The sequence below is a fragment of the Streptosporangium sp. NPDC000095 genome (assembly GCF_042899335.1).
Taxonomy (GTDB): Bacteria; Actinomycetota; Actinomycetes; order Streptosporangiales; family Streptosporangiaceae; genus Streptosporangium.
On record NZ_JBIAZS010000010.1, the window covers coordinates 173,757 to 230,446 of the forward strand.

The 56,690-nt window shown below is 68.1% G+C and carries 53 protein-coding genes, 2 tRNA genes and 2 pseudogenes (2 of these 57 cut by a window edge); 26 read left to right on the forward strand and 31 right to left on the reverse strand.

Features of this window, described 5'->3' with window-relative positions:
- From rsmG to rpmH, 6 genes are all read right to left on the reverse strand, one after another.
- Positions 1–55, reverse strand: the 5' portion of a protein-coding gene (gene rsmG, locus ACFY3V_RS22805) for a 16S rRNA (guanine(527)-N(7))-methyltransferase RsmG (RefSeq protein ID WP_362513169.1). It extends 641 nt beyond the left edge of the window; only the first 55 of its 696 coding nucleotides appear in the window; its start codon is at positions 53–55; the stop codon falls past the left edge of the window.
- Positions 56–502: 447 nt separating this feature from the next.
- Complete coding sequence (locus ACFY3V_RS22810; RefSeq protein ID WP_350941863.1) at positions 503–1,006, reverse strand: R3H domain-containing nucleic acid-binding protein; 504 nt, start codon at positions 1,004–1,006, stop codon at positions 503–505.
- 35 nt (positions 1,007–1,041) lie between these two features.
- The gene (yidC, locus tag ACFY3V_RS22815; protein ID WP_350941864.1) at positions 1,042–1,989 is read right to left on the reverse strand and encodes a membrane protein insertase YidC; all 948 of its coding nucleotides are present in this window, start codon (positions 1,987–1,989) and stop codon (positions 1,042–1,044) included.
- Between the two features lie 4 nt (positions 1,990–1,993).
- Positions 1,994–2,272, reverse strand: a complete 279-nt coding sequence (gene yidD / locus ACFY3V_RS22820; RefSeq protein WP_362513746.1) for a membrane protein insertion efficiency factor YidD — start codon at positions 2,270–2,272, stop codon at positions 1,994–1,996.
- A complete protein-coding gene (rnpA, locus tag ACFY3V_RS22825) occupies positions 2,272–2,646 on the reverse strand; it encodes a ribonuclease P protein component (protein WP_350941866.1) in 375 nt (124 codons plus the stop codon). Before rnpA ends, yidD begins: the two co-directional genes overlap by 1 nt.
- 108 nt (positions 2,647–2,754) lie before the next feature.
- Positions 2,755–2,892, reverse strand: a complete 138-nt coding sequence (gene rpmH, locus ACFY3V_RS22830; protein ID WP_329088117.1) for a 50S ribosomal protein L34 — start codon at positions 2,890–2,892, stop codon at positions 2,755–2,757.
- Positions 2,893–3,425: 533 nt separating this feature from the next.
- Here rpmH and dnaA point away from each other — a divergent pair.
- The 10 genes from dnaA (at position 3,426) to ACFY3V_RS22880 (ending at position 16,823) form a co-directional block, all read left to right on the forward strand.
- Entirely contained in the window at positions 3,426–5,168 is a 1,743-nt protein-coding gene (dnaA, locus tag ACFY3V_RS22835; RefSeq protein WP_350941867.1) for a chromosomal replication initiator protein DnaA, read from the forward strand.
- Positions 5,169–5,743: 575 nt separating this feature from the next.
- A complete protein-coding gene (dnaN, locus tag ACFY3V_RS22840; protein WP_362901942.1) occupies positions 5,744–6,883 on the forward strand; it encodes a DNA polymerase III subunit beta in 1,140 nt (379 codons plus the stop codon).
- A gap of 139 nt (positions 6,884–7,022) precedes the next feature.
- Positions 7,023–7,820, forward strand: coding sequence for a 3-keto-5-aminohexanoate cleavage protein (locus ACFY3V_RS22845; RefSeq protein ID WP_389775997.1), 798 nt, complete (start codon positions 7,023–7,025; stop codon positions 7,818–7,820).
- Positions 7,821–7,851: 31 nt separating this feature from the next.
- Positions 7,852–8,796, forward strand: a complete 945-nt coding sequence (gene gnd / locus ACFY3V_RS22850) for a phosphogluconate dehydrogenase (NAD(+)-dependent, decarboxylating) (RefSeq protein WP_362901946.1) — start codon at positions 7,852–7,854, stop codon at positions 8,794–8,796.
- Positions 8,797–8,960: 164 nt separating this feature from the next.
- Positions 8,961–10,136 (forward strand): DNA replication/repair protein RecF, encoded by a 1,176-nt coding sequence (gene recF / locus ACFY3V_RS22855; protein WP_350941874.1) that lies wholly within the window; start codon positions 8,961–8,963, stop codon positions 10,134–10,136.
- Positions 10,126–10,848, forward strand: a complete 723-nt coding sequence (locus ACFY3V_RS22860) for a DciA family protein (RefSeq protein ID WP_362901949.1) — start codon at positions 10,126–10,128, stop codon at positions 10,846–10,848. Before recF ends, ACFY3V_RS22860 begins: the two co-directional genes overlap by 11 nt.
- A 299-nt stretch (positions 10,849–11,147) precedes the next feature.
- Positions 11,148–13,100 (forward strand): DNA topoisomerase (ATP-hydrolyzing) subunit B, encoded by a 1,953-nt coding sequence (gyrB, locus tag ACFY3V_RS22865; protein ID WP_350941877.1) that lies wholly within the window; start codon positions 11,148–11,150, stop codon positions 13,098–13,100.
- A 31-nt stretch (positions 13,101–13,131) separates the two neighbouring features.
- A complete protein-coding gene (gene gyrA / locus ACFY3V_RS22870; protein WP_362901952.1) occupies positions 13,132–15,681 on the forward strand; it encodes a DNA gyrase subunit A in 2,550 nt (849 codons plus the stop codon).
- 182 nt (positions 15,682–15,863) lie between these two features.
- Positions 15,864–16,598 carry a DUF3566 domain-containing protein gene (locus tag ACFY3V_RS22875; RefSeq protein ID WP_362901954.1) on the forward strand — a complete coding sequence of 245 codons (735 nt, stop codon included), beginning with the start codon at positions 15,864–15,866 and terminating at the stop codon, positions 16,596–16,598.
- A gap of 151 nt (positions 16,599–16,749) precedes the next feature.
- Positions 16,750–16,823: transfer RNA gene (locus ACFY3V_RS22880), tRNA-Ile, on the forward strand.
- A 67-nt stretch (positions 16,824–16,890) separates the two neighbouring features.
- Here the strand turns inward: ACFY3V_RS22880 and ACFY3V_RS22885 are convergent.
- A complete protein-coding gene (locus tag ACFY3V_RS22885; RefSeq protein WP_362926044.1) occupies positions 16,891–17,235 on the reverse strand; it encodes a tyrosine-type recombinase/integrase in 345 nt (114 codons plus the stop codon).
- Between the two features lie 239 nt (positions 17,236–17,474).
- On the opposite strand from ACFY3V_RS22885, the gene ACFY3V_RS22890 reads away from it, so the two are divergent.
- The 3 genes from ACFY3V_RS22890 to ACFY3V_RS22900 all read left to right on the forward strand — a co-directional run bounded on the left by ACFY3V_RS22890 (position 17,475) and on the right by ACFY3V_RS22900 (position 23,420).
- Positions 17,475–18,215 (forward strand): ankyrin repeat domain-containing protein, encoded by a 741-nt coding sequence (locus ACFY3V_RS22890; protein ID WP_389776006.1) that lies wholly within the window; start codon positions 17,475–17,477, stop codon positions 18,213–18,215.
- A 1,250-nt stretch (positions 18,216–19,465) separates the two neighbouring features.
- Entirely contained in the window at positions 19,466–21,739 is a 2,274-nt protein-coding gene (locus ACFY3V_RS22895; RefSeq protein WP_389776009.1) for a catalase, read from the forward strand.
- A gap of 283 nt (positions 21,740–22,022) precedes the next feature.
- Complete coding sequence (locus ACFY3V_RS22900) at positions 22,023–23,420, forward strand: SDR family oxidoreductase (RefSeq protein WP_389776012.1); 1,398 nt, start codon at positions 22,023–22,025, stop codon at positions 23,418–23,420.
- An 11-nt stretch (positions 23,421–23,431) separates the two neighbouring features.
- Here ACFY3V_RS22900 and ACFY3V_RS22905 read toward each other — a convergent pair whose 3' ends face one another.
- The 5 genes from ACFY3V_RS22905 to ACFY3V_RS22925 all read right to left on the reverse strand — a co-directional run bounded on the left by ACFY3V_RS22905 (position 23,432) and on the right by ACFY3V_RS22925 (position 31,671).
- The gene (locus ACFY3V_RS22905) at positions 23,432–25,216 is read right to left on the reverse strand and encodes a glycoside hydrolase family 15 protein (RefSeq protein ID WP_362901978.1); all 1,785 of its coding nucleotides are present in this window, start codon (positions 25,214–25,216) and stop codon (positions 23,432–23,434) included.
- A gap of 130 nt (positions 25,217–25,346) precedes the next feature.
- Positions 25,347–28,241, reverse strand: coding sequence for an FAD-binding and (Fe-S)-binding domain-containing protein (locus tag ACFY3V_RS22910; RefSeq protein WP_389776015.1), 2,895 nt, complete (start codon positions 28,239–28,241; stop codon positions 25,347–25,349).
- A gap of 151 nt (positions 28,242–28,392) precedes the next feature.
- A complete protein-coding gene (locus ACFY3V_RS22915) occupies positions 28,393–29,496 on the reverse strand; it encodes an enolase C-terminal domain-like protein (protein WP_362901982.1) in 1,104 nt (367 codons plus the stop codon).
- A 7-nt stretch (positions 29,497–29,503) separates the two neighbouring features.
- Positions 29,504–31,303: a thiamine pyrophosphate-requiring protein gene (locus ACFY3V_RS22920; RefSeq protein WP_362901984.1), complete on the reverse strand. Its 1,800-nt coding sequence runs from the start codon at positions 31,301–31,303 to the stop codon at positions 29,504–29,506.
- A 149-nt stretch (positions 31,304–31,452) separates the two neighbouring features.
- A complete protein-coding gene (locus ACFY3V_RS22925; protein WP_362901986.1) occupies positions 31,453–31,671 on the reverse strand; it encodes a hypothetical protein in 219 nt (72 codons plus the stop codon).
- A 304-nt stretch (positions 31,672–31,975) separates the two neighbouring features.
- Here ACFY3V_RS22925 and ACFY3V_RS22930 point away from each other — a divergent pair, with 304 nt between their 5' ends.
- From ACFY3V_RS22930 to ACFY3V_RS22940, 3 genes and pseudogenes are all read left to right on the forward strand, one after another.
- The gene (locus ACFY3V_RS22930) at positions 31,976–32,296 is read left to right on the forward strand and encodes a plasmid stabilization protein (protein ID WP_362901988.1); all 321 of its coding nucleotides are present in this window, start codon (positions 31,976–31,978) and stop codon (positions 32,294–32,296) included.
- Between the two features lie 702 nt (positions 32,297–32,998).
- Positions 32,999–34,795 carry a protein kinase gene (locus ACFY3V_RS22935; RefSeq protein WP_389776248.1) on the forward strand — a complete coding sequence of 599 codons (1,797 nt, stop codon included), beginning with the start codon at positions 32,999–33,001 and terminating at the stop codon, positions 34,793–34,795.
- A gap of 137 nt (positions 34,796–34,932) precedes the next feature.
- Positions 34,933–35,043 (forward strand): annotated as a pseudogene (locus tag ACFY3V_RS22940) (hypothetical protein); the annotation flags it as partial.
- Here ACFY3V_RS22940 and ACFY3V_RS22945 read toward each other — a convergent pair.
- The 6 genes from ACFY3V_RS22945 to ACFY3V_RS22970 form a co-directional block, all read right to left on the reverse strand.
- Positions 35,007–36,254 (reverse strand): glycosyltransferase, encoded by a 1,248-nt coding sequence (locus ACFY3V_RS22945; RefSeq protein ID WP_389776021.1) that lies wholly within the window; start codon positions 36,252–36,254, stop codon positions 35,007–35,009. The pseudogene ACFY3V_RS22940 and the gene ACFY3V_RS22945 sit on opposite strands and share 37 nt — an antisense overlap.
- A gap of 41 nt (positions 36,255–36,295) precedes the next feature.
- The gene (locus tag ACFY3V_RS22950; protein WP_389776024.1) at positions 36,296–37,300 is read right to left on the reverse strand and encodes an iron-containing redox enzyme family protein; all 1,005 of its coding nucleotides are present in this window, start codon (positions 37,298–37,300) and stop codon (positions 36,296–36,298) included.
- Between the two features lie 358 nt (positions 37,301–37,658).
- The gene (locus tag ACFY3V_RS22955) at positions 37,659–38,198 is read right to left on the reverse strand and encodes an isochorismatase family cysteine hydrolase (protein WP_362901994.1); all 540 of its coding nucleotides are present in this window, start codon (positions 38,196–38,198) and stop codon (positions 37,659–37,661) included.
- A gap of 74 nt (positions 38,199–38,272) precedes the next feature.
- Positions 38,273–38,548, reverse strand: a complete 276-nt coding sequence (locus ACFY3V_RS22960; RefSeq protein ID WP_362901996.1) for a DUF2795 domain-containing protein — start codon at positions 38,546–38,548, stop codon at positions 38,273–38,275.
- Between the two features lie 549 nt (positions 38,549–39,097).
- Positions 39,098–39,682: a hemerythrin domain-containing protein gene (locus tag ACFY3V_RS22965; protein WP_362901998.1), complete on the reverse strand. Its 585-nt coding sequence runs from the start codon at positions 39,680–39,682 to the stop codon at positions 39,098–39,100.
- A 96-nt stretch (positions 39,683–39,778) separates the two neighbouring features.
- Positions 39,779–40,120, reverse strand: a complete 342-nt coding sequence (locus tag ACFY3V_RS22970; RefSeq protein WP_389776029.1) for a putative quinol monooxygenase — start codon at positions 40,118–40,120, stop codon at positions 39,779–39,781.
- A 161-nt stretch (positions 40,121–40,281) separates the two neighbouring features.
- On the opposite strand from ACFY3V_RS22970, the gene ACFY3V_RS22975 reads away from it, so the two are divergent.
- The gene (locus ACFY3V_RS22975) at positions 40,282–40,998 is read left to right on the forward strand and encodes a DUF2071 domain-containing protein (RefSeq protein WP_350941928.1); all 717 of its coding nucleotides are present in this window, start codon (positions 40,282–40,284) and stop codon (positions 40,996–40,998) included.
- A 149-nt stretch (positions 40,999–41,147) separates the two neighbouring features.
- Here ACFY3V_RS22975 and ACFY3V_RS22980 read toward each other — a convergent pair whose 3' ends face one another.
- From ACFY3V_RS22980 to ACFY3V_RS23000, 5 genes are all read right to left on the reverse strand, one after another.
- Entirely contained in the window at positions 41,148–42,365 is a 1,218-nt protein-coding gene (locus ACFY3V_RS22980; protein ID WP_362902004.1) for a cytochrome P450, read from the reverse strand.
- A 171-nt stretch (positions 42,366–42,536) separates the two neighbouring features.
- Positions 42,537–43,928 (reverse strand): NAD(P)/FAD-dependent oxidoreductase, encoded by a 1,392-nt coding sequence (locus ACFY3V_RS22985; RefSeq protein ID WP_389776034.1) that lies wholly within the window; start codon positions 43,926–43,928, stop codon positions 42,537–42,539.
- The gene (locus tag ACFY3V_RS22990; protein WP_362902008.1) at positions 43,925–44,179 is read right to left on the reverse strand and encodes a ferredoxin; all 255 of its coding nucleotides are present in this window, start codon (positions 44,177–44,179) and stop codon (positions 43,925–43,927) included. Before ACFY3V_RS22990 ends, ACFY3V_RS22985 begins: the two co-directional genes overlap by 4 nt.
- A 542-nt stretch (positions 44,180–44,721) precedes the next feature.
- Positions 44,722–45,354: an ATP-binding protein gene (locus ACFY3V_RS22995; protein ID WP_389776037.1), complete on the reverse strand. Its 633-nt coding sequence runs from the start codon at positions 45,352–45,354 to the stop codon at positions 44,722–44,724.
- 194 nt (positions 45,355–45,548) lie between these two features.
- Positions 45,549–45,920, reverse strand: a complete 372-nt coding sequence (locus tag ACFY3V_RS23000; RefSeq protein WP_389776040.1) for an STAS domain-containing protein — start codon at positions 45,918–45,920, stop codon at positions 45,549–45,551.
- A gap of 428 nt (positions 45,921–46,348) precedes the next feature.
- Here ACFY3V_RS23000 and ACFY3V_RS23005 point away from each other — a divergent pair, with 428 nt between their 5' ends.
- The 3 genes from ACFY3V_RS23005 (at position 46,349) to ACFY3V_RS23015 (ending at position 48,003) form a co-directional block, all read left to right on the forward strand.
- A complete protein-coding gene (locus tag ACFY3V_RS23005; protein ID WP_389776043.1) occupies positions 46,349–46,708 on the forward strand; it encodes a GNAT family N-acetyltransferase in 360 nt (119 codons plus the stop codon).
- Positions 46,709–47,119: 411 nt separating this feature from the next.
- Complete coding sequence (locus tag ACFY3V_RS23010; protein WP_211264163.1) at positions 47,120–47,239, forward strand: DLW-39 family protein; 120 nt, start codon at positions 47,120–47,122, stop codon at positions 47,237–47,239.
- A gap of 29 nt (positions 47,240–47,268) precedes the next feature.
- Positions 47,269–48,003, forward strand: coding sequence for an HAD-IA family hydrolase (locus tag ACFY3V_RS23015; RefSeq protein WP_350941939.1), 735 nt, complete (start codon positions 47,269–47,271; stop codon positions 48,001–48,003).
- Positions 48,004–48,315: 312 nt separating this feature from the next.
- On the opposite strand, the gene ACFY3V_RS23020 is transcribed toward ACFY3V_RS23015, so the two are convergent.
- A complete protein-coding gene (locus ACFY3V_RS23020) occupies positions 48,316–48,573 on the reverse strand; it encodes a GntR family transcriptional regulator (RefSeq protein ID WP_350941940.1) in 258 nt (85 codons plus the stop codon).
- 797 nt (positions 48,574–49,370) lie between these two features.
- On the opposite strand from ACFY3V_RS23020, the gene ACFY3V_RS23025 reads away from it, so the two are divergent.
- The 3 genes from ACFY3V_RS23025 (at position 49,371) to ACFY3V_RS23035 (ending at position 50,328) form a co-directional block, all read left to right on the forward strand.
- Positions 49,371–49,664 (forward strand): hypothetical protein, encoded by a 294-nt coding sequence (locus ACFY3V_RS23025; RefSeq protein ID WP_362902020.1) that lies wholly within the window; start codon positions 49,371–49,373, stop codon positions 49,662–49,664.
- On the forward strand, positions 49,661–49,978 hold the full coding sequence (locus ACFY3V_RS23030) for a hypothetical protein (RefSeq protein ID WP_362902022.1): 318 nt from the start codon (positions 49,661–49,663) through the stop codon (positions 49,976–49,978). The genes ACFY3V_RS23025 and ACFY3V_RS23030 overlap by 4 nt, the downstream gene beginning before the upstream one ends.
- A gap of 277 nt (positions 49,979–50,255) precedes the next feature.
- Positions 50,256–50,328, forward strand: a tRNA-Ala gene (locus ACFY3V_RS23035).
- 366 nt (positions 50,329–50,694) lie between these two features.
- On the opposite strand, the gene ACFY3V_RS23040 is transcribed toward ACFY3V_RS23035, so the two are convergent.
- Positions 50,695–50,952 (reverse strand): hypothetical protein, encoded by a 258-nt coding sequence (locus ACFY3V_RS23040; protein ID WP_362902024.1) that lies wholly within the window; start codon positions 50,950–50,952, stop codon positions 50,695–50,697.
- Between the two features lie 479 nt (positions 50,953–51,431).
- Positions 51,432–51,797: a hypothetical protein gene (locus ACFY3V_RS23045; RefSeq protein WP_362902026.1), complete on the reverse strand. Its 366-nt coding sequence runs from the start codon at positions 51,795–51,797 to the stop codon at positions 51,432–51,434.
- Between the two features lie 288 nt (positions 51,798–52,085).
- Between ACFY3V_RS23045 and ACFY3V_RS23050 the strand changes: the two genes are divergently transcribed.
- Complete coding sequence (locus ACFY3V_RS23050) at positions 52,086–52,481, forward strand: type II toxin-antitoxin system VapC family toxin (RefSeq protein WP_362902028.1); 396 nt, start codon at positions 52,086–52,088, stop codon at positions 52,479–52,481.
- A gap of 327 nt (positions 52,482–52,808) precedes the next feature.
- Here the strand turns inward: ACFY3V_RS23050 and ACFY3V_RS23055 are convergent, their stop codons facing one another.
- Positions 52,809–53,219 (reverse strand): Rid family hydrolase, encoded by a 411-nt coding sequence (locus ACFY3V_RS23055; RefSeq protein WP_350941944.1) that lies wholly within the window; start codon positions 53,217–53,219, stop codon positions 52,809–52,811.
- A 320-nt stretch (positions 53,220–53,539) separates the two neighbouring features.
- On the opposite strand from ACFY3V_RS23055, the gene ACFY3V_RS23060 reads away from it, so the two are divergent.
- Positions 53,540–54,370: a hypothetical protein gene (locus tag ACFY3V_RS23060; protein WP_389776051.1), complete on the forward strand. Its 831-nt coding sequence runs from the start codon at positions 53,540–53,542 to the stop codon at positions 54,368–54,370.
- Positions 54,371–54,445: 75 nt separating this feature from the next.
- On the opposite strand, the gene ACFY3V_RS23065 is transcribed toward ACFY3V_RS23060, so the two are convergent.
- From ACFY3V_RS23065 to ACFY3V_RS23075, 3 genes and pseudogenes are all read right to left on the reverse strand, one after another.
- Entirely contained in the window at positions 54,446–54,967 is a 522-nt protein-coding gene (locus ACFY3V_RS23065) for a hypothetical protein (protein ID WP_362902034.1), read from the reverse strand.
- A complete protein-coding gene (locus ACFY3V_RS23070) occupies positions 54,967–55,293 on the reverse strand; it encodes a helix-turn-helix transcriptional regulator (protein ID WP_362902036.1) in 327 nt (108 codons plus the stop codon). Before ACFY3V_RS23070 ends, ACFY3V_RS23065 begins: the two co-directional genes overlap by 1 nt.
- A gap of 150 nt (positions 55,294–55,443) precedes the next feature.
- Positions 55,444–55,563, reverse strand: a pseudogene (locus ACFY3V_RS23075) (Arc family DNA-binding protein); the annotation flags it as partial.
- Between the two features lie 360 nt (positions 55,564–55,923).
- On the opposite strand from ACFY3V_RS23075, the gene ACFY3V_RS23080 reads away from it, so the two are divergent.
- Positions 55,924–56,352, forward strand: a complete 429-nt coding sequence (locus ACFY3V_RS23080; RefSeq protein ID WP_389776055.1) for a hypothetical protein — start codon at positions 55,924–55,926, stop codon at positions 56,350–56,352.
- 169 nt (positions 56,353–56,521) lie between these two features.
- On the opposite strand, the gene ACFY3V_RS23085 is transcribed toward ACFY3V_RS23080, so the two are convergent.
- On the reverse strand, positions 56,522–56,690 hold the end of the coding sequence (locus ACFY3V_RS23085) for a hypothetical protein (protein ID WP_389776058.1). The gene runs 221 nt beyond the window's last position; the window shows 169 of its 390 coding nt (coding positions 222–390); its start codon lies beyond the right edge, outside the window; the stop codon is at positions 56,522–56,524.

Below are 56,690 nucleotides of genomic sequence, written 5' to 3' on the forward strand. Positions count from 1 at the left end.
CGCCGATGAACACCTCGCGCGCGACCTCGGGCGGTTCGGGGATCTGGTCACTCACTCGACGCTCACTCTTCCCTCGGAAAAATCGGGCTCAGGCCGGTCTCAAGGCTAATGGCCCGCCTCGGCATCGGGTGACGTCGCCACCGTGGGTTGGGGCGTGACGTCACCAGAACGGGCGTCGGCACCGCGATGGATCGAGGCGTGGGGTTACGAGAACGAGTGACATCGCCGCCGTGGATCGGAATGTGACGTCACGAGAGCGGATGACGGCACCGCGGTGAATCGGGATGCGGCGTCACGAAAACGAGTGACATCGCCGCCGTAGGTCAGGGTGTGACGTCACCAGAACGAGCGACATCGCCGCCATGGATCGGAATGCGGCGTCACGAAAACGGGTGACGTCGCCCTCCTGGCACAGGGTGTGGAGTCACGAGAAAGGCCGCCGCCCCCAGAAAAAACGGGGGCGGCGGCCTTTTGTCAGCGCGTAGCTTCGCGCCAAGGGGTGCTAGGCGGGAAGGACCACCACGAAACGACGGGGCTCCTCGCCCTCGGACTCGCTGCGCAGGCCCGCCGCGGCGACGGCGTCATGCACGATCTTCCGCTCGAACGGGGTCATCGGCTGCAGCGACTTGGGCTCGCCGTTCCGCTTGACGTCCGCTGCGATCTTGGTGCCGAGCTCGCTCAGCTCGCTCCTGCGGCGGTCGCGGTAGCCGCCGATGTCGAGCATCAGGCGTGAGCGCTCACCCGTCTGGCGGTGGACCGCGAGGCGGGTCAGCTCCTGGATGGCCTCCAGCACCTCACCGTTGGGGCCGACCAGGTCGCCGCCCTTGATATCGACGACCGACACCACGGCGCGATCGCCTTCGACATCCATGTCGATGTCACCGTCGATGTCGGCGATGTCGAGCAGACCCTCGACATAGTCCGCCGCGATCTCGCCTTCCTGCTCCAGGGCGGCGAGATCGGGAACCGCCTTCGCGGGCTCCTTCTCGGCCTCGGCCTCGGTCACGTCCGGCCACTCCTTCGTGCTGTCGGGATGAGACGTCAGGACTTCTTGCTGCCGGTCCGCTTACTGCGGGGCTGGCGGGTGGGCTGCTGCCGGATCACCTTGGTCTCCGGTACCGCAGGTGCCTCGGGCTCGGGAGCGGTCTTCTTGACCTTGCTCAGCAGGCTCGGCTTGGGCTCGGGAGTGGTGACGTTGCCCTTGGCGTCGACCACCGGGGAGGGGTTGCGGCTGTAGAACCAGTGCTGCTGGCCGAGGGTCCAGACGTTGGTGGTGACCCAGTAGAGGATCAGGCCGAGGGGGAAGTTCAGCGAGAAGATCGCGAACAGCGGCGAGACGTACATCAGGATCTTCTGCTGCTGCGCCATCGGGTTGTCCGGCATCTGGGCGATCGAGCGGGTCACGCTCTGCCGGACGGTGAGGAAGGTCGTCAGCGAGCTGACCGCCACGAAGATCGCGAGCACGACCTTGGTGATGATCGGGTCGGCGTCCAGCTGGACGATGTCGGCAGAGCTCGTGAAGAACGTCGCGGGGATGGGGGCGCCGAAGATGTGCGCGGCCCGGGCGCTGTCGACGAGGGTCTGCGTCATGCCGAACTTGGCGTGCCCGCCGGCCATGGCCTGCAGCACGGTGAACATCGAGATGAAGATCGGGAACTGCGCCAGGATCGGCAGACAGCCACCCAGCGGGTTGGCGCCCTGCCCCTGGTACAGCGCCATGACCTCCTGGTTCATGCGCTGCTTGTCGTTCTTGTACCGCTTGCGGATCTCCTGGACCTTGGGGGCCAGCTCCTGCATCTTCTTCGAGGAGCGCATCTGCTTGAGGAAGAGCGGGAAGATCAACAGTCGCATCAGCACGGTGAGCGTGATGATGGTCAGCGCCCAGTTGAGCCCGCTGTTCCTCGGAATGAAGGTGCTGTAGCCCTCGTGAATCCAGGTGATTACTTGGGCGACGGCTGTGTACAGCCAGTTCAGCCAGGACAGCTCCACCGAGCTAGCTCCCTTGCGTTTCGTCGGACCGGCCCGGGCGCGGGGGCACCGGGTCAAGGCCTCCGGGATGGAATGGGTGGCAACGCCCGATTCTCCGGATCGTCAACCATGTGCCGCGCAGCGCGCCGTGAACGGCCACGGCTTCGAGGCCGTAGGCACTGCACGAGGGGTGGAAGCGGCAACGGGGACCCAGCAGAGGGCTCACGAAGGCCCGGTAGAACCGGATCGGAGCCATCAGGATCCTGGCAGCCGGAGAAATTCCAGCGGTCTGCTGCGCCGTCATCATCGCCCATCCATGCGAGCCCCTGAGGGCTCCAGCCGCCTGAGTAAACGATCCAGCGCGACATCGAGTTCGGCGGCGATGCGCTCGCTTCGCGCGGACGCGGCCGGTGGATTGGCGCGTACCACCAGCAGGCTACCTCTCGGAAGCCGGTCGAGACGGTCTCGCATGAGGTGTCTCAACTGACGTTTGACGCGATTCCTGATGACCGCGCCTCCCACGGCACGGCTCACCACGAATCCCACCAGGGGGGGAGCATCCCTGTCAGAGCGCATGCCGAGGTGCGCGACCAGGGTGGGGCGGCCTACTCGGCTTCCCCTTCTGATCGCGCCGGCGAACTCGTCGCCCCGGCGCATGCGGGACCCTGACGGCAGCACGAGAGATCTTGTTCACCCTGGGCAGGTACGCCTGTCGCCCACCGGCAGCGATGCCGGTGGGCGACAGGCGCTACTGCCTCGGCCCGGCGAACGGGCGCAACGGATGCGTCAGGCGGAGATCTCGGCGCGGCCCTTGCGACGGCGAGCGGCAAGGATGGCGCGGCCGGCGCGGGTGCGCATGCGGAGCCGGAAGCCGTGGGTCTTCGCACGACGGCGGTTGTTCGGCTGGAAAGTACGCTTGCTCACGAGTGGGCTCCAGGCTCAAGACGCATCCCCAGCACATGGGGACGCTCGACAATGGCTGACCTGCCGGATGCGGGGCATGCGAAATAGCCGCCGCGTGACAAGCCGACCGTCGTACGTTACGGGTCAGGCGTGTCCCAGGTCAAACCAGAGGCTGTTTCCCAAGCACGCCCACACAGGTTATCCACGTTTCCACAGGCACGTTATCCACCGGCGCCTCGCCGTCCACAGGATGTGCGCTCCGTCCCCCTCGTACGCCACTAGGCTGTGGACAACGTCTTGTACACAGCTGTGGACAGGGCTACTGTCGGCCCTTCCAGACCCTCTCTCCGCTGCGAGGACGCGTCGGACCGCAGGTAACGGGCTGTGCACAGCCTGTGGATTCGATGTGGATTTCGTATGGCGCCCACGAAGGGGCCACGGGACTCCCGGCATGTGGACAACGACGAGATCCGGTGCGCCCGGCGGCCACCGTTGTGGATAAACAGATCGCGGTAGGCCAGCGGGGGCCGCGTCGGGAGGAGGGGAGCCGGACCATGGACGAAACGGACCTCAGCGCTGTCTGGGCGAGGGCTCTTGAGAACTCCCTGAACGAGAACGTCCCGTCCCAGCAGCGGGTCTGGCTCAACATGACCCGGCCCTTCGGCCTCATGAACGACACCGTGGTCCTCGCCGCCCCCACGGATTTCGCCAGAGATGTCCTGGAAAACAAACTTCGTCCGCTCATCAGCCAGGCGCTCTCCCAGGAGTTCGGCCGCCCGATGCGGGTGGCGGTCATGGTCGACCCCAGCGCGGCGGGCCCCGAGTCAGGGCTCACCCCCCGCCAGGACACTTATCCCCAGGCCCAGCCGCAGGGTTATACACAGCTCGGCGGGGCCCAGCAAGGTTATGCACAACCCTCTCAGGGCCAGCACCACGGGGGTTCCGGGCCGCAGCACCCCTATCCGGGGGGCAACCAGGCCTCGCAGTCGTCCACCGACTATCCACAGGCACAGGCGTTCTCCTATCCGTACCAGCAGGGCGAGGAGCCGCCCCAGCCGTACCTCCCCGCGGAGCCCTCGCAGAGCTCCTCGCAGGGGGAGCAGAGCCCCGGATACGGCCGTGGTTACAACCCCCAGCCGTCCCCGCCCCGGCCCGAGCCCGACTCCTTCGACCGCGGCGCGCCACCCGTGCCCGGCGCGGGCGGCGCCGGAGGGGTTCAGAACAGATGGGACGGGCGCGGGAGCAGGACGCAGGGCGAGCCGGCCCGGCTGAACCCGAAGTACACCTTCGAGACCTTCGTGATCGGCTCCAGCAACCGGTTCGCGCACGCGGCGGCGGTCGCGGTGGCCGAGGCGCCGGCCAAGGCGTACAACCCGCTGTTCATCTACGGTGACTCGGGCCTGGGCAAGACCCACCTGCTGCACGCGATCGGCCACTACGCCCAGAGCCTGTACGACGGCGCGCGGGTGAGATACGTGAGCTCGGAGGAGTTCACCAACGACTTCATCAACTCCATCCGCGACCACAAGGCCGACAACTTCCGTGGCCGCTACCGGGCGGTGGACATCCTGCTGGTGGACGACATCCAGTTCCTGGAGGGCAAGGAGCAGACGCAGGAGGAGTTCTTCCACACCTTCAACACCCTGCACAACTCCAACAAGCAGATCGTCATCTCCAGCGACCGGGCGCCGAAACAGCTGGTCACGCTGGAAGATCGGCTGCGCAACCGGTTCGAGTGGGGTCTGATCACCGACGTCCAGCCGCCCGAGTTGGAGACCCGGATCGCGATCCTGCGCAAGAAGGCGATCCAGGAAGGGCTGGCCGCGCCGCCCGAGGTGCTGGAGTACATCGCGAGCCGCATCTCCACCAACATCCGCGAGCTGGAGGGCGCCCTGATCAGGGTGACCGCGTTCGCGAGCCTGAACCGGCAGTCGGTGGACCTGCAGCTCACCGAGGTCGTGCTCAAGGACCTGATCACCGAGGACGCGGGCTCCGAGATAACGGTCGCCACGATCATGGCCTCCACCGCCGCCTACTTCGGCCTGTCGATCGACGACCTGTGCGGCGGGTCGCGCTCGCGGGTCCTGGTCACCGCCCGCCAGATCGCCATGTATCTGTGCAGGGAGCTCACCGACATGTCGCTGCCGAAGATCGGCCAGCAGTTCGGCGGCCGCGACCACACCACGGTCATGCACGCCGACCGGAAGATCCGCTCCCTGATGGCCGAGCGACGCTCGATCTACAACCAGGTCAACGAGCTGACGACCCGGATCAAGCAGCAGTCCCGCAATGGATGATGAGGTTTTTCACCCCGTGATGCACAGGCTGTGGAAAACCTTGTGGATCAACGGTTCGCGCGGGCCCCGGGAGCTCGGAGGCGCCGAACCATGATCATCTGGAAACCCGCTGGTCCGAACGCTGTTCGGCGTCTGTGGACAACTCTGGGGAGAACCTGGGGACAACCTGGGGACAACTCGTGGATAACCTGGGGACGCCCTGTGGGGAGAGTTTTCCACAAGGACAAAACGACCTCCTACCCCGTGGATAACCTGGGGAAACCTCGTGGAAAACTTGGGGACAGAGGGCACCGAATCTGGGGACGGCCTGTGTGTACTCCGGAGTTCTCCCCAGCCCCAAGAGTTGTCCACAGCGGCCACCCACAACCCCGGTGGATGAAAAAACAGCACTTGACCTGCGGAAACAACGGCTTTCCACAGTATCCACAGCCCCTAATACGAAGGCCACTTGTATCTCTAACTAGGAAACCCAAGAGCCATAAGAGGGGTTCCGAGGGAGCGCGGGTGCGCGAGAGTGAACACTTCAACCCCAGGCACCGAGCGGATGGCGCTCGACACACAGGAGGCGGATCCACGTGATGTTCCGGGTCGACCGAGACGTGCTCGCTGAGGCGGTCGCATGGACGGCGCGCAGCCTGCCCGCGCGTCCCTCCGTGCCGGTGCTGGCCGGCATGCGTCTTGAGGTCACGGAGGACGGGCAGCTCAAGCTCTCGGGCTTCGACTACGAGGTCTCCGCGGAGGTGACCCTCGAACTGCAGACGGGCGAGGCGGGCGTGGTGCTCGTCTCGGGCAGGCTCCTGGCCGAGATCACCAGGGCGCTTCCCGCACAGCCTGTGGATCTCGTGGTGGAGGGCGCGAAGGCCGTCGTCACCTGTGGCAGCGCCCGCTTCACCCTGCTCACCATGCCTGTGGAGGACTACCCCTCCCTGCCCACCATGCCCCCCGCCGCGGGACGGATCGGCAGCGACGTGTTCGCCTCGGCCGTCGGCCAGGTCGCCGTGGCCGCGGGCAAGGACGACACCCTGCCGATGCTCACCGGCGTACGCGTGGAGATCGAGGGTGACACGGTCACCCTCGCGGCGACCGACCGCTACCGCCTCGCCGTACGCGAGCTGAAGTGGCAGCCGGGCCAGCCCGACTTCTCGGCCATCGCGATGATCCCCGGCAGGACCCTCGCCGACACGGCCAAGGCCCTGGGCGGCACCGGGGCCGAGGTCGAGATCGCGCTGAGCTCGGCCGGCGGCACCGGCGAGGGCATGATCGGCTTCTCCAGCGCGGGACGCCGCACCACCACCCGGCTGCTCGACCCCGAGTTCCCCAAGTACCGCTCGCTGCTGCCGACGGAGTTCTCCGCCCGCGCCGAGCTGCCGACGGCCGCCTTCGTCGAGGCCGTCAAGCGCGTGGCCCTGGTCGCCGAGCGCAACACGCCCGTACGGCTGGCCTTCCGCGGCGACGAGGTCGTCCTGGAGGCGGGCAGCGGCGACGAGGCACAGGCGGTCGAGGTGCTCCCCGTCGACTTCGAGGGCGACGACATCAACATCGCCTTCAACCACCAGTTCCTGCTCGAAGGGCTCGGCGCGATCGACTCCGACGTGGCCCGCCTGCAGATGACCACGTCCACCAAGCCCGCCATCCTCACCGGGGGCAAACCCACGGACGACGGGAGTGTTCCCGACTACCGCTACCTGATCATGCCCATCCGCCTGTCCAGCTGATGCCCGCCCACCCGACGGGGGCCCGCGAAGGCCGGGCACGGCGGATCCCTCCTCCACAGGCCATGGGACGGACCGGGAAAAGGATCTCGCGGCGGCACCGGAGACCGGCGGGGAACGCGACCCCGGGGTGGACACGGCGGTGGACACAACGGTGGACACGGTGACGGGTGGGGACCCGGGACCGTCCGGCGGGGCCGGAGGGGGAGCGACGTGGCTCAAGGCGTGCCTGAACGGCGCCAGGAGGCCCGGCGAGCACCCGGCCCTTCCCCTGAGCCCTCTGGAGCTCGCTGAGGCGGCCCGTGAGGCTCGTGGGGCGGGTGCGGACGCCGTTCACATACATCCGCGCGACGAGGCGGGCAGCGAGTCGCTCAGCGCCGCGCACATCGGGGCGGCCGTGCGCGCCGTACGCGAGGCGTGCCCCGGTCTCCCCGTCGGGGTGAGCACAGGGCTGTGGATAACCGGCTGGGATGTGGACGCGCGGCGCGAGGCCGTGCGCGGCTGGGCCGGGCTCGCCCCGGGCGAGCTGCCGGACTTCGCGTCGGCGAACCTCTCCGAGCCCGGATTCGAGGCCCTGTGGCACGACCTGCGGCGGCTCGGCGTCGACGTGGAGGCGGGGGTCTGGTCGGTGGAGGACGCCGACGCCCTCGCCGCGACCGGCCTGGAGTGCGCGCGGGTGCTCGTCGAGATCATCGGCGGTTCCGCGGACACCGCCGTCCCACGGGCGCGTGCCATCCTGGTTCGTCTCGCCGAACTCGGCGTCCCAGGCCCGAGGCTGCTCCACGGGGAGGGGGACCCGACCTGGATTCTCCTGGACGAGGCGGGGCAGGCTGGACTCGCCACGCGTATCGGCCTGGAGGACGTTCTCCACAGCCCTGTGGGTGGCCCTGTCGGCGGGAACGCCGAGCTGGTAAGACTTGCGCGGGCGCGCTTGGCGTAGGTGAACACGAAACCCTGAAGGGGGTGCTCGTATGCAGATCGGCATGGTCGGGCTGGGCAAGATGGGCGGCAACATGGCTGAGCGCCTGCGCCGAGGAGGTCACGACGTCGTCGGATACGACCGTGATCCCGAGGTCAGCGACGTCGCCGACCTGGAGGAGCTCGTGGAGCGGCTCCAGGCGCCGCGCACCGTGTGGGTCATGGTGCCCTCCGGTGAGCCGACCAGGGCGACGGTCAGGGCACTCGGCGACCTGTTGTCACCCGGCGACATCCTCGTCGACGGCGGCAACTCGCACTACGTCGACGACCAGAAGCACGGCGCCGAGCTCTCGGCCAAGGGCATCGGTTTCGTCGACTGCGGCGTGAGCGGCGGCGTCTGGGGATTGCAGAACGGCTACGCGCTCATGGTCGGCGGCGACAAGGCCGAGGTGGAGCGGGTCATGCCGATCTTCGAGACCCTCAAGCCGGAGGGCGACGACGGTTTCGTCCACGCGGGCACGGTCGGCGCCGGCCACTTCGCCAAGATGGTCCACAACGGCATCGAGTACGGCATGATGCAGGCGTTCGCCGAGGGCTGGGAGCTGCTTCAGGCCTCCGACATCGTGACCGACGCGGCCGGCTCGTTCAAGAGCTGGCGGCAGGGCACCGTCATCCGCTCCTGGCTGCTGGACCTGATGGTCCGCGCGCTGGAGGAGGACCCGACCCTGGCCGAGTTGGAGGGCTACGCGCAGGACTCGGGCGAGGGCCGCTGGGCGGTGCAGGCCGCCGTGGAGCTGGCGGTCCCGCTGCCGGTCATCACCGCCGCCCTGTACGCCAGGTTCGCCTCCCGCCAGGACGACTCGCCGGCGATGAAGGTCGTCGCGGCCCTGCGCAACCAGTTCGGCGGCCACGCGGTCACCTCCAAGGCGGGCGCGACCGAGAAGGGCGCGGACTCCCCCGGCGCCGACGTCACGCCCCCGGTCGAGACGGCCGGATAGCCAGGCCGGCCCGGCATCGGCCCACTGCCGGTCCACTGCGGGCCCTCTGCAGGACCATCCTCGGTCCACCGTCGGCGGCTCGCGCCATGACCTTTTTCACTGGGTGCGAGCCGTACGGGCACGGGAGGCCGCGGTGACGGACGAGGCCGACTAATCTTCCTGGGGTGCATGTCGCCCATCTCTCCCTCACCGACTTCCGGTCCTACGAGAACGTCGACCTCGGCATGGAGCCGGGGGTCACGGCCTTCGTCGGACCCAACGGCATGGGGAAGACCAACCTCGTCGAGGCGCTGGGTTACGTGGCGACGCAGGCCAGCCACCGGGTCGCCAACGACGGGCCGCTGGTCAGGCAGGGTGCGGCGCGGGCGGTCGTCCGCTCGTCGGTGGTACGCGACGACCGGCGCGCGCTGATCGAGCTGGAGATCAACCCGGGCAGGGCCAACCGGGCCAGGCTGAACCGTTCCCCGGTCCCCCGTCCCCGCGAGGTCGTCGGCCTGTTGCGCACGGTCCTGTTCGCCCCCGAGGACCTCGCCATGGTCAAGGGCGATCCCTCGGAGCGGCGCCGGTTCCTCGACGACCTCCTGGTGGCCAGGACGCCCAGGTTCGCGGGGGTGCGCGCCGACTACGACCGGGTGCTCAAGCAGCGCGGCGCCCTGCTGCGCACCGCCGCGCAGGCCAGGAGGGGCCGGGGCAGGAGCACGCGGCGGGCGGAGAGCGACGCGGCGTTCGCCGAGGCGGGGGCGGGAGACCCGCTGAGCACCCTGGAGGTCTGGGACGCCCACCTGGCCACGCACGGCGCCGAGCTGCTCGCGGCCAGGCTGGAGCTGGTCGAGACGCTGCGCCCGCTCGTCGCCGCCTCGTACGCCTCCCTCGCGCCGGACTCCGCGGCCGCCGCGCTGGAATACCGGGGCACCCTGGCCGCGGACGCCGGGACCGATCGCACCGAGCTGGCCAAACGGCTGCGCGCCGGCCTGCTGGAGGTCCGGGCCTCGGAGCTGGAACGCGGTGTCACCCTCGTCGGCCCGCACCGCGACGACCTGTTCCTCGGCCTGGGTGAGCTGCCCGCGCGCGGCTACGCCAGCCACGGCGAGTCGTGGTCGTTCGCGCTGGCGCTCAGACTGGCCGCCTACGACCTGCTCAGGGCCGACGGCGGCGATCCGGTCCTCATCCTCGACGACGTCTTCGCCGAGCTGGACAGCAGGCGCAGGCGCCGCCTGGCCGAGATGGTCGCCCCCGCCGAGCAGGTTCTGATCACCGCGGCGGTGTCCGACGACGTGCCCGCCGAGCTGGCCGGAGGCCGTTTCGACGTGACCGAGGGAGGCGTGGCCCGTGTCCGATGACGCAGGGGAGCGCGCGAGCGGCCCGGTGCCCGTGCCGCGGGCCCCGGAGCCGAGGGGGCGCGCGGCGGCGGGGGAAGGCCGGGAGCGGGGCGGCGCGCGCCGGGCGGCCGGGCCCGCCCCGGGTTCGCGGGGCCCGGCGGACCCGGTCGGTAAGGGCCCGGCGGGCTCGGCCGGTAAAGGCTCGGCGGGCACGGGTGCGGACGGGGCGGCCGCAGGGTCCGCGAGGAGCGCGGCGGCCAAGGGGGCCGCGCTGGCGAGGGAGAAGCTCGCCCAGGCCAAGTCGGACGCCGCCAGACGGGGGCAGCTGCCCCGCCGAGAGCCGCGGCGCAGGGCGTCGGGGGCGCGCAGGGACGCCGGCGACCCCCAGCTCCTCGGCAGGGCGATCGCGGACCTGCTGTCGGACCGAGGCTGGGAGCAGCCCGCCGCGATCGGCGGCGTCTTCGGCCGCTGGCCCGAGATCGTCGGCGCCGACATGGCGGCCCACACCAAGCCGGAGACCTTCGCCGACGGCGAGGTCGTGGTGGTCGCCGACTCCACCGCATGGGCCACCCAGGTCCGTCTCCTGGCGAGGACGCTCGTCCGGAGGTTGAACGAGGAACTCGGGGACGGAACGGTACAAAAGGTAAAGGTTCGCGGCCCGCAGAACGGTCCCCGCTCCAGTGGCGGTCTGCGTGTCACCGGGAGCCGCGGTCCGGGCGACACGTACGGCTGACACGGGCCTGAAAAACGGATCAGCGGCTCTTCTGGCGCGACGAACCCCCTCCGCGTAGGGGGATGTCCAAGACGATGATCGTCGCGCGACAGGCCATTCCAGAGGCTGTCAATGCCACATGATGTGTTCTGAGCCGCTAGAATGAAATCGAATTCCGGACACGTCCGTTTGCGTGCCACCCCCCGGCGAGCATGTCGGCTCCCCTGGGTGAGCGCATCGGGGCATTCACGACGGTGACGGGCACGGCGGGGCTACATCTTGTCTCCCTGCCGCGTGTCCGCGGCAGGAGGATTTCGCACTTGTCCTACGACGCTAGCTCAATCACCGTTCTCGAAGGGCTTGAGGCGGTCCGTAAGCGCCCCGGTATGTACATCGGCTCGACCGGCGAGCGCGGTCTGCACCACCTCGTCTACGAGGTCGTCGACAACTCCGTCGACGAGGCCCTGGCCGGGCACGCCGACCGGATCGAGGTCACCCTGCTCGCCGACAACGGCGTTCGGGTCGTCGACAACGGCCGTGGCATCCCCGTCGGCATCGTCCCCGGTGAGAACCGTCCCGCGGTCGAGGTCGTCCTCACCGTGCTGCACGCGGGGGGCAAGTTCGACGACAAGTCGTACGCGGTCTCCGGCGGACTGCACGGCGTGGGTGTCTCCGTCGTCAACGCCCTGTCCAGCAAGCTCGACGTGGAGATCCGCACCGACGGGCACTACTGGCGGCAGAGTTATGTCGAGAGCAGGCCCACCGCGCCCCTGGCGAAGGGGGAGAAGACCGACTCGACCGGCACCTCGATCACCTTCTGGGCCGACGGGAGCATCTTCGAGACCACGACCTGGCACTTCGAGACCCTCGCGCGTCGCTTCCAGGAGATGGCCTTCCTCAACAAGGGCCTGACGATCTCGATCAGGGACGAGCGCCCCGATTTCGTCGACGGAGAGGAGGGGGAGCCCCGGGAGGTCACCTACCACTACGAGGGCGGCCTGTCCGACTTCGTCAAGCACCTCAACTCCAAGAAGGAGCCGGCCCACCTCTCGGTGATCGACTTCGAGGCGCAGGGTGAGGGCATCGCCGTCGAGATCGCGATGCAGTGGAACAACTCCTACAGCGAGTCGGTCTACACCTTCGCCAACACGATCAACACCGCCGAGGGCGGCACCCACGAGGAGGGCTTCCGCGCGGCGCTGACGTCCATCGTCAACCGCTACGCGCGCGAGCAGAAGTTCCTCAAGGAGGGCAAGGACGACAACCTCGCGGGAGAGGACATCCGCGAGGGGCTCACCGCGATCATCTCGGTGAAGCTGACAGACCCCCAGTTCGAGGGACAGACCAAGACGAAGCTGGGTAACACCGAGGCGAAGTCGTTCGTCCAGAAGGCCTGCAACGACCACCTGCGCGACTGGTTCGAGCGCAACCCCGGCGAGGCCAAGGACATCATCACGAAGTCCCTGCAGGCCTCCCGCGCCCGCCTCGCGGCCCGTCAGGCCCGCGACCTGACCCGGCGCAAGTCGCTGCTGGAGTCGGGCTCGGGGCTGCCCGGCAAGCTGGCCGACTGCCAGTGGAGCGATCCGGAGAAGTGCGAGCTGTACATCGTCGAGGGTGACTCGGCGGGCGGCTCGGCCAAGGGCGGCCGCGACTCCAAGTTCCAGGCGATCCTCCCGATCCGCGGCAAGATCCTCAACGTCGAGAAGGCCCGGATCGACAAGGTCCTGCAGAACAACGAGGTCCAGGCGCTGATCACCGCCATGGGCACGGGCGTGCACGACGAGTTCGACATCACCAAGCTCCGCTACCACAAGCTCATCCTGATGGCGGACGCCGACGTCGACGGCCAGCACATCACGACGCTGCTGCTCACCCTGCTGTTCCGCTTCATGCGGCCCCTGATCGAGGCCGGGCACGTCTACCTCTCCCAGCCGCCCCTCTACAAGATCAAGTGGGACAGGAAGGGCGAGGACGCCTCCTACGCCTACTCCGACCGCGAGCGTGACGCGGTCATCCAGGCCGGTATCGACGCGGGCAAGCCCGACCCCCGGCCGCGCGACAACGTGCAGCGCTTCAAGGGACTGGGCGAGATGAACGCGGGCCAGCTCTGGGAGACGACCATGAACCCCGACACCCGCCTTCTCCTCCAGGTCACCCTCGACGACGCGGCCCAGGCCGACGAGCTGTTCAGCGTGCTCATGGGTGAGGACGTCGAAGCCCGTCGTTCCTTCATCATTAGGAACGCCCGGGATGTCCGTTTCCTCGACGTGTAGCGGTAGCCGTACCAGAAAAGGATCCTGACCTGTGACGGAAGTCAACACTCCGCCCGGCCCTCCGACCGACCGCGTCGAGCCGGTCGACATCCAGTCCGAGATGCAGCGCAGCTACATGGACTACGCGATGTCGGTCATCGTCTCGCGTGCGCTGCCGGACGTCCGCGACGGCCTCAAGCCGGTGCACCGCCGCGTGCTGTACGCCATGTACGACGGCGGTTACCGGCCCGACCGCGGCTACTTCAAGTGCTCCCGCGTCGTCGGTGACGTCATGGGCTCCTACCACCCGCACGGTGACACGTCGATCTACGCGACCGTGGTGCGGATGGCGCAGCCCTGGTCGCTGCGCTACACGCTGGTCGACGGGCAGGGTAACTTCGGTTCCCCGGGCAACGACCCGCCGGCGGCGATGCGCTACACCGAGTGCAAGCTCGCGCCCATCGCGATGGAGATGCTGCGCGACATCGACAAGGACACCGTCGACGTCGTCCCCAACTACGACGGGCGCTCCCAGGAGCCCCTCGTCCTGCCCTCGCGCTTCCCCAACCTGCTGGTCAACGGGGCGGCGGGCATCGCGGTCGGCATGGCCACCAACATCCCGCCGCACAACCTGCGGGAGGTGGCGAGCGGTGTCGTCTGGTGCCTGCAGAATCCCGACGCCGACGACGAGGAGCTCCTCGAGGCGCTGATCGCCCGCGTCAAGGGGCCCGACTTCCCCACCGGCGCGCTGATCGTGGGCAGGCGCGGCATCGACGACGCGTACCGCACCGGTCGCGGCTCGATCACCATGCGGGCGATCGTCGAGGTCGAGGAGGACGCCAAGGGCCGCCAGTGCCTCGTCGTCACCGAGCTTCCGTACCAGGTCAACCCGGACAACCTCGCGCTGACCATCGCCGAGGCGGTGAAGGACGGCAGGATCAGCGGCATCGCCGACGTCCGCGACGAGAGCTCCTCGCGGGTGGGCCAGCGTCTGGTGATCGTGCTCAAGCGCGACGCGGTCGCCAAGGTCGTGCTGAACAACCTCTTCAAGCACACCCAGCTGCAGACCACCTTCGGCGCCAACATGCTGGCCCTGGTCGACGGCGTGCCGCGCACGCTCAGGCTCGACCAGTTCGTCCGCCACTACGTGGCGCACCAGATCGACGTCGTGGTCCGCAGGACCCGATACCTTCTGCGCAAGGCCGAGGAGCGGGCACACATCCTGCGCGCGCTGCTCAAGGCCCTGGAGCGGATGGACGAGGTCATCGCCCTGATCCGCCGGTCGCCCTCGGCGTCCGCGGCGCAGGGGGGCCTGATGGCGCTGCTGGAGATCGACGAGATCCAGGCGCAGGCCATCCTCGACATGCAGCTGCGCAAGCTGGCCGCCCTGGAGCGCCAGCAGATCACCGACGAGTACGACGCGCTGATGGCGCAGATCACCGAGTATCAGGCGATCCTCGCCTCGCCCGAGCGGCAGCGCTCGATCGTCCAGGAGGAGCTCACCGAGCTCACCGGGCGGTACGGCGACGACCGCAAGACCGAGATCATCGCCTACGAGGGCGACATGTCGATCGAGGACCTCCTGGCCGAGGAGGACATGGTCGTCACAATCACCCGCGGTGGCTACGCCAAGCGAACCAACACGGACCTTTACCGGGCGCAGAAGCGCGGCGGCAAGGGCGTGCGGGGCGCGCAGCTGCGCCAGGACGACATCGTCGACCACTTCTTCGTCACCACGACGCACCACTGGCTGCTGTTCTTCACCAACAAGGGCCGTGTTTACCGGGTCAAGGCGTACGAACTGCCCGACTCCGGCCGCGACGCGCGCGGGCAGCACCTGGCGAACCTGCTGGCCATGCAGCCGGACGAGGTCGTGATGGAGGTCCTCGACCTGCGCGACTACGAGGTCGCCCCGTACCTCGTGCTCGCCACCCGCAGCGGCCTGGTGAAGAAGACGCGCCTTTCCGAGTACGACTCGCCGCGCACGGGTGGTCTCATCGCGATCAATTTGCGCGAAGATGACGAAGTGATCGCTGCCAGGCTGGTGTCGGAGGACGACGATCTTCTCCTCGTCTCGCGCGGCGCCCAGTCCATCCGCTTCACGGCGTCCGACGAGGCCATGCGCCCGATGGGCAGGGCGACGAGCGGCGTGATCGGCATGCGATTCCTCGACGGGGACGAGCTCCTCGCGATGAACCGGATCGCCGACGGCGACAACGTTCTCGTTGCGACCGAGGGCGGATACGCCAAGCGCACCCCCGTGGATCAGTACCCTCTTCAGGGAAGGGGCGGAAAGGGAGTCCTGACCGCCAAGATCGTAAGCGCCCGTGGCAAGCTGGTTGGCGCGGTCATGGTCAGACCCGAGGACGAGGTTTTCGCCATCACGTCCGCCGGAGGGGTTATCCGGACGAGTGCCGGGGAGATCAAGCAGTCTGGCCGCCAGACGATGGGGGTTCGGCTGATGAATCTGGCGGAGGGGGACAGCGTCGTGGCGCTGGCCCGCAATGCGGAGGCGCTGGAGACCGGGGAGAACCCGGTGACCGGGGAAGGCGCCGAGACGCAGGTGGAGACCGGTGAGAACGGGGAAGGGGAGAATCCGTGAATGCTCAGGGCAATCCGGGATCGCGCCCCGCCTCCTCGTCGACACGCGATCAGGCGACGGAGAAGATGGACAAGATCGCTGGAACGAAGGACGTCGAGGCGGCCTCGTCACCGGTTAACGGTAGCGTGCCCGCGCCGGAAACCGATGGATCGGTATCCGACAATCGCAAGGGCAGGCCAAAAGTGACGACGACAGAGGACGGCAAGCAGGCCGACACCACGGTGCGGATCCGTCCAAGCGGATCTCCACCACCATCCGCGCCACCGCAGTCCTCACATCCGCAGGGAGGGCAGCAGGGGCGTTCCTCCTCCGCGCCCTCGCCCGGGGGACAGCAGGGCCGTCCCCCGTCGGCCCCGCCGACGTCCCCAACCGGCGGGCAGCAAGGGCGTTCTCCGTCCGCCCCGCCGCCGGGACAGCAGAGCCGGCCGTCGGCCGGGCAGCAGAACAACCGGGCCTCGTGGTCGCCCGGCAGCCTGTCGTCGCCCCAGGCCCCTGCCGACGCGGCCGACAGGAAGGCCGCGGACGTCGGCGGCCCGAGGTCGCCCCGCAAGGCGCATCTCGTGTTGCGCAGGATCGAGCCGTGGTCGGCGATGAAGTTCAGCTTCGTCGTGTCGCTGGTCTGCTTCGTGGTGCTGTTCATCGCGGTCGCGGCCCTCTACATGGTGCTGTCCAGCCTCGGGGTGTTCGAGAACATCATCCAGACGGTCACCCAGCTCACGACGGCCGACGGCAACGCGACCAACGGCGTGGACATCGCCTCCTGGTTCGAGCCGGTCCGCATCCTGGGCTACACCGCCCTGATCGGCGCGGTGAACGTCGTGCTGATCACCGCTCTCGCCACCCTCGGCGCCGTGATCTACAACATCGCCTCCGACCTGGTCGGTGGCGTGGAGGTCACCTTCAGCGAGGCTGAGTAGTCGTAGTAGCGGTCCCGCCGAGTGTCCCCGCCCTCTTTCCGGGGCGGGGACATGGCGCGAGCAGGTGCCGAAACAGGGTAAGCTTTTCCCTGTTCGAGCGAACGGGTTCGTCTCCACCACACGGATACGAGACCGTTCGTCTGTGTGATGAGGGGCTATAGCTCAGACGGTTAGAGCGCTTCCCTGATAAGGAAGAGGTCCCAGGTTCAAGTCCTGGTAGCCCCACCTCGATAAACGCCCCGAAGCGATCATGCTCCGGGGCTTTTTGCTGCAACAGGATACTGCAACGGCCTCATTCGAACAGTCCGTTGACCTTCTTGATGGCGTCCTGGCGGCTCTCGCCGTCCCCGTGGGTGTAGATCTCCATCGTGACCGAGATTCGGCTGTGCCCGAGGATCTCCATCGCGTCACGTGGCGCGACCCCCAGCTTCTTGAGCAGCGACGCGGCGGTGTGCCGCAGGTCGTGAACCCGGATCGGCCGCAGCTTGTTCGCCGCCACGATCCGGGCGAAGGACCGGGCGAGGTTGCGCGGCTCGATCGGCCGCCCCGACTTGGTGGTGAAGACGAGCCCGGTGTCCACCCAGTCCTCGCCCGCTTCCTCCCTACGGATCTTCTGCCCGTCCCGCTGGATCTCCAAGGCTTCACGGACGACACCAAGGCGGCGGCGCGCCGCGCCGCCGCAACCGGCCCTCCGCCGCCCGCCGGCCGGGCGTGCGGCGTGGGCGCCGGTTCCGGACGGCGGCGGCCCGGGCCTCCACCGACCCGCGCACCCGCCGTACGCAAGGCACCCGCCGACCACCGGCACGCCGCCGCCTCCTGACACCCGGGAGAGCGGACGGTACGGTCGGCAGAAACGTCCCCTCGAAAGGGCGCCTCATGCTGGTCATAAGTACCGAGGAACCGCTGGCACTTGCCGTAGTAGACACGATCCACACCGGCGACCAAGCCGCGTTGCGTCGACTGCTCAACGAGAATCCCGGTCTCGCGACGGCCCGACTCGGCGATAGCCCGGATACAGAAGGCGGTATGTCGCGCTCGCTCCTGCACGTAGTCACCGACTGGCCCGGCCATTTCCCCAACGGTGCCGCGACCGTCGCCACTCTTGTCAGCGCAGGAGCCGCCGTCAACGCGAGATTCACCGGCCCGCACACCGAGACCCCGTTGCATTGGGCCGCGAGCAGCGACGACGTCAAGGTCCTGGACGCCCTGCTGGACGCGGGCGCCGACATCGAGGCCCCGGGAGCAGTCATCGCCGACGGCACGCCGTTGACCGATGCTGTCGCCTTTGCTCAATGGAACGCGGCGCATCGCCTCGTCGAAAGAGGAGCCAAGACCTTGCTTGGTGACGCGGCGGCTCTGGGCATCCTCGATCTCGTCACGGACTTCGTCGCGGGAGACCCGCCTATCCAAGAGGAGATCAGCCATGCGTTCTGGCTGGCCTGTCACGGAGGGCAGCGCCGCACCGCAGAGTTCCTCCTGTCCCAGGGCGCCGACCTGAACTGGCTCCCAACCTGGGAGTCCCTGACGCCCCTGGACGCCGCAATCCGCAGCAATGGGACCGAAGTGATCGACTGGCTCCGCTCACAAGGAGCTCTCAAGGCCGAGCAGATGAGCTGACAGCCCGGATCAATGCTGACAGCCCGGATCAATCGCGAACGGCTTACAGTCCGACGACGGAACGCGACGCCCCCGAACCACCGGCGCTCGGGCTACCCAACACCTTGATGCCTCCGGTGGGGGCCTCGGCTCCGGGATGATCGCCGGGAGCTGGCGCGCGGTCCCAGGTGGCTGAGGTGGTGGCCTGATCGTCCCGCTGCCACCTCCCAGGCAAGCCCAGCAGGCCCGCTCCTACGGGTCAAGCCCGTCTGTGACCGTTGGCATCCCATGACCGTGGAACGGCGGCCCGTCGAGGTACACGCGAAGGCGGGCTTGACCCTCCGTCGCCGGCCTGCTGCCGCTTCGTGGTGGGACGAGGCAGACGGGACGATCAGGCGGACCAGGTATGCGCGCCCGCGTCGGGTACGGGCAGACCAAGGGGACGGGGCGGGTACTGCAACGTGTACTGCAACGGCCCCACACAACCGCTTACGGCCACGGCCATCGGTCACCGTCGCCGGACAGGCCGAGGCCCCGCGATCTCGCGGTGAATGGTCCTGATAAGGAAGAGGTCCCAGGTTCAAGTCCTGGTAGCCCCACCCAGCTCAGAGGCCATTTCTCGATAAGGGGAGTGGCCTTTTTTGATCTTCCGGGTGATTAGGTGAGTGACCATGCTCCCCCTGGCCTCACCTTCATCGCGGGGCCGTGCCGGTGGTCGTCGTGTCGTGCTCCGGCGAAGCGGCGGGCGGGGCGGGTGAAGGCGTCCTTTGGCTCGGCCGGGTCGACGACCTCGATGTCGGCGTCGAACCTGCCGATGGCGGAGGCCAGAGCGATCCACGTTCGTGACCTCGGCTGATCATGGGGGCGGGCACCACGAGGTGTTCGCGGGTGGTGCGTGGCTTTTCGCAGGTAGGGGATGGCGAGGGCGAGTGGCGGTTGGACGTTTGCCCACGAGGGAGCGGGTAAAGACCTGGCCTCACGTGGAAAGAAGCGCCGCTCATGGAGTGTGGAGTCGCCGGGTAGGGCACACGTCCGAACGAACGATGTCCGCACCCCGTGTCGCGGAGCCGGTCAAGAACGGGGATTCCGGGTCGTGAGCAGCGGGATCCCATAACCGTGATCAGGTCATGTGCCGAAGCCGGGGCATCGCGTAACGCCGCCGGCTCTCGACGGTTCGACCGCGCCCTGGGCGCGTCGGCCGCCGAGGACCGGACGTGATCTCACACGGTGCCGTCACACCTTGAGGGGGAACGATGGAGAAGTCTCATCCGATGAAGGAAACGGTCGACAAGGTCGTCGACAAGGTGGTCGACGCCGTGTCGGGCGATGGATCTTCGGGCGTGGTCCCCGGCCGGCCGAGCAGCGGGACACCGTCGCCGGATGAGCCGACCGAGCCCCGGGCGCCTCTGCCGCCCAAGCCCGACCAGAGCGGCCCCGATCCCTTCACCCCGACCGGGCAACCCGCCGATGTGCCGCCGGCGGCGCGGGCGCAGGGCGGCGAGTACCTGACGACGGCGCAGGGCCTGCGGCTGGCGGATACCGATCACTCACTCAAGGCCGGCCCCCGCGGACCGGTGCTGCTGCAGGACCACCACCTGCGCGAGAAGATCATGCATTTCGATCACGAGCGCATTCCCGAGCGCGTCGTGCACGCCCGCGGCGCCGCCGCGCACGGCGTCTTCCGCGCCTACGGCAACGCCTCGACGGTGACCAGGGCGGCGTTTCTCGCCGAGGGCGTCGAGACGCCGGTCTTCGTGCGTTTCTCGACCGTCCTCGGGTCACGGGGGTCGGCGGACACGGTGCGCGACACGCGGGGATTCGCCACGAAGTTCTACACCGGCGAGGGTGTCTTCGACCTGGTGGGCAACAACATCCCGGTGTTCTTCATCCAGGACGCGATCAAGTTTCCCGACGTCATCCACGCGGCCAAGCCGCACCCCGACCGGGAGATCCCCCAGGCCCAGAGCGCGCACGACACGTTCTGGGATTTCGTGTCCCTGCACACCGAGGCCACCCACCACACCATCTGGAACATGTCCGACCGGGCCATCCCCCGCTCCTACCGGACGATGGAGGGTTTCGGCATCCACACCTTCCGGCTCGTCAACGCCGAAGGGGCGACGACGCTGGTGAAGTTCCACTGGAAGCCCAAGGCCGGGGTGCACTCACTGGTGTGGGAGGAGGCCCAGATCATCAACGGCATGGACCCGGACTTCCACCGGCGCGATCTGGCCGACGCGATCGAGGCGGGCGCCCACCCGCAGTGGGAGCTGGGTATCCAGGCGTTCCCCGACACCCCCGAGCAGACCTTCGAGGGCATCGACCTGCTGGATCCGACGAAGATCGTTCCCGAGGAGCTGGCGCCGGTCCAGCCGATCGGCCTGCTCACCCTCAACGCCAACCCGACCAACTACTTCGCCGAGACCGAGCAGGTCGCCTTCCACCCGGGTCACCTGGTACCCGGTATCGACATCACCGACGACCCGCTGCTCGCGGGGCGCCTGTTCTCGTACCTGGACACCCAGATCAGCCGGTTGGGCGGCCCCAACTTCGCGCAGATCCCGATCAACCGCCCGCACGCCCCGGTGAACGACATGCTGCGTGACGGCCTGCACCAGACGGCGGTGCACGCGGGCGTCGCCCCCTACAAGCCCAACTCCCTCGACGGCGGCTGCCCCTTCTTCGCGGGGCAGCAGGAGGGCGGGTACGTGGAGAGGCCGGTGCAGGTCGAGGGCCGGAAGGTGCGCGAGGCTCCGGCGTCGTTCGCCGACCACTTCAGCCAGCCCCGCCAGTTCTGGCTGAGCCTTACCCCGGTCGAGCGCGAGCACATCATCTCCGCGTACACCTTCGAGCTCGGCAAGGTCTACGAGCAGGCGATCAAGGAGCGCACCCTGCGGGTGCTCGCCGAGATCGACTCGTACCTGTGCGCGCAGGTGGCCGCAGGACTGGGGCTCCCCGTGCCGAAGCCGACAGGTCCGCTGACTCCGGTCGAGCCCAGCCCCGCGCTCTCCCAGCTCGGCCGGACCTGGCCCACCACCGGCCGGGTCATCGGCATCGTCGTCGGCGAGAACAGCGGCCTGGAGACGGTGCGCGCCGTTCGCCAGGCGATCCTGGACGGCGGCATGGTACCGCTGGTCATCGCCCCGGCGGGTGGCGTGCTCGGAGCGGACGGAGCCGATCCCGTCACCGTGCAGCGCACTTTCGCCACCGCCCGGTCGGTGGAGTTCGACGCCCTGCTGCTGGCCGGTGCGCCCGCACCGGGCAAGGACGCCTACGGCGCCCGGGACGCCAAGGCGGGCACCGGCACGCTCGCCGCGGGAATCGACCCGCGGGTGCTGCTGATGCTCGGCGAGGCGTTCCGCCATGCCAAGCCGCTCGGTGGCTGGGGAGATGCCGAGCGGGCGCTCACCGCCGCGGGGATCGACACCGCGGCACCCGGCGTGCTCGTCGGCGAGAGCGGTGACGGCGTGCTCGGGGAGGTCGTGCGGCTGCTGGGGCAGCACCGGGTCTGGGAACGCTTCCCCACCGCGATCGACATCACCTGACGGGAACGCTCGGGGCAAGGCGGTGGCCTCGTGGGCCCGATGAGCGCGTACTCCGGCTCGTCGGCCCACAGACGGCCATCGGCCTCTCCCCGCACGCCGGTGACGCCGGCCAACCTCGACGTCAACGCGCGCGATCACGGCGGCCTCTCCTCGTGCGCCGGTGACGCCGTATCTCTGGCCGCGCCACCTCAGGGGGCGCGTCGACCACGAGAACATTAATCCTTTTAGCGTGTTATGTCGTTTTTGTCAGGGTAAATCGACTCTGCACGATGGGAGTCGAGCCATGACAACACGAGATGGACGACGCGTCGTAGTGATCACCGGAGCCAGCGCGGGTATCGGCAGGGCCACCGCCCGCCGTTTCGCCGCCCGGGGCGATGCGGTGGCGCTGATCGCCCGAGGTGCCGACGGCCTGGAGGGGGCCGCGCGTGAGGTGCGTGAGGCGGGCGGAAAGGCGCTGGTCATCGAGGCCGACACCGCCGATCATGATCAGATCGACGCCGCCGCGGAGCGGACAGAGGACGAACTCGGCCCCATCGACGTGTGGGTGAACGTCGCCTTCGCGTCGGTGTTCGCCCCCTTCACGCAGATCACACCCGAGGAGTTCCGCCGCGCGACCGAGGTCACCTATCTCGGCTTCGTCAACGGCACGCGCGCCGCGCTGAAGCGGATGCTTCCCCGCGATCACGGTGTGGTCGTCCAGGTCGGCTCGGCGCTGGCGTACCGGGGGATTCCGCTGCAGAGCGTGTACTGCGGAGCCAAGCACGCCATTCAGGGATTCAACGAGTCGCTGCGCTGCGAGTTGCTGCACGACAAAAGCGGTGTACGGGTCACCATGGTGCAGATGCCGGCGGTCAACACACCGCAGTTCGACTGGGTGCTGTCGCGCCTGCCCGGCCATCCCCAGCCCGTTCCGCCGATCTACGAGCCCGAGATCCCGGCCGACGCCATCCTGTACGCGGCGGAGCACCCGCGGCGGCGCGAATACTGGGTGGGTGTCTCGACCGCGGCGACACTCCTCGCCAACGCGGTGATCCCCGGCCTCCTGGACCGATACCTGGCCTGGACGGGTTACGCCTCCCAGCAGACCACCGAGGTGACCCACCGGACCTCTCCCAATCTGTGGCGTCCGGCCGACGAGGAACCCGGTACCGACGAGGGGGCGCACGGCTCCTTCGACCACAGGGCGATAACGCGCAGCCCTCAGCTCTGGGCCTCCCAGCATCACGGACTGCTCGCGGGGGCCTCGGCCCTGACGGCGGGGCTGGGCGCTCTGGCGTGGGCGCACGGGCGTACGGCGAAGGGAACGAGGTGGCGCGGGTCGTTCGAGGAGCGGTCGATGCCACCGGTGCGGGCGATCGAGGTCACGCGCGCGGCATGGGGGCTGGCACTGCTGCTGGCGCCCTCGCAGGTGCTCCGCGTTCTCGGGGGGAGAAGGAGTCGCGGGGCGAAGGTCGTCGCCCGTCTGCTGGGGGCCAGACAGCTGGGCCAGGCGGCCTGGTCGGGCCTTCGCCCCAGCCGGTCGGTGCTCGCCGGTGGCGCCGTGATCGACCTGGTGCACGCGGGCACCGCCGTGGCGCTCGGGGTGGTCGACGACCGCTGGCGCCATGTCGCGCTCTCCGACGCGGGGGTCGCCCTCGCCTGGAGCCTGGCCGGACTGCGCGACAGCGGCAGGTCGTGACGCCGGCCGCGTCACGGGAGGGTACGCGCACCGCTTCGCCCGGTTCCCCGCGCCGAGAGTGTCACCGCCGACTCCAGCAGCAGTGCGTGCACGAACGCCTGGGGCAGGTTGCCGCGCGACTGCCGCTGGCCGATGTCGTACTCCTCGGTGTACAGGCCCGGTGAGCCGCACGCGGCACGGTTGCGCTCGAACCAGCGGACCGCCTCGACCTCGTCTCCGCTCTGGTAGGCGGCGAGCGCGGCCATCAGCCCGCACATCACGAAGGCGCCCTCCGCCTCGCCGAGAGGCCGCTCGTCCTGCCGGAAGCGGTAGAGGTAACCGTCACGTTCGAGGTCGGTGTGTACGGCCGCACGCGTGGCGACGGTCCGCGGGTCATCCGGTGCGAGGGCGCCGCGGACGGCCGGGATGAGCAGGGCCGCGTCCACTCGTCGATCGTCGAAAGCGCGCTGCCAGCGGCCGGACGGGTGGAGTCCGTGCCGTGCGGTGTGGGCCAGGACGGTATCGGCGAGAGTGCTCCAGCGAGCGGCCTGCCTGGCCGGGGCGACGTCGGCCGCCGCCTTCAGCCCGGCGACGCAGATCAGCTTGGAGTGCACCCACTGCCGCGGGGGCAACTCCCAGATTCCCGAGTCCGGGTCCCGCCACCGTCGTGCGATGGTGTCGAGCGCGCTCTCCAGGGCGTTCCAGGAGTCGATGTCCAGCCGATCCCGGCGCGCGGCGGTGGCGAGGAGCAGCAGCGCCTCGCCGAACGCGTCCAGCTGGAACTGCCCGGTCACCCGGTTGCCCACCCTGACCGACGACCCCGGGTAGCCGGGCAGGAACGGCAGCGGGCGCTCCTCGGGCACCCGGCCGCCGCCGGTGGTGTAGGCGGGGGCCAGATGAGGGCCGTCGGCGAGCAGCCGTGCGGTGACGAACGCGACCGCCGCGTCCAGCAGATCGTCGAGACCGGCGACCGCCGCCGCGCGGCCCGCGTAACACTGATCGCGGATCCAGGTGTAGCGGTAGTCGTAGTCGCGGCCGGCCTCGGCGCGCTCGGGCAACGAGGTGGTGGCCGCGGCGACCATGCCGCCGCCCGGTGTCGTCATGCCCCGCAGCACCGTGTGGGCGTGTACGGCGTCGCGGTGGGCGACGTACCCCCGCAGGGAGGGGTCGGTGACGAGCCACGACTGTTCGGTGGTGCGCCATGCCGTCACCGGATCGACGGGCGCCACGTCGAACGGCCGGCAGGCCAGTTCCAGCACGAGGTCGTGATGCCCTCCCTCGGGCACCCGCAGGTCGGCGCGTAGCTCTCCCCCCGCTCCTTGGCCGGCGTGTTCGGCACCCGTCCAGCGCAGATGGAGGTCGCCGGTGCGCCCGGTCCAGACCCCCGACTCGCGGTGCGGTTCGCGCAGGGACCGCCTGCCGAAACCCGCCCGCGGATCGAGGATCACCGCCACCCGGGCGGGGCCGTCCACGGCCCGTATCCGGCGCAGCAGCACGGCACGTTCCGGATCGGCGGGGAAGGCGAGGGCCTCGCGGCACTCGACGATGCCGTGCGAGGTCACCCACCGGCTGTTCCAGATCAGCGAGCCGTCCTCGTAGAACCCGCCCCACACGAACCGCGCGTCGACGGGTGTGACGGCGTACACGCCGCGGCCGCCGAGCAGGTTCGTGAACACGGCGTCGGAATCCCATCGCGGCACGCACAGCCAGCAGATGTCCCCGCGCGGACCGATGAGGGCACCGCGGTACCCGTCGGCGAGAAAGGCGTACTGCCGAAGCACCTGCGGAGCGAAACCCACGGTGTCCTCGCTCGTCATGGAGTCGGCCTCCCTTCTCGGCGTGTCAGGGCCGCATGGAATCGGACTCCCCTGTCTGGGGGGCAGGGCGCTGACGGCCCGCTTTCCCTCCGTCGGATACGCGACGGGAGGCCGGGGTCGGCGAGACGGTTCAGCGGGCGCCCGAGCGCACCCGTTCCTGCTGCCGGTGCGCGGGGGCCGGTGGCGACCGCAACAGCACCTCGGCGAGGAGTTCGGCCAGATGAACCGGTTTCGCGTGGGTGCCGGACTCGATCTGGGTACGGCAGGAGAAGCCGTCGGCGAGAATCCTGGTCCCCTCGTCCGCCGCCCGCACGGCGGGCCACAGTCCCAGCTCGGCCACGCCGGTCGAGATCTCGTGGTGGCCGCGCTCGAAGCCGAAGTTGCCCGCGAGCCCACAGCAGCCCACGTCCAGCACCTCGACCTGGATCCCGACGCGCTCCAGCAGCCTGGTGTCGGCCTCGAAGCCCCAGATGGCGTGCTGGTGGCAGTGCGGCTGGGCGAGCGCGCGCACTCCGGTACCCGGCGGCGGGGCGACCTGTGCCCGGTCGAGCAGCATCTCCGACAGCGACCTGATCCGGTGGCCGAGCAGCTCCACGTCCGGGTCGCCGGGCAGCAGTTCGGGCGCGTCGGAGCGCAGGACGGCGGCGCAACTCGGCTCCAGCCCGACGACCCGCATCCCCCGCCGCAGCCGGGGGGCGAGCGCCGCCGCGGTCCGACGCAGCACGCGCCTGGCGGTGCCGAGCTGGCCGGTGGAGATCCAGGTGAGCCCGCAGCACAGCGGCACCGGCGGCACCTCGACCCGGTAGCCGTGCGCCTCCAGCAGGCGCGTCGCCGCCACGGCCGCGCCGGGACGGAAGTTGTCGGTGAAGGTGTCCGGCCACAGTACGACCGGCTCGCCCCCGTCGAGATCTCGTGGCGGCCGGTCGCGGAACCAGTCGGTGAAGCGCTCGGCGGCGAAGCGCGGCAGTTCGCGACGCCGGTCGACACCTCCGGCGAGCCGGACCAGCCCGCTCAGGCCGGGCGTGTGGGTGAGCGCGTTGACCGCTCCGGGCGCGAGGGCGGCGATCCTGGCCCACAGGGGCAGCCAGCCCATCGAGTAGTGCGCGACCGGCCGTGGCCGTCCCCGGTAGTGATGGGAGAGGAACTCGGCCTTGTAGGTGGCCATGTCCACGTGCACCGGGCACTCACCTCGGCAGCCCTTGCAGGACAGACACAGGTCGAGCGCGTCGTGCACCGCCCTGGAGCGCCAGCCGCCGGTGACCGTCTCGCCGCGCATCATCTCCATCAGGATGCGGGCCCGGCCCCGGGTGCTGTGCCGCTCCTCCCGGGTGACCCGGTAGCTGGGGCACATCACCCCGCCGGAGTCGGAGCGGCACTTGCCGACGCCGACGCAGCGGGCGGCGGCGTGGGTGAACCGGTGGTGGTCGTCCGGGTAGTCGAAGTACGTCTTCGGCTCGGCGGGGTGATAGTCCAGGTGGTCGAGGTTCTCGTCCAGCCGGTACGGATCGACGATCTTGCCGGGGTTCATCCGCCCTTCCGGGTCCCAGATCCGCTTGAAGACACCGAACAGTCCGACGACCTCGGGGCCGAACATGATCGGCAGCAGCTCGCCCCGTGACTGCCCGTCGCCGTGCTCGCCGGACAGCGATCCGCCGTAGGAGGCGACGAGGCGCGCGGCGTCCTGCACGAATCCGCGATATTTCGCCACTCCCTCGGGGTCGTCCAGGTCGAACGGTATCCGGGTGTGCACACACCCCTGCCCGAAATGCCCGTAGAGAGAGGAGTTGTGGTAGCCGAAGCGGTTCAGCAGCGCCTGGAAGTCGCGCAGGTAGTCGCCGAGCCGCTCCGGCGGGACGGCCGCGTCCTCCCAGCCCTCGTGGGTGTCGGGATTGTCCGGCGGGTAGGCGGTCACGCCCAGCCCGGCCTCGCGGATCCTCCACACCCGCTCCTCTTCCGCGGGGTCGTCCAGATAGGTGGTGTGCGCGCCCGCGGCCTCGCCGAGCAGCCTCCTGGCCCGCTCGTCGGCCTCCTCGCGGGTGTCGCCGCCGAACCGCACCATCAGCCACCCCGAGCCTTCCGGCAGCCTGTTCAGTACCTCCTGCCCGGCGACGTGTTCGACCCTGGCCAGGTCCATCAGTTCGTGGTCGAGCCCCTCCAGCGCCAGCGGCCGGTGCTTCACGATCTTCGGCACCGCGTCGCCCGCCGTGGCGATGTCGGGGTAGCCCAGCACCGCCAGCGACTGGAACCGGGGCACCGGGAAGAGGCTGATCTCCGCGTGCAGCACCGTGATCAGCGTCGACTCGCTGCCCACCAGCGCGCGGGCCACGTTGAAGCCGTTCTCCGGCAGCAGCGAGTCCAGGTTGTAGCCCGAGACGCGGCGCGGGATCTTCGGGTAGCGGGTCCGGATCAGCGCGAGGTTCTCGTCGCGCAGCCTTCGCATCGCCCGGTAGATCTCCGCCCGACGCCCACCCAGCGTGAGGATGCGCTCGTACTCCTCCTCGGAGGTCTCCCCCACCCACATCCGCAGGCCGTCGTAGGTGAGCACCTCCAGCCGGATCACCGAGTCGGCCATCTTCCCGTACGCCTGTGCCGAGGCGCCGCACGAGTTGTTGCCGATCATCCCGCCGATGGTGCAGGTGTCGTGGGTGGAGGGCTTGGGGCCGACCATCAGGTGCCGGTCGGCGAGTTCGGCGTTGAGGTCGTCCAGGCAGATGCCGGGCTCGACCAGGGCCCGCTCGCCGTCCACCGACAGCAGTCGCGTGCAGTACTTCGACCAGTCGATTACCACGCCCTCGTTGCAGCACTGCCCGGCCAGGCTGGTTCCCCCGCCCCGGGAGTGCACCGGCGTCCGGTGCTCGTGGCAGACGCGCACGGCCTCGGCCCCGGCCTCCACGGTGCGGGGCACCACGACCACGGACGGGGTCTGGCGGTAGTTCGAGGAATCGTGGGCGTAGGCGGCGAGCGACCCCTCGTCGCATCGCACCTCCCCGTCCACCCGGGCCCTGAGGTTGCGATAAAGGGACACGAGTCGCTACATACCCGACATAATTCACATTAGGGTGAAAAAAGGTAATTTTCCGGCGTGGAGTTCTTTCGTTTCCGCCGGGGTCGGGGCGTGCCCTCGGACCTTACCGCCGCTGAAAGCCATACCTGGTCGGCCGCCGGGCGGCACGCCGTCAGCCGACCCGGTACGGTTCGGCATCGGCGTCGCGCAGGCTCAGCCCGTGTCCCGGCGCGTCCCGGCGAAGCCGCAACAGCCCGTCGTCCGGGTCGAGGGCGCCGTCGAAGAACATCGTCTCGATCCGCGCGTGGTCGTGGAACCACTCCAGGTGGCGCAGGTTGGGAACGGCCGCGGCGACGTGCGCGTGCAGGTGCGGCGCGCAGTGTCCGGACAGCTGCAGGCCGTACGAGGCGGCGACGGCGGCGACCCGCAGCCACTCGCTGATCCCGCCGCAGCGCGACACGTCGGCCTGCAGGCAGTCCACCGCCCCCGCCTGGCACATCCGCCGGAAATAGGTGAGGTCACCGCCGTACTCCCCGGCGGTGACCTCGGGCGGCACGGCGGCGCGGACCTCGCGCAGCCCGTCGAGGTCGTCGGAGGAGACGGGCTCCTCCAGCCAGCGCACATCCAGCCCGGCCGCCTCCCCCATCACCCGGACGGCCTGCTTGACGGTGTAGCCGCCGTTGGCGTCCACGAACAGCTCGACGTCCGCACCCACGATCTTCCTGGACAGGCGCATCCGCTCCAGGTCGCGACCCGGGTTCGCGCCCCAGGACTCCCCGATCTTGATCTTCACGCGGGGGATTCGCCGTTCCTGGGTCCAGTGGGCGAGCTGGCGGGTGAGCGCGCCGTCGTCGTAGGTGGTGAAGCCGCCGCTGCCGTAGACCGGTACCTCCTCGCGGGCCGCGCCGATGAGCCGGTGCAGTGGCAGGTCCAGCAGGCGGGCCTTGAGGTCCCACAGTGCCACGTCCACGGCGGAGAGCGCGTACCCGGCCACCCCCTGCCTGCCGTCGTTGCGCACCGCGCGGACCATGGCCTGCCAGGCGCCGGTGATGTCCAGCGCCGCGCGGCCCCGCACCGCCGGGGCGAGCCGGTCGCCGATCACGGCGGCGCAGGCGGCCGGCCCGTACGTCCAGCCAAGTCCGGTGCCGCCACCGGCCCGCACCCGCGCCAGCACGATCGTGGTCGAGTCCCAGGCCAGCGTCCCGTCGGCCTCGGGCGCGTCCGTCGGGACGGTGTAGGCGCTCGCCTCGACCGCATCGACGAGTGGGCCGGTCACAGGCCGCTCACCCGCCGCCGTCGCGGTGCGGCAGGAACTCCTGCATCTTGGTCCTGATCCCCTCCCGCAGGACGCCCCAACGGTTCTCGTCACCCCGCAGAAGCGCCTCGGCGGAGTCCTTCATCTGCTCGAAGGTCGCGTGCGGCGGGATCGGAGGCACGTCAGGATCGACGTACACGTCCAGGAGGACGGGCCGGTCGGCACCCAGCGCACGTTCCCAGGCCGGCGCGACCTGTTCGGGGCTGTCGACGGTGAACGCCCCCATGCCCAGGCTCGCGGCGAAGGCGGCGTAGTCCACGTCCGGCAGGGTCTGCGACTGGGGGAACTTGGGCGAACCCTGCATGGCGCGCATCTCCCAGGTGACCTGGTTGAGGTCGTTGTTGTGCAGCACCGCGACGATCAGCCGCGGGTCGGACCAGTCGCGCCAGTAGTGCTTGACGGTGATCAGCTCGGCCAGGCCGTTCATCTGCATCGCCCCGTCACCGGCGAACACGATCACCGGGCGGTCCGGGTGGGCGAACTTGGCGCCGATCCCGTACGGTACGCCCGGCCCCATGGTGGCCAGCGTGCCCGACAGCGAACCACGCACGCCGTCGCGGAAGCGCAGGTTGCGGGCGTACCAGTTGGCGGCCGAGCCGGAGTCGGCGGTGACGATCGCGTCGGCGGGCAGCAGCGGGGACAGCTCGTGGAACAGGCGCATCGGATTGACCGGCTTGGCCTCGACCATCGCCTCCATCCGCATGGTCTCCCACCACCGCTCGACGTCGGCCTCGATGCTCTCGCGCCAGGAGCGGTCCTGTTTGGGTTTCAGCAGCGGGATGAGGGCCCGCAGGGTGGTCGCGGCGTCGCCGACCAGGTTCACCTCGTACGGGTAGCGCATGCCGATCAGCTTGGGGTCGATGTCGATCTGCACGGCCCGCGCCTGGTCCAGGTCCGGCAGGAACTGGGTGTAGGGGAAGCTGGAGCCGACGGTGAGCAGCGTGTCGCAGCCCTTCATCATCTCGTAGCTCGGCCGGGTGCCCAGCAGCCCGATGGAGCCGGTCACGTACGGCAGTTCGTCCGAGAGCACGTCCTTGCCCAGCAGTGCCTTGGCCACGCCCGCCCCCAGCAGTTCGGCGACCTCCATGAGCTCCGCGCGGGCACTTCGAGCGCCGGAACCGGCCAGGATCGCGACTCTCTCACCGGCGTTGAGCAGGTCGGCGGCGTAGTGGAGCGCCGCGTCGTCCGGAAAGATCTTCGGCCAGTCGATGCCCAGGCTGGAGGGCACCATCTTGAACTCGTGGCCCGGCGGGGTGTACTCGAGTTCCTGTACGTCGGCGGGCAGGATGATCGCGGTCGGGGCCCGCTCGGCCAGTGCCACGCGGATCGCCCGGTCCAGCACGTTCGGCAGTTGCTCGGGCACGGTGACCATCTGCACGTACTCGCCGGCCACGTCCTTGTAGAGCGAGAGGAGATCGACCTCCTGCTGGTAGGAGCCGCCCATCGCGCTGCGGTTGGTCTGGCCGACGATCGCGAGCACCGGGACGTGGTCGAGCTTGGCGTCGTAGAGGCCGTTGAGCAGGTGGATCGCGCCCGGCCCCGAGGTCGCCGCGCAGACCCCGAGGCGCCTGCCGAACTTGGCATAGCCGACCGCCTCGAACGCGCTCATCTCCTCGTGCCGCGCCTGGACGAACACCGGTCGGTCCCCGGCCCGCCCCCACGCGGCGAGCAGGCCGTTGATGCCGTCGCCCGGATAGCCGAAAATCCTCTGGACCCCCCACTCGCGCAGGCGTTCCAGCACATAGTCGGCAACAGTCGTCGAAGTCATCGGTCATCCCCCCTTGGTTGGGATACAGGCGGCCGAACGACCGCTCTCACCTCGCCTTTCGCCACCCCGTCGGTCTGCTCCAGGTCGGCCGGTCGTCCCGGCGTTCCCGTGAGATCCGTGCCCTCCTGTCGGCAGATGGCCGTCGGGGCTCAGCGGCGCCGAGGTCCGGACCTGGTGGGGCCGCCCCTGCGCAGGGTCGCCAGCCACTCCCCGGTGACCAGCGCGTAGGCGGCGGCCAGCGCGGTCAGCGCGATGCCCGCCAGGAAGAGCGGCCACCTCTGGGAGATCCCGGCCCCGAGGGTGAGCGCCAGCAGGATGATGAAAGCGATGCAGGAGACGATCAGCCGGGCGTTCGGCGGTTTCCTCATGACCCTCCTCCCGGCCGGTGGTGCCGTCGGTCATCTTTCCTGCTGCTCCCCTACCCCGACCAGCGTCAAACCACCACAAAAGCTGACATATAACTCAATCGGCTTGTTTGTCGACACCCGCTTCGTGATCCGGGGGTCCGGCGGCGGGTGCGCCGATCAGCGGACGCAGTCCGGCTCCTCGTGCCCGGAAGGTCCAGCGGTGGTGGCGAGCCGAATTCGGCCGGTGCCCGCATGTCCGGAAGGCGTTGGGGCACGGACCGGACAAGGGCACGAACGACGAAAGGATCAAGGAAAGGGGATCGTCATGCCTCGGGGATCGAGTCCCAAGCGGGAACGACAGTACAAGCACATCAAGGAGAGCGCACGCGAGCGCGGCGAGAGCGAGAAGCGGGCGACCGAGATCGCGGCCCGCACGGTGAACAAGGAGCGGGCGAGGGCCGGTGAGTCGCGGACCGCGAGCCGTACCTCGACCCAGGACATCTCCTCCTCCCGGCGCGGCGGGCTGCGCTCGCACTCGGGTGCGGGTGGCCGGACGCGGGACCAGCTGTACGCCGAGGCCAAGCGCCGCAACGTCAAGGGGCGTTCGAAGATGACGAAGGCCCAGTTGGAGAAGGCGATCGGCTAGCGATCGGCCACTGATCGGACGTCAGGGCCCGGTCGGCTTCGGGCGCGACGGTGAGGCGACCGTCCTGAAGGCCGGTGCCACACGGACCGCGATGTCAACGGTGCTTGTCGAGAACACCGTTGACATTGTCCGGATGCCGGTGGCACCGGTCAGGGGATGCCGGGACTGCCGGAGATGTCGGAGAGGCCGAGAGCGCGGCCGTCTCGTGCGAGGTGAAGGCCTATACGCCGGGCGAATGCGGACCACGGTGTCCGAGCCTGGCCGTGCGGTTTCGCGAATCTCCGCCGGGTGGACGGAGGCGGTGCGACCATGCCGTCCCCCACGGGATGTCATTCTCTATTCGGGGAATTCCTCATGGTGCTTACGGTCGCATGGCCGATGGATTTATATGAGATGCCATGTCAACAGTGCGGCGATATGTTGAAAATGTTGTACGCGCATAATGTTGATCCTATGATGACTCGAGTTATGGATCCGTGCGGGTGAATTGAGGCCGAAACTCGGGATTCGGGCATGTTTCCTGACGCGCCGGACGAACTCGCATCGGCCTCGATCCGTGCGAGCCCGGCCGTGGACGTGCTCACCCTCGCCGTCTCCGGGGTGTGGTCTGGCCGGCAGTTCGCCGATCGGTGCTGTCGCGGCCGACATCCGCGTCGAACAGTTCATATCCGGGGAGAGGGTGCCATGAAGGACGATCAACCCATGGGGTCCGGAGAACCTTCACGAATCAGTGCCTATCGCATTGTCCGGAGGATCGGGGAGGGCGGGCAGGGCGTCGTCTATCTGGGTAAGGCGGATTCCGGCACTCCTGTGGCCATAAAGCTCTTCCATATCCGGCTCGGCAGGGACAGCGCCGTCCGTGATGACTTCGAACGTGAGCTGAAAGTCGCGAAACGGGTCGCCCGTTTTTGTACGGCACAGGTGCTGGATTTCGGCATCTGGGGAAACCACCCGTACATCGTGAGCGAGTACGTCCCTGGCCGTTCGCTCCAGGAGGTGGTGACCGAGGAGGGGCCGCGCTCGGGCAGCGCCCTGGAACGCCTGGCCATCGGTACGGCCACCGCACTGGTCGCCCTGCACGACGCCGGAATCGTCCATAGGGATTTCAAGCCGCAGAACGTGCTGATCGGCCCGGACGGGCCCCGGGTCATCGACTTCGGCATCGCCCGGGACCTCGCGGTGACCGGTGCGGTGACCAGCAGGGTCGTGGGAACGCCCGCCTACATGGCACCCGAGCAACTGAGCGCCGGTCGGCCCGGCCTCGCCCTGGACGTGTTCGCCTGGGCCTCCACCATCGCCTTCGCGGCGACGGGCCGTCCGCCGTTCGGCGACGACGCCATCCCCGTGATCATCAACAGGATCGTGAACCTCGATCCCGACCTCGACGGGATCGAGACACCGCTGCGGGACCTGCTCGCCGCGTGCCTCGCCAAGGACCCCGGCCGAAGGCCCACGGCGCAGCAGATCCTCGATCGGCTGGTGCGCGGAAACGGGGCCGCTCCCGTCGACTCACGGGAGACCTCCGCCGTCGACCGACCGGACGCCCCCACGGGAGACGGCGCTTCGCGATCACCGGTCCGAGATGGGACGCCCGGTTCGCCGGGCGGGAACGGCGGAGGTGGCTCGCCGGCCAGGGATAGGGAGTCGAGTCTCCCGAGCGGGGGCGGAGCGGTGAGTTCGCCGGGCGGAGTAGTGGATTTGCCGGGCGGAGTGGCGGGTTCGCCGGGTGGAGCGGATGCTTCCGGCGTCATGGGCGCCGCCACGGACCCGGACACGCTCAAAAGGCGCGGGAAGAGACGTACGAAGGTCCTCGCGGTAGCCGCCGCCGTGGTCGTCGTGGGAGTCGCCGGGGCCTTCGTCGCTCTGGTGCCTGTCGGGGACTCGACCGTGCCGGTGGCCGGCGGGCCGCGGACCTCGTCGGCGCCGACCGGTGGGACAGGAACGATCGGGGAGGCGGAAACGAGCGGTGGGACAGGAACGATCGGGGAGGCGGAAACGAGCGGTGGGACAGGAACGATCGGGGAGGCGGAAACGAGCGGTGGGACAGGAACGCCGAGGGACGTCGCGGGCCCCATCTGGGCCTCCATCGGTGTGGGGACCGTCTCTCCGGAGGCGGTTCCCACATCATCGGTGTCCGATCCCGTCGCGAGCAGCCGCCCCGCGACGAAACCGGCGGTGCCCCAGCCCTCCCGCGAACCCTCCGTCGGCACCGAACCTTCGAGCGGAGACTCGCGCCCCGGACGCTCGTCGCCCGAACCGACGCGGCTCGTCGAACTCGGTCCCGGCCATTTCACCGAATACTGCAGGACGATCGGCTGGGAGTGGGTGGAATACCGGAAAACTCCCACGCCGGGGGCGTACTGCGTCATGCGGAAGGGAGACCGGACCATGTATCTGACCCAGGCCAAACGTGACGCCGGCTGCCGGTGGCGGTTCGACGAGCCGAAGGCCGTCCACCGCTTCAAGAACAGTTCGAACTACTGCTACGTCTCCCGCTGACGGGGCCGCGAGCGGTATGTGTACGGTCTGCTGAGCAATGGGCTGGTAAATCGATGGAGCCGGGGACGGTCCGTCAGGGCGCGGAACCGGTGTTTTCTCCGGGGCGCGGTGGGCACAGGGGCGATATGCGCTCAAAAATGGATGATTCGGTCACAGTGACCTCCTGTGAGGACGGGCCACTGCTGATCCGAGGGCCGTTCACCCTGCTCACTCAGGACGGGGCCGTCATCGATCCCGGCCGGGTGACGGTGGCGCTGTGCCGTTGTGGCCTGTCCGCTTCCAAGCCGTTCTGTGACGGCTCGCACAAGCGGGCCGGTTTCCGGGCCGCGAGCGAGCCGGACGCGGCGGCCTGAGCAGACGTCTGAGTCTGAGCACACGTCTGAGCAGGTGTCCGAGCGCGCCTCTGAGCACGCGTCCGAGCGCGCCTTCTGAGCAGGCGGGGTGGGTGGGCGGCGGCCGGTATCCGGCGTCCGGCGTAGAAGACGCCGCCGCGCAGAAATCGGGTCGCGAGGGCGAGCCAGCTGCAGACGGCCCGTTCCAGCAGCCATACCGGGGCGAACAGCGCGGCGGTGAAGGGAAAGACCTGTGGCCCGCCCGCGCGGCGACGACCGATCTCGGCCAGGCCCACCGCCAGCCCGGCCCCGGCCAGGGCCGGTCCGGGGCGCCGTCGTAGCAGCGCGACGGCGAGAGCGGGTGCGACGGCGAGAAAGAACGCCATCCGGGCCGGTTGCGCGAGGTCGTCGTAGGCCTGGCGAACCCGCTGGGACCAGAAATGGTGCGGATCGGGCGGCAGGCGGCGAACGTAGAGATCGAGCGGGCGATCCTCCCGGCCTCCGTGGGCGCGGACGGTGCGGATCAGCTCAAGGTTTTCGAACAGGACGTCCCCGTCGTAGCCGCCCATCGCGAGGAAGGTCGAGCGGCGCACCCCGAACGTGCCGGGATAGTCGGCGCCGAAACCGCGGTTGAGCAGGGTGCGGGCGGTGTCCCAGCGGGCGTGCCAGGGCATCGGATCGAAGTGGTTCTGCGGGCGTACCAGCTCGGCGTTCCTCAGCAGGGCGTCGACCCTGACCAGTTCGCCCTCGCCGTAGCGGACGTCGTCGTCGGCGATGACCACGTGTTCCGCGCGGGCCAGGCGCAGTCCGGTGATCACCCCGTTGACCTTGCCGTTCGCGAAGTCGAGGTCACCGTCGGGCCGTACGTGCAGCGCGAGGCCCTCCCAGCGGGCGGCGTGCCGGGCGAACAGCGCGGCGGGTGAGCCGTCGACGACGATGACGCGGACGAGCGGGCGCAGCCGGCGCAGGTAGGCGGTGAGCTCCTCAAGACCGGCGTCGTCACTCCAGCGCAGCGGCAGCACGTAGTCCATGCCCGGATCCATGCCGGGGTCCACGCCGTAGTCCTTGTAGGGGTCCATGCCCGGGTCCGTGTCGGGGGCTGTGTCGGGGGCCGCGTCGAGGTCCATGTCGAGGTCCGTCTCCCTGTCGGGGGCCTTGTCGGGGTTCGTCAGCGGCTCTCCGCCATCACGTTCGTCTCGCGCAGTGAGGAGGCACCGCACCGCCAGTGATCCATGACGTGCTCGGCGAAGAGCCGATCGAGGGTGAGGGCGCAGGCCGCTCCGTACAGGACGTCGCCGGCCCGCGAGGGGTGCTCGCGGACGAAGCCGCCGCACATGTCGTGCGCGGCGATCTGCTCGTGGACGGCGTCCGCCTGTACGTGCTCGTCGTAGAAGCGCCTCGCGGCCTCGTCGCCGCCCAGCCTGCGCAGTCCGGTGGAGTAGCGGCGGTTGGGGGCCGAGGAGGTCATCTCGAACGCCGCCAGGTGACCGAGCAGCGCCCCGAGGTGGCGCCGGTGAAGACCGAAGAACGACATGGTGTTGGAGATCGCCAGCGTGATCGCCGGGACCCGGTCGAGGTAGGCGCCGTAGGAGTCGTCCAGGCCCAGCCCGCGCATGGTGGCTCGAAACAGCTCGGAATGCATCTTCTCGACGCGCCCGCCGCCGTACTCGTCCGCCTGGATCTCCACCAGCGCCGCCTTGGGGCGGCCGTCCAGCCGGGGGATCGCCCAGGTGTGCGGATCGGCCTCCTTGAGGTGGTAGATCGACCGGTGCGCGACGAACTCGCGGAACTGCTCCAGATCGGCTCGCCGGGCGAGGAAGGCCGACAGGGAGGGGCCGTCGTCGGCGGTCACCAGTTCGGCCAGGGCACGTCGCACGGACAAGTCCGGTGGGTACGGCGGGCGGGGTACGGCTCGTGCGAGACCGTTTTCCAACCGTCGCTCCAGCACCTTCCTCATCGCCAGCAGCGACGGTTCCCATTCCCACTCCTCGTCCACCTCCTCGAAGCCCCGGTAGTGCAGCTCGTAGCAGGTGAAGAGCGCCAGCTGGAGATCCTCGTCGGCGATGGCGGGAGTTTCGGCCGGTGCCGACGGTGGGTCGAAGGGGTGGGGCGGACGCCTCAGCCGTTCGAAGAGCGCGGCGGTAAGGGGACCCCGAGGCGTGGGAAGCTGCATCACGATCTCCCGTGTCGGCGAAAGGCTGCGGGTGGAAGGGTGGGTGATGGACCGGTGGAGCTTCAGGTTCCCGAGGGGTCTCTCCCCGCGAGGCCGCGCGGCGGGTTCTCCGGCCCGGTGGATGAATGGGTCCCGATGCGCATGCGACCGTCTGTGGATATGTGGCCGTATATCGACTTATCGAACACCCGTACCATATGTCCCTGATGCCCTCATCTTTACCGAGCTAACCTCCCGGCGGTGCAAGCCGTGAGGAGAGTCGCGGCCGAGGGGAGGAGCGATCAGGGTGAACACCGTCATCCCAGATGACAGCGGTCGGCGGGCGCCGGAGCCGGTGCCGGGTGCGTCGAGCCGGGGGTCATCCCAGGCAGCGTTCGGCGGGAAGGAGTTCGGCGCGCATGTTGCGCTCCATCATCCGCAGTGACGCGTCGGCGAGGTCGGGATGGATGTGGGCCACACAGTCGGAGGCCACCCGGATGGAGAAGTCGCGCACATAGGCGTCCAGGGCGCTGTAGAGCACGCACTGCTCGGTCACCTGGCCGGCCAGCACGACGGTCTCGATCTCCTCGCGGCGCAGCAGATACTCCAGCGGCGTGCCGAAGAACGCGCTGTGGCGCACCTTGGACATGAAGGCGCAGCCGGCCGGGGGAAGCACCGGCTCGACCAGGTCGGGGCGTCGTCCCTTTAGAGCACGACGCCGCAGGTCCTCGGCCGTGGCGGCGAAGTCGCCGTGGTTGTCGTTGACCACTATCAGCCGGGCGTCCCGATGCCGGTGGGCACGCCTCATCAACTCCGCCAGAGGCTCCACGATCTGCTCGGCGCTCTTCTGCAGCGCGTCGGCGTCCTCGTGGTCATAAGGGTTCAGCATGTCCACCACGACCACCGCGACAGCACTCATGTTTCCGTCCTCCGTGATCCGAGCCGAGGGTGATCACGGCTCTCGCGGGACAAAACCATGATCACCCTTCGGTCTCAGCCCTGTCCGGTCTCTTCCTTGCCGTATCCGAGTGCCTGAGCCACGTCCGCCAGGGTGTCGAAGGTCTGTTCCGGCAGTGACCGCACCGCCCCGAGCACCGCGTCGGGCGCGCCCTGCTCCTCGGCTCGCGCCAGCAGGGTGGCGCGGTCGGCGGGAAAGGTGTCGGCGCCGCTGATCCACCGGGCCAGTTCGCTGCGGGCCTGTACGCCCTGCGGGGTGATGCCCTGCGGGGTGCCGGGTTCGTGGCCGGGCGCTCGCGATGTCGGTGTCATATCGTTCTCCCTCGATGTGACCATGAAGTTCGTCCCTTCTCGGGACGGACTTTGGCGTCAGGTGAGCGTCTCGTATGGGTGTCGGGCGTCATGACTGGCATTTCCAGTCCATGGTGCTTTTGTCCCGAATCGGCCCTTACCCGCTCCCTATGGGGCAAACATCCATGTGGAAGGGCGATCACCGGCCGACGCCGCGGGCCCGGCTCGCCGGTACATACCCGGATAGGGACGTCACCGGAGCGGAATCGACGTCGATGTCCAGCATGAGGCGGTCACCGGGTTGAGGGCTCAGACGGAGCCGATCACCCGTCGGCTCTACAAGGAGATCGGGCTGATCAAGGAGGAGCACGTCACTACGAGTCGCTGGTGGACCCGGGCGAGACGCCGTCCTGCGCGTCGACCGGTGTAGTCCTGGGCGCTGGGCGCTGGGCGCTGGGTGCCGGAGCCGGGGAGGGGGCTCCGGCATCCGGCACCCGGGGGTGAGATCTCGCTCCACGCGTGCGGCCCGCGTTCCCCGATCGGGGAACGCGGGCCGGGGCGACGACCCGTTCAGCCCTGTTTGCCCATGGCCTGGCGGATCACGTCACGGGCCCGGTCCATCATCGCGACCGGTGTGCCCACCAGCAGGTTCTTGGTCGCCGACTCCACCCCGGGATGCGGGTGGGTCGGCGCCATCGCCTCGGCCGCCTTCACCCCCACCGCCATGGCCCGGCGCTCGGCGGCGTTGGTCTCGGCGCGCAGCCGGGTGAACTCGTAGCGCTCCTCGCTGCGGGCGTGGGCCGTCACCGCCGCCCGTAGCACCGCCAGGTTCTCCGCGAACCGCGGATCGTCGGCGCCGGCCTTGTCCATCTCCATGAGCAGTTGCTTGGCCTCGTTCTCCTCGGCCAGCCGGTCGTCCACCACCGCGTCACCGTCCTCGATCTTGTGGCGCGCGTACGGGTGGACGATCTCCTCCTCGGCGGTCTCGTGCACCGCCAGCAGCCGCACCAGGCGCTGGAACGCCTCCGGCCGCTCGCTCGGCGAGGCCTTCTTCACCTCGTCGAACAGGTCGCGGATCAACGCGTGCTGGGCCAACAGCAGATCCACCACATCGTTCTCGCCCATCAGCTCGGGCACTGTCTGATGATCACCCATGTCCTCTCTCCCCTCGTGTCCGGCCTGCCCTACCCTTTTGGCGCGACAAATCCATCCGAGGGACGTGGGAGAGCGGAAGGCGAACCAATAATTTCCCTACGGATGGTCCTGGCTCGCCCGGGGCGTCACCTCCGCCATCCGCGACCAGCCCTCGCCGGGCACCTCGACATTGATGATCTCCGGCGTCGTCGCCACCACATCGGGCATCCAGGCCATGGCGGTCTTGAAGTGCTCCGATCCCACGTGCGCCGCACCGGCGGCGGACGAGGCGAACGCCTCCAGGAGAACGAACTGGTCGGGTGTGTCGACGCTCCTGGACCATTCGAAGAAGATGTTTCCCGGCTCGTCGCGGGTGGCCCGGGTGAAGTCGTCGACGAGTGCGAGCCACTCGTCGGCTCGCTCGGGACGGATGGTGAACTTGACGGCGATGAAGATCACGAATTGGCCCCTTCGGCTCTGTTCGGGAATCTGTTTCGTTGGAAGTCTGGCCTTGTTTACGTCGAGACGGATGTCGCCGGGGACGACACCCGGCGTCATGGCCAAGATAAGTGGCGGACACCCTCGCCCGGGCACCGCCACCACCAGAGAAGGAGCGGATCATGCAGGCTCCGCCGTCCCCTCACCTGTCCCACCCGGTCATGTACCACCGCTGGTCCGAGATGACCTTCATGCACTGGCGGTACCCACCCGCCGTGATCCAGCGGCTGCTGCCTCCCGGGCTCACGGCCGAGACCTTCGACGGCACGGCCTGGGTCGGCCTCACCACCTTTCTGATGGAGGACGTGCGGGCACCGGGCGTGCCCGCCCTGCCGTGGCTGTCGCGGTTTCCCGAGACGAACGTGCGCACCTACGTACGGGACGAGCAGGGGCGTGACGGCATCTGGTTCCTCTCGCTGGACGCCGGGCGCCTGCTCGCGGTGCTCGGCGCGCGAGTCGGGTACGGATTGCCGTACTTCTGGTCCCGGATGGCGGTGAGTGCCGTCGGCGAGCGGCGCGGCTACCGTTGCCGGAGACGCCTGCCGGGGCCGGTGGGGGCGCGGTGCGACGCGATCGTGGAGCACGGCCCGCCGTTCACCGAGCCCGAGCGTGACGAACTGGCGCACTTCCTGACCGCCCGCTATCGGCTTTTCACCACGATCGCCGGTAAAACGGTCACCGCCCAGGTCGAGCACCCCGACTGGCCGTTGCGCCACGCCCGGCTGGTCCATCTGGACCAGGACCTGCTCCAGGCAGGCGGTCTCGACGCACCCGATCACGCTCCCGTACTGCACGCCTCCCCCGGGGTGCCGGTGCGGATCGGGATGTGGACTCGGTGACGCGCGGGCTCTCCCCTCGGCGGACCCGGTGACGCGGGCCCTCCCGCCCGGACCCGGGGGCGTGGCGTGACCCGGGCCGCAGTGACCTTTGCTTGAGGTGACCTTTGCTTGAGGTGACTCCTGCCGGAGAGGGACGACCGTACCGTCCGTCACCCCTGCCTGACGAGAAGGTGGCGCGGGCCGCGCAGGACCGCGCTCTGCCGGTACGGGGGCGGATCGGCGACGAGCCGGGGGTTCTCCAGGTTGCGCACGAGTTCGGTCAGCGCGATCTGTGTCTCCAGCCGGGCCAGTGGAGCGCCGAAGCACAGGTGGACGCCCCCGCCGAAGCCGAGGTGCTGGTTGTCCCGCCGGTCGGGATCGAACCGGTCGGGGTCGCGGAAGCAGGAGGGGTCGCGGTTGCCGGAGGCGAGCACGAGCGTGATCTGCGAGCCTTTCGGGATGACGGTGTCCGCGACGGTGAGGTCGCTGTAGGCGGCCCGCCAGGGGATGAGATGCACCGGAGGTTCGTAGCGCAGCAGTTCCTCGACCGTACGAATGATCATTTCGGGCTCGCGGCGCAGGCGTTCCAGCACGTCGGGGTGGCGTAGCAGCGTCAGCACGCCGTTGGTGATCAGGTTGACGGTCGTCTCGTGGCCCGCGATGAGCAGCAGGTTGGCGGTGCTGACGATCTCCTCGTCCGTCATGCGCCCGTCGGGCCCCTCGTCGTTGGCCAGCCGGGAGAGCAGGTCGTCGCCCGGCGGCCGGCCACGACGGCTCTCCAGGAGTTCGGCGAGGTAGGCCCTGAGGTCCTTGCGGGCCTGGATACCCTCCCGTACGCGTTCCTCGGGGTCCGTCGCGGGGTTGAAGTCGAGCACCGCGACGATCGCCTCGACCCACCCGTGGAACCGCGGCTCGTCCTCGCGGGGTACGCCGAGCAGGTGGCAGATCACGGTGACGGGGAAGGGGTAGGCGAAGTCGTCGACGATGTCGATCTCGTCCTCGCTCACCAGGTTGTCGATCAGGTTCGTGACGACGGCCTTCAGGTCGGGACGCATGTCGTCCACCAGCCTGGGCGAGTGCGGGGGGCCGAAGTACCGCATCGCCATGCGGCGCAGCCGGTCGTGGCGCGGCGGGTCGAGGCCGATGAACGCCGGTGGGTCCTCGCGGTCGGCGGCGGGCCCGGGGTTGTCGAGATTGTCGGTGTCGGAGCTGAGATGCGGGTTGTGAAGCAGCGCGGTGATCTCCCGGTAGGTGCTGACGATGTAGCCACCGTCCTCCTGCCGGGCCACCGGGGTCCTGCGCAGCTCGGCGTAGAGCGGGTACGGATCGGCCCGGCTGGAGTGGTCGAGAATGCGCTGGAAGACGCTGGACGGATGGGTGACTGTCATGACCGCTTCTCCTAGGGTGTCGCTGGTTCCCGCCGCCCCGGCCGGATCGGTTCGAACGGGTCGGTCATCCGGCCGGGCGAGTCGGCAGGGGCGGCCTTCCGGCCGGGCGGGTCGGCCGGTTCGAACGGGTGAGCCGTCTGACAGGACAGGTCGACGGCCCGGTTCAACAGATCAACCGCCCGGTCGCGCGAACGCCACGCGCCGCTCACTCGGCTCGTAGCCGGTGACCACCACCGTCGCCCCGTGGGTGATGATCTCCCGGTCGGGGAAGTGGGCGGGCACGGGCTTCATGTCGGCGGGCTGGTCGGGGGTGGGACAGGAGGGCGGGAACGGGGCCGCCGTCTCGATCAGGTGCCGGTAGTGGTCGAGCCACTTGGCGTTGTCGAAGCTGACCGCCGCGGTGACCCGGCCGCGGTAACCGTACGCGGCGACGAAACGGTGCTCCTCCACCGACCCCTGCGTCACGACGACCTCGTCCGACAGGACAGGGACACCGACGGACTTGATGTTGACGCCGAACTGCGTCGACCAGAACGCCGGCATGGACAGGTGCGGCCAGCGGTCGGTCGGTGAACTCACCATGTTGTGGGCCGCGACCTGGGCCTGTTCCACCGCGTTGACCCAGTGTTCCAGCGACAGGAATCGATACTCGTAAACCGGGTGCGGGCAGCGTGCCACGTCCCCGGCGACGAAGACGTCGTCGGTGACGAGGCCGTTGACGTCGAACGCACGGCAGCCCGAGTCGCAGGCCACACCCCAGACACCGGCGGCCAGCCCGGAGTCCCGCAGCCACTCGGTGTTGCGCACGCCGCCGAGGGCGACCACCACCACGTCGGCGTCGACCGTGTCGCCGTCGGAGAAGTGGGCGCGGCGCACCCGTCCCCGTTCGTCCCCCTCCAGCCGCGTGACCTTGACGCCGCAGCGCAGGTCGACGCCGTGGGCACGCTGGAGGTTCGCGGCGATCGAGCCGACCATGCCTCCCAGGGCTCCCACCAGCGGGGCCTCGGCGCTCTCGGCGACGGTCACCGGTATGTCGAGCCCACGGCACACCGAGGCGATCTCGGAACCGGCGAAACCGGCCCCGACGACGAGCACCCGGCTGGGCCCGGCGGCGAGCCGTTCCCACAGGCGGCCCGAGTCCTCGCGCGTGCGTACCACGAACACGCCGTCCAGGGCCGCCTCGGACTCGTCGGCCCAGGGCCTGGCGCGCACGCCGGTGGCGATCAGCAACCTGTCGAAGGGGACCTCACGTCCGTCCGCGAGGTCCACCCGCTTGCCCGCGAGGTCCAGCCCGGAGGCGGGCACGCCGAGCAGCCAGTGCGCGTCGATCTCACGGCGCCGCGGTAACGCGGTGCCGTTCGCGGGCACCCAGCCGGTCAGGACCTGCTTGGACAGCGGAGGCCGGTCGTAGGGTTCGCACACCTCGTCGCCGACGAGGGTGAGCGAGCCGGTGAAGCCCTCGTCGCGGAGCGCTTCGGCGGCCCGCAGTCCCGCGAGGGAGGCGCCGACGATGACGATGCGGCCGTCGTGCGGGAACGTCTCCCCGCTCCGCCCGCCGGTCACACCGTTCTCGTTCCGCTCGCCGCGGCCGTCGCCGCGGTCACGGGCGGGATCGCGACGGTGTCCAGCAGGTCGACGAGGATCGCCTGGACCGGGCAGGCGGCCGCCGCGCGCAGGACCGCTTCCCGCTGCGCCTCGTCCGGGCTGGAGTGGAACATGAGCGCCTCCTCGCCCTGCATCCGGAACGTGTCCGGGGCCAGGAAGGCACACTGCGCGTATCCCTGGCACCGCGCCAGATCGACGACAACCCTCATATTGACCATCCCTTCCGAACCTGCGTACGGCTGAGTGAGACGAAGAGAACCGGGAGAACGGGGGTCGGCTTCTGAGGCGGGCGGTCTCGGCATCGTTCCGGCGGGTGTTGACCGGGGCGGGTGGTTTCGCGCGCAGCCGGAGACGCGGTGAACTCCGGAAGGCCGCTCCGGAAGGCCCAGAGGGCCCGGGACGCCGTGGGAGCCGTGGGAGTGGTGTCGGTTTCCTGGTTTCGCTTTCCAGAGGGAGGCCGGTGTTCCGGAAAAGCCCTGCGGGCATCGCGGATGTTTTCTCCGCGAGGTCACCTATTAAGGCGCTGACCTGGCCAAATAATCATATCGCGGGCATTTGTCCGGTACGTCGACCTCCCGCCAGATGACGGTCAAGGATTGCGTACGGAGAAGGGGCGGACCGGGGGCGGCGCGACAGGTGATCCCTTCGCCGCGGCCGCCGGACCGCGAAGACCGCCCCTGAACGGCGTTTCGGAAATTCTCCGGGTTCTTTTGGAACGAGACCGGAACTCTTGGAACGAGACCCGGAGGCCCTAGAGCGAGACCTGGAGTTCGTCCTGGCCTGGATCGTCCCGTGCGGGATCGGAGACACCCCGGCTGGGATCGGCGGCGCTGGAGATGGGGCCGGTCCGTACGTGGTCCATGGTGCTGGGGGTGGAAGTGAACCGCCCGGAGTCGGTGGCGCCGGAGATGGGAGTGGACCGCCCGGAGTCGGTGGCGCCGGAGGTGAGGGGGGACCGCGCGGAGTCGGCCGGATCACCGGCCCCGTTCCCCTCCGCCGGAGGGACGAGGCGCATGCGCAGGCGGACGCGTGACCCCTGCTCCGTCTGGTCGATGGCGAACTCGTCGCACAGCTGGTTCATCAGCCACAGGCCGAACCCGCGGACCGTCCCCGTGGGACGTTCGCTGGGAACGAACCGGGTGGTCAGGAGCCCCAGGGTGTCGGTGACGTCGACGGTCAGGTGGGTCTCGTTCTGCCAGATGGCCAGCGTGCCCTTGCCGCCGCCGTGCTCCAGGATGTTGATGACCGCCTCGTTGGTGACGAGGAGGAGGTCGTCCAACCGTTCGCCCCGCATGCCTGCCTGAACGGCGTGATATTGGAGACGCTCCCGCAGACCGCTGAGGTCCTCGTCGATCGGCCAGTGCTGGCCGTGGTCGCCGGTCACGACACCCCCTTGAGATCGCCTTATCTGGCAGTCACCGGGGGGCGCGCCGACTTGCTCCAGAATCAGGGCGTTGCTGACGAGTTACACGATGCTAGACACCTGCCCGCTCATTGCCAACTTACGACCGCCGGGACCAACAGATGTTCGCTCGGTCGTGCTCTCGGTGAGCGGCGGCCGGGCGGGGCCGGGATCGGTTACGACGGCTGACTCGGTCGCAGTGCCTTGAGCGCGTCGGCCACGGTGGGCTGGATGCCGAAGGCCTGGGCGAGGCCGGTCAGGTGGAAGAGCCTCTCCAGGCGGGGATGCAGGTTGGTCAGGACGATGTTGCCGCCGCGGTCCTGAACGGTCTGGCGGGTCTTCAGGAAGCTCTGGATCCCCGTGGAGTCGCAGAAGGTCAGCTCGGTCAGGTCGATGACGAGGTCGCCCCTGCTCTCACCGATGGCGTCCTGCAGGTCGTGGTGGAAGCGCTCGGCGTTGTTGTAGTCCAGTTCGCCGGCCAGCGCGAGGAGAAGGGTCTCCTGCGCGGCGGGGTCGGACACGTCGGTCACGCGGACGGTAGCGCTCACGGATATACCTCTGCAGACGGTTGGTGGGAGGAGAGCACGGCCGAGAGACGGCAGCCGGGCGTGATGCCCGTATCGGAATGGGAGAGCATGATCGCCCCGGGAGCCGGGGCGGGGGCCGATCCGGTCACTCTCAGCGTACGATCCTCCGAATTCCTCTAGAGAACCCTTACGGTACAACTGAGGAGCAACCAGGCGTTATCCCACTGTGGTTACGGTGCCAGGACCCGCGGTCGGCACCGCCGTCCGGTCGCACGGTTCGACGATCCGGAGCGCGTGCGACAGAGACCGCCACCGACGAACCCCCGCTCGCAAGATCAATGATCTGCCATGTCTGTTCGACTGCTTTCCGCGACAGATCTCCTTTGTGAAGAAATTCGACCTTTCAGGGTGAATGTCCGGTTCTGTTGAGGGTTAAGCCGAGGCCGGGAATGAACGCCACGCGGGAACGGCTGACCAAGAGACCGTCGTACGACCGTATGGCGGCCCGGCGAAGGAGGACCACCATGCAGGCGGACGTCAAGCTCTCTCCCGACGGTGATTCCTTCGTGGCCGAAGTGGGCGGCAGGCCTGCCGGGCGGCTGGACCTCATCCGGCGCGATGGGGTCATCGTCTATCCCCACACCAAGGTCCAGCCGGAGTACGAGGGCCAGGGGATCGGTGCCGCACTCGTCCAAACGGCACTGGACGCGGCCCGTGCGGAGAACGCGAAGGTCGTCCCCCTCTGCTGGTTCGTGCGGGAGTGGATCGACCGCCACCCCGACTACGCCGATCTCGTCGAAAACACCTGAACCTCCCCGGGCGTCTCGTCGCCTGTAACGCCCCATACCGAGCGGGTTTGTGTCATTCGCGCTCCGGGTAATCGGGTCGGAGCGAGTGAACGCGCTGGTCGTGCCCGTGGCGGACGCCACCATTCCCGGGCGGTCGAGGACCGGAACCTCCGGGCGGGTAAAGTGGCCGCTTCACCGGGGTTATCGTGAGAACCAGGACGGTTTCGCGACAAGACTCACGGTAGATCGTGATCGTCGGAACGCGTTCCGTACGGCATGATGCTGAAAATCACCCGGTTGGTGTAGATCGGCCCTGGGCCTGTCGTACGGACCGGATCACCGCCCGATCCCTTGCTAGGCTGCAGGGAACCGTTCGAACCGGGCGTTGTCTCACCCCGGCAGGTGAGACTTCTCAAGAAGTGGGGTCACACCGTGAAGAAGTTGCTCGTTCTGGCGCTCGTCGCCCTCGGGGGGCTGCTGGTCTGGCGCAAGGTGCAGGCCGACCGCGCCGAGCTCGACCTGTGGACCGAGGCCACCGGCAGCGAAAACTGACATACGCGGCTACCGATTCGGGTGCTTTCATGGTCCTTGCCCAAGATGGAATAACACCCATCAGGCTTGTCTGCCTGGATCTGGCAGGCACCACGATCGGTGATGTCGCCATGGTCGAGCGGGCGTTCGCCGAGGCGATCGCCACTCAGGGCATCGTGCCCGGGACCGGTGCGTACGCTCGTGCCATGGTGCACGTGCACCGGTCCCGGGGATGTCCCACGATCGACGTCTTCCGAGGCATCTTCCCGGACAACGAAGCCCAGGCCCAGGCGGCCAACCTGACCTTCGAGCGCTCCTACGAGGGCGCCATCGCACGCGCGGGCCTGGCCCCGCTCCCCGGGATCGTCGGGGCACTCGACAGGCTCCGCGACGCCGACGTCAAGATCTGCCTCACCACCGGCTTCAGCCGCGTCACCCTCAGCCGCGTGCTGAGCGTCCTGAGCTGGTCCGACAGGCTCGACCTCGCCCTGTGCCCGGAAGACGCCGGACGAGGACGCCCCATGCCCGACATGATCCTCAACGCGGTCATGCGCCTCGGCATCGAGGACGTACGCCAGGTCGCCGTCGTCGGCGACTCCGAGAGCGAGATGCTCAGCGGCCGCCGGGCCGGCGCGACGATGGTCGTCGGCATCATGACCGGAGTCCACAGCAGGGAACGCCTCCTCAACGGCGGGGCCACCCACATCCTCGACTCCATCACGTGCCTGCCCGGCCTCCTTGGCGGCGTTCCCGCCGAAGCACCCTTGGCCGCCGCGTCCCGCTGACGGGAAAGTAGTCCGGCTCGACGGCGGAGAAAACAGGGCCGAACAGGGATCAGCCTTTGACCGCTCCTCCCACGGGCGAATGTGCATCTCCGTGCACTGGCCGTCGCAGTTCATGGCCCAAGCGGTGATGCCGAACCGCAGGCTCTTCGTCGTGCTGTTCAGTGTGCTGGGGATTTGGCGAAAAATCTATACGTACAGCAGTTGCTTTGCTGCACAGTGTGACTGCATGATGCTTCTGTGGTCCGGGGCGGAGAGTGATGGCTTGGTGACAAAATCGAACAAATGGCTGCTTGTGTCTATGCACCGAAGACCTCAATCTTCGGCTGGCTCCCAATCGTCGGGAGATCGCGCAAACGTTCCCAAACCTCGGACGGCGTAGACGACGCCTTCCCCGCGAAGGCGCACCAGCACCTTGCGAGCCGTCGGCCGGGATACGCCGAACTCCTGGACGATCAGGTGTTCGCTGGCGACGGGTTCGTCGACTACGTAGGTGCCGTTACGAATGCGATCCTTGATCACATTGGCGATCTGTACCCATTTCGGCTGGTTTGCGCGCCACGCTATCGTCACTTGATCACCGTAGACATCTCTTATTGCCCCGAGATACCCACCATGAATAGCTGTAAAGAACTGACGACAACAGATGTTCATACTTCATAGTTGTTAAGGGTAGTGAAGTAAGATCAAAAACGAGCCCGTCCAGCGCTGCAACGACTGAACGGGCCCTTGATCAGGAAGGTAGTCCTGACCCGATGCCTAACCCTAGTGCCCCGGTTCTCGACCGGGCCATGATGAGTGGCTGCGGCTGTTTCGCCGAGGTGCCGCCGATGCCGATGGGGTGTGCCGTCTGCGGGCATGCCCCCTACGCGCACGGCTGCCCTGATCGGCCCGCCGATCACGAGTACGTCCAGCCTTCCGGCGACCTGATGGACATCCGGCTGCGGGTCCGTCGTACCGGAGACCGTTCCCTGCCGTGTTTCGAGCCCGCCCCTGTGGCCCCGGCCGCCGTGATCCCCGCTCAGCGATCCATCGAGGGGATGCCGCCGATCCCCGAGCAGCGTCGTCCTGAGCGGAGTGCGTCCGCCGAACGGCTCGTACCGGTGTCGTCGCTTCGGCGGAGGCTCTGTCGCCCGCGTCCGGCGTCGCCGTCAGGGACCGCTCCTGCCAGGCCGTCTGGGCTGGGCTCCCGGCATCGCCTCGTGTCCCGTCCGAGGCGAAGAACCACCTGCGCACCGAACCGCTCAGCGGTCACCCCATCTTCGTGCCGGTCACCTGGCCGGTACGGCGAACCCCTCCATTTCATGAGGCAGGCCCGCCCCACGCTGCGAACGACCGGGCGGGCCTTTGATCGGATCGAGGTCCAATCAGTGACAGATGGTAGTTCCACCCACCCAGAGCCCACCAGTAGTCCCACGACGATTCCCGGCTGGCGGCTGATCCTCAGCGACGCCGGACGGCTGTGGGCCAGCCGCGAACGGCCCTTTTCAGAGGTGGCCACCCATGCCGGGGCCGAGCGGACCGTCGACGCCGACGACCTGGAGGCGTTGCAGGTCGAGACCACCCGCCAGGAGACCTTCGCCCGCGAGGTGGAGGAGGCAGCACACGAACAGGTGGCACGGGAGATACCTGAGCGGGAGCAGGCCGGGCAGGTGATCTCATGATCCGCCGCTGCCTGTCTGCCGCCCGGGGCCGCCACCGCGACGGCCAGGCCGTCATCGCGGTGCCGCGCTACACCTGGGATCACGAGGCCCGCGCCGAGGCCGCGATGCTGCAGGCCACCCGCCCAGGCTGGTCGGTGCTGTACGGCACCGGCAGCCGCCTGTTCCACGCCATCGCCACCTGGCCCACCCCGGAGCCGCTGATCATCTGCGACCGGACCCTGGAGGGGCTGAAGACCCAGATGTACGAGGCCGAAACGACCGTCCTCCACCGCTGGGCCCTCACCTCCAGCTCGGTCACCATCGGCCACTTCTGACGAACGGGCACGGCGGGTGCGTCGGGTCCGTCACGTACCCGACGCACCCGCCTCGCCCCTGCGATCCAGGCTTGCCCGCTCGGCTCAAGCCAGTACCGGTCCGCCCGATAGGTTGATCGCCAAGGCCGCCCCCTTGCCCTGGAACCCTCCAGACCTCCGGTTGTTTCGCTCAGTACGACATGCCGGCGCCCCGCCAATCCAATTGGCGCCAGGGCGGCTCCTGTTGCTACCGTGTACGACTGAAGCAGGTCCCCTCTCAGGTACCCGCTTGAATCTCGGGGCCTTAGCTCAGTTGGCAGAGCGCCTGCTTTGCAAGCAGGATGTCAGGAGTTCGAATCTCCTAGGCTCCACTCCCTCTCGGACACGAAAAAGCCCAGGTCAGGCATGGTTGCCGTAACCTGGGCTTTGATCTTCATTCGGCCTTCTTTCGCTCTCGTGCCCGTTGTGTGCCCGATCCCTTCGCGAGCGCCCCACGGGCGAGGCCGTCAAGGCGACGGCGCGGCGCGCCGCCGCACGGCCCGGCGCCTGCCTGCCTTCCGGGCGTGCGGCGTGGGCGCAGACACTCCGCGTGCCCGTCAGAAGGGTGATCAAGGGAGAATCACGGGGAACCGCGGATAATCGGAACCCTCCCTCGCAGGTCATCGTCTCTCCAGCTCAGTGACCAGGTGCGATAGAGACTTCCCAAGCTGATGTTGTCGCTGGAAGAGCACCTGATCTTATTCATCATCGTCGTCACTCGTGTACGCGTCATATAACTTGCGGCGGAGGAGATCGGTTCGGACAGTCAGGGCACCAAGAAGTTCCTCATCGCTCAGCCCATCCGTGGTCCTGAAGGCCCATGAGGAGTGACCTTCCTCATCAAGGCACTTCACGAGAACTATCGCGCCCAGAGCGGTCCATCCTTCGGGAAGCGAGTAGACGTTGAGACCATTCAGGGCCTGGCCTACGGGTATTTCTTTCTCTCCCTCTGTCACGGAGCCTCCTGATGGCCGGTAGTGGCACGAATCGAGATGTGCTGCTCAAGCGCGTCGCAGCAAACATCGAAACCACTGTGTCGAGGGCACTCGACTTCACCAGCTCGCGGGCAGTAGTAGATGTTCGAGCAACCGCAGTCGAAGAACACAGGCAAGGGGTCAGGCAGGCCAGCCATGTTTCTGATCATGTGCCGTTGGTTCCCTGCCGTGCAACTGCTTTGATCTTCGATGGTCCGGTAGTACCCAACAGAGGCACATGGCGGCTCATGTCCACCCCGTCCAGCACCGGTCAGGAGCAAGTTCCGAGTCACTGATCATGGCCGGGACAGTCCTGATAAGGAAGCGATCAGGCCATTGAGGGAGCCCTGGCTGTACAGCCATAAGTACAGCCAAGAGGGCGAACGACGCCGGGACTCAGCGAACGTCCACGGACACCGCCCCCAGGCCAGAGCCCCAGACCTCGACTAGACCGACTTCTTTTAATCCGCAGGTTGATCGTTTTCGTCGACTGGCAGTGCACTGCACGCGCTTTCAAGCTCTCCAGTCGCGATCATGTCTCGTACGGCGTCGGTCATCGAGACGAAGCCAGGCTTGCGGATGATGACCAGGTCCGAGCACCAGAAGTACCGGCCGTTGAGGCATTCGCCCGTACCCCGCCAACGATCCATGGTCCCGGAGATGGTCCCGAGGGTTATAAAGGTGGCATAGCGCCGAGTGCCGTCAGGAAGCGTGATGGTCGCGTCGGCCTGATCGGCGGTCTCGGGATCATGCCCTTCCCAGCGGGGGATCAGCATCTCGAAGCCAGGGTCGCTGATGCGATAGAAGGGGCCGTCGATCTCGATCATGTGGTGAGTCTGTCAGCCGTGCCCGCTGCGTGCCCGATCCGCTGTTGAGTTGCCCTCTCGCGAGGCTGTCGATCTGCTTCGCGACCTGGTGCCCTCGCTTGTCGGTAGCGTGCTTGTAGATGATCGCGGCGCGTGTGCTGGAGTGGCCCGTTATGATCTTGTGATCCGCGCGCGGGCTGTGCCCTACGATGTCCGTCACTGTTCGGGGCGGCACCCATGGCGAGCGGCGCGGCGCCTCTGCCGTACTAGGTTCCTTGCCGTCTCTGTGTCACGGAGGAGATGGTCACGTTGACCAAGTATGTGATCGGGCCGGACGTGGCCCTTCGATTGGCCCATAACGAGGCCGTGATCCCCGGCGAGCATCAGATCCTGGCTCCAACGCTTCTTCGCTCACAGATGCTGTCGCTTCTCTACCAAGCAGTTGGCCGCGGTGAGATGACCAAGAAGGACGCCGATCGCCTGCTCAACTACGTGCGAGGGCTACGGATTCGACTGCTCGGCGACCGTGTCCTTCAGAGCACCGCGTGGAAGATCGCCGACCAACTCGGGTGGCCGGACACGTTCGCCGCCGAGTACATCGCCCTGACCCTGCTCCAAGCCGATGCGTTCATCACGCTCGACGCGGAGCTCGCTCAGGCCGTGCAGGAGCTGGTGCCCACAGCACCCATCGAGGCCCTGTCTTAATCGGGCACCGGCATGGTCGGGGTGCAGCGCCAGGTGGCCGACTCTTGGCGAGATCCGGCGCCTGTTCGTTCGTCTGCGCGACCGGGCCACCTGCATTGTGGCGGACGTCCTGCACTGGTCCTATTGGAGGCGACGCCGTTAAGTCCGCTCCCGGTCAGCCACTACCGGCGGGAAGCCGCACGCGAGGCGTGATCAGGATCTACGGTTGGAGTACAAGGTCCACCGCAAAGGCCACTTCCCATGATCAGGAAATGGTCTTTCGGTGCCGGCGGCGCGGTGAAGTATGGAAACGGTGCCGATCCCTCCGCCCAGATAGAGCCTTACTGCTCAGGAGTCGAGTACGGCGGCGACGGCTTCGATTTCAACGAGCTGGCCGTCGTAACCAAGCACGGTGACTCCCATCAAGGTGCTCGGTACGTCATGGTCACCGAACGAGTCCCGGACTACCTGCCAGGCAGCCACCAAATCCTCCCGCCGGGTGGACGCGACGAGAACCCGTGTGCTGATGACGTCCTGCAATGATGCGCCAGAGGCAGTGAGAGCCGCCCGCATGTTCTCGATGGCTTTCGCTGCTTGGCCCGCGTAGTCCCCAATCGCTGCCGTCGAGCCGTCCTCGTTCAGAGGACACGCTCCGGCGAGGAAGATGAGTCGCGACTCGGCAGGCGCCGTGGCTGCGTAAGCGTACTCGGCGATGTCGGACAGAGAAGCGGAGCGGATCAAAGTGATGGCGCTAGGCATGGTCGCTCAGTTCCTTTCATATCGGGCACAGAGCGACCATCCTGACGTGGGCCTCCTACCGGTCGCCTCCTATTTTCACAGGCCAAGCCGCCCGTACCTCGTGGCCCGCCCATGGTCACGCCGCCGCACAGATACAGCCCTACGATCGCCACTGCGTGGTCGGACGCCGTACGTGGTCGGGGGCCGATCGCTGATCCGGGACTTCGTTCCTCACCCTGGATCAGCGAGGTGGAGTGCTGTAATTAGCGCGAGACGTCAAAGTGTAAAGATCGGGCTGAAGCCCTTCACCGTGTTGGGCACGAGTGGGAGTACGTTCTCAGATGAGGCGATGGATCGCTGCGTCGGCCGTCATGCTGGTCGTCCCGATGGTGGCTGGATTCGGTACCACCGCAGGCGCCCAGGGAGCTCCCGTTGACCCGATCGACGCTCTCAAGCGCCGGCTCGTCGAGAACCGGGGTGTGAAGATGTCGATGGTCCGCACCGTAACGGAGGAGCAGAAGGATAAGGACTACGTCTGGACCAAGGCCGTCGCCGAGTTCGGTAAGGGCAAGATCGTAGCCGTCGATATGACACATGACTCCGACCGCATAAAACGGGTCGATCCCGTACGGCAGATCATCTTTGAGGGCCGCCAGTACATCCAGAACGACTACTTGCCCGACGGCAAAAGCTGGTTCCTCAACGAGGACGACGAGGTCCGTCCGGAATTGGACGCCGGCTGGATCAAGCTCGCCGATCCAGCCATGCTGAAGGCGGTGCTGGCCACTACCAAGGTCAAGCGCCCCGCAGGCGTCTACGACGGCACTCGTACCACGCTCTACCAGGGCACGATGACCGTCGGTCAGCTCTCCAAGGCCTCTCAGGGATTCCCCTTCGGACTCGTGGTGATGCTCACCGAAAAGGAAGCGAAGGCCAAGATGTCTTGGCGACTCTGGCTCGGTGAGGACCAGCTGGTGCGCAGGGCCTGGGGTTCATGGAGCCAACCGTTTTCCAAGAACGGTGGTGTCCCTGTCTCGTCTGTCGTTGATGCTCGTCTGACCGGCTGGGGTGCCGAAACCGACATCGCCGCGCCTTCCGCCGATGATGTGATAGACCCCTCGCACTGGTCGATGCCCGAGACTTCCGTCCCCCTGAATCCGGCCGCCGAATAGTAACCGCCGCTCCAAGCGGCCAAGGCGTCCTGATATCCAGTACACACGAGGGCGCTCCAGCCGAAAGGCAACGATTTATGATTGGAGCGCTGATTTTACGTAAGAGGCGCCATCAGGATGGAACTCGTGTCTGGCGAGCAATAGACGTCTCAGGCGGGCCCTGAACGGCAGAAGAATCAGGTAGGCAATTCCCGATACCTTCAGCAGGGGCCAGTACGGCAACGGTATAGGAGACTGGATCAATGTGAGATACAGGCTCCAGCCAAGCACGGCGAAGACCACATGCCGTTCCAGGAAAAATCGGCCTTGGATATCGTCTCTGGCCCACCAGCGATATTTCCAGGGCAGTCGCCAGCCGAATGCCCGATAGGGCAGCCAGTGCCACACCGGCGGGTGCTCGCGCAGGCGCAGCGTGAGTCCGCCACGGAGCACGTCCAGGCCGTCGCGCAAGGTTGGGCTGCTCTGCCCTGGTTCGGCCAGATCCATCAGGGTGCTCAGCAGTTCGGCACCGCGGAACTCCCGGAAGCGGGCTGGGTAGGCCAGACGCATCAGCAGTCGGCAGCGACGCTCGTAGGTAGAGGTGACCTCGGGGGTCATCACATCCCCATCCCGGGCTGGAGGCTCAATCGGCGCTGAGCGGTGGCGGCCAAGCGCGTCAGGCGGGCGGTCTCCTCGGACAGCACCTGACGACCGTGGCCGGTGAGATCGTAGTAGCGGCGATGACGGCCGGAAACGACCTCCTCCTTGACCACGATCACCAGTCCGTCGCCCGCCAGTCGATCCAGAGCGCCGTAAAGAGTGCCCGCGCCAAGGCGTACACGCTCTTCGGACAGTTCCTGCACTGCTTTGATCACCCCGTATCCATGGAGCGGGCCTTGGGACAGGGCCAGCAGGATCAGGTAGCTCTGCTCACGTAGCGCCATAACTGATATATATCGTCATTCGTACTATTGGTTCAAGGGCAACCACTCCTGTCCAGCCCCAGGAGATGACTGACGTTTCTGTCCCGACCCATAGACGACAGGTGATCTAGGAAACATGGTCGACCTTGCGGGGAATCTCGTCGCGCGTGCTCATCCCGCTCTGAGGAACTGTTCGAAGGCTTCCCATGCCAGCGCGGATACGCTCTTGCCCTCTTGCTCGGCGCGGGCCTTCGCACGTTCACGCAACTCCTCAGGAGCTCTGAAGGAGACCCTTGGGGAATGCGTGCTCTCGCCTGTGAGCTATGGACGATCGGGGCGACCGGTAGGCACGGGTACACGGTCTTCGTCGATCGCGCGATGAACGTCGCTGATCGCGTCCCGTACGTACTCGTTCGTGATCAGATTGCCTTTGGCATCGTGGATCTCTTCGGAGTCGTGGTCCAAGGTCAGCGCTCGGAATGCTCTCGATCATGCTTCAGGGCAAGGCGTACGGCGAAGTAGACGACCAGGAACTGAACGAGAGCGCCGAGCAGCACGAAGAGCACGCCAGAGACACCAAAATTCATGATCTCTTCCTTATCGGTGTGATCAGGCGGTCCATCCTAGCCTACATCGTCCGCTATTTATCCCATGAAAGGTGTTGTTTTCAAGCCAGTGATGCGGGCTGATTTCGGCCTCTACCCGTGTGCTCAGCGCGCTGGCGATCTTCTGATCGACATTCCGTGTGGCGTGTGCCAAGGATATCGCTTACCATCGCTCGTCATGACCAATGATGCGAGGCATGTCGGGAACAATTCGTTGCGTACGTCGGACGACACCGCCGTTGGGTTTTTCACGTTCCTGAGTCTTGGCTCACTTGCTTTAGTCGCCGCGGCCTACCAGGTCCTCACGTACTCCTCAGAGCACTACTTCCTCAAGGCGATAGCCCTCGGAATCATCGGTATCGGCTTCATGATGGCCGCCGCCGCTTGGGCGATCTACCGTCAGGCAAACAAACCAGCCTCCGGCGGGGGCACTCGGCTCCGGGATGATCGTCCGAACGAACCTATGGAGCCGTAAAAGGTTGAGGTGAGATCAGATCTTCCCGCCTGCCACGTCCCAGGCAATCCCGACATCACGACTCCTACGGACTGAGACCCTGTTAAGTATGGTGTCCCCGAGTTAGACGTCGTAGAGACAAAATGGCTCGACAAATAGTGAAGACCTGTGGATTGGTTTAGGTGCGTGGTTAAGTGGGGTCGTCGGTCTGCCAGGGGTAGAGGAACTGGTCGGGGCGCAAGTGCCATGCGTCGAGCGTGGTGATCAGTTCCTGTTCGTTGGCGATGGCCGCAGCCCGGATGAGCACGGCTCCGATGTCGTGGTCGAAGCCGGAGATGCGGTCGGCGTCGTAGTCCCAG

Excerpts from the sequence above, each read along its gene's own strand:
- yidD (WP_362513746.1), bottom strand. The coding sequence starts at position 2,272 with ATGACGGCGCAGCAGACCGCTGGAATTTCTCCGGCTGCCAGGATCCTG.
- dnaA (WP_350941867.1), top strand. The coding sequence starts at position 3,426 with ATGGACGAAACGGACCTCAGCGCTGTCTGGGCGAGGGCTCTTGAGAAC.
- gnd (WP_362901946.1), top strand. The coding sequence starts at position 7,852 with ATGCAGATCGGCATGGTCGGGCTGGGCAAGATGGGCGGCAACATGGCT.
- ACFY3V_RS22890 (WP_389776006.1), top strand. The coding sequence starts at position 17,475 with ATGCTGGTCATAAGTACCGAGGAACCGCTGGCACTTGCCGTAGTAGAC.
- ACFY3V_RS22895 (WP_389776009.1), top strand. The coding sequence starts at position 19,466 with ATGAAGGAAACGGTCGACAAGGTCGTCGACAAGGTGGTCGACGCCGTG.
- ACFY3V_RS22900 (WP_389776012.1), top strand. The coding sequence starts at position 22,023 with ATGACAACACGAGATGGACGACGCGTCGTAGTGATCACCGGAGCCAGC.
- ACFY3V_RS22905 (WP_362901978.1), bottom strand. The coding sequence starts at position 25,216 with ATGACGAGCGAGGACACCGTGGGTTTCGCTCCGCAGGTGCTTCGGCAG.
- ACFY3V_RS22920 (WP_362901984.1), bottom strand. The coding sequence starts at position 31,303 with ATGACTTCGACGACTGTTGCCGACTATGTGCTGGAACGCCTGCGCGAG.
- ACFY3V_RS22925 (WP_362901986.1), bottom strand. The coding sequence starts at position 31,671 with ATGAGGAAACCGCCGAACGCCCGGCTGATCGTCTCCTGCATCGCTTTC.
- ACFY3V_RS22930 (WP_362901988.1), top strand. The coding sequence starts at position 31,976 with ATGCCTCGGGGATCGAGTCCCAAGCGGGAACGACAGTACAAGCACATC.
- ACFY3V_RS22935 (WP_389776248.1), top strand. The coding sequence starts at position 32,999 with ATGGGGTCCGGAGAACCTTCACGAATCAGTGCCTATCGCATTGTCCGG.
- ACFY3V_RS22945 (WP_389776021.1), bottom strand. The coding sequence starts at position 36,254 with ATGGACCTCGACGCGGCCCCCGACACAGCCCCCGACACGGACCCGGGC.
- ACFY3V_RS22950 (WP_389776024.1), bottom strand. The coding sequence starts at position 37,300 with ATGCAGCTTCCCACGCCTCGGGGTCCCCTTACCGCCGCGCTCTTCGAA.
- ACFY3V_RS22955 (WP_362901994.1), bottom strand. The coding sequence starts at position 38,198 with ATGAGTGCTGTCGCGGTGGTCGTGGTGGACATGCTGAACCCTTATGAC.
- ACFY3V_RS22960 (WP_362901996.1), bottom strand. The coding sequence starts at position 38,548 with ATGACACCGACATCGCGAGCGCCCGGCCACGAACCCGGCACCCCGCAG.
- ACFY3V_RS22965 (WP_362901998.1), bottom strand. The coding sequence starts at position 39,682 with ATGGGTGATCATCAGACAGTGCCCGAGCTGATGGGCGAGAACGATGTG.
- ACFY3V_RS22975 (WP_350941928.1), top strand. The coding sequence starts at position 40,282 with ATGCAGGCTCCGCCGTCCCCTCACCTGTCCCACCCGGTCATGTACCAC.
- ACFY3V_RS22980 (WP_362902004.1), bottom strand. The coding sequence starts at position 42,365 with ATGACAGTCACCCATCCGTCCAGCGTCTTCCAGCGCATTCTCGACCAC.
- ACFY3V_RS22990 (WP_362902008.1), bottom strand. The coding sequence starts at position 44,179 with ATGAGGGTTGTCGTCGATCTGGCGCGGTGCCAGGGATACGCGCAGTGT.
- ACFY3V_RS23005 (WP_389776043.1), top strand. The coding sequence starts at position 46,349 with ATGAACGCCACGCGGGAACGGCTGACCAAGAGACCGTCGTACGACCGT.
- ACFY3V_RS23015 (WP_350941939.1), top strand. The coding sequence starts at position 47,269 with ATGGTCCTTGCCCAAGATGGAATAACACCCATCAGGCTTGTCTGCCTG.
- ACFY3V_RS23030 (WP_362902022.1), top strand. The coding sequence starts at position 49,661 with ATGATCCGCCGCTGCCTGTCTGCCGCCCGGGGCCGCCACCGCGACGGC.
- ACFY3V_RS23045 (WP_362902026.1), bottom strand. The coding sequence starts at position 51,797 with ATGATCGAGATCGACGGCCCCTTCTATCGCATCAGCGACCCTGGCTTC.
- ACFY3V_RS23055 (WP_350941944.1), bottom strand. The coding sequence starts at position 53,219 with ATGCCTAGCGCCATCACTTTGATCCGCTCCGCTTCTCTGTCCGACATC.
- ACFY3V_RS23060 (WP_389776051.1), top strand. The coding sequence starts at position 53,540 with ATGAGGCGATGGATCGCTGCGTCGGCCGTCATGCTGGTCGTCCCGATG.
- ACFY3V_RS23065 (WP_362902034.1), bottom strand. The coding sequence starts at position 54,967 with ATGACCCCCGAGGTCACCTCTACCTACGAGCGTCGCTGCCGACTGCTG.
- ACFY3V_RS23070 (WP_362902036.1), bottom strand. The coding sequence starts at position 55,293 with ATGGCGCTACGTGAGCAGAGCTACCTGATCCTGCTGGCCCTGTCCCAA.
- ACFY3V_RS23080 (WP_389776055.1), top strand. The coding sequence starts at position 55,924 with ATGAAAGGTGTTGTTTTCAAGCCAGTGATGCGGGCTGATTTCGGCCTC.